The organism is Streptomyces sp. NPDC048349 (assembly GCF_040651925.1).
Classification (GTDB): domain Bacteria; phylum Actinomycetota; class Actinomycetes; order Streptomycetales; family Streptomycetaceae; genus Streptomyces.
The window spans coordinates 115,344-165,404 of record NZ_JBEZLA010000007.1 but is presented as its reverse complement, the minus strand read 5'-3'; the positions used below and the strand labels follow the sequence as shown (position 1 = coordinate 165,404).

42 protein-coding genes, 3 pseudogenes and 1 riboswitch (1 of these 46 cut by a window edge) are annotated in these 50,061 nt (G+C 68.7%); of the genes and pseudogenes, 24 read left to right on the top strand and 21 right to left on the bottom strand.

Annotated features, from left to right (window positions below; all coding sequences use genetic code 11):
* Positions 1-160: 160 nt before the first annotated feature.
* A complete protein-coding gene (locus tag AB0D44_RS06845; RefSeq protein WP_362585469.1) occupies positions 161-1,702 on the bottom strand; it encodes an AMP-binding protein in 1,542 nt (513 codons plus the stop codon).
* Between the two features lie 241 nt (positions 1,703-1,943).
* Positions 1,944-3,080: a winged helix DNA-binding domain-containing protein gene (locus AB0D44_RS06840; protein ID WP_362585466.1), complete on the bottom strand. Its 1,137-nt coding sequence runs from the start codon at positions 3,078-3,080 to the stop codon at positions 1,944-1,946.
* Positions 3,081-3,438: 358 nt separating this feature from the next.
* On the opposite strand from AB0D44_RS06840, the gene AB0D44_RS06835 reads away from it, so the two are divergent.
* Both AB0D44_RS06835 and AB0D44_RS06830 read left to right on the top strand, forming a co-directional pair.
* Positions 3,439-4,608: a magnesium and cobalt transport protein CorA gene (locus tag AB0D44_RS06835; protein WP_362585463.1), complete on the top strand. Its 1,170-nt coding sequence runs from the start codon at positions 3,439-3,441 to the stop codon at positions 4,606-4,608.
* 705 nt (positions 4,609-5,313) lie between these two features.
* Positions 5,314-9,078: a hypothetical protein gene (locus tag AB0D44_RS06830; protein WP_362585460.1), complete on the top strand. Its 3,765-nt coding sequence runs from the start codon at positions 5,314-5,316 to the stop codon at positions 9,076-9,078.
* Positions 9,079-9,104: 26 nt separating this feature from the next.
* Here the strand turns inward: AB0D44_RS06830 and AB0D44_RS06825 are convergent, their stop codons facing one another.
* The 4 genes from AB0D44_RS06825 to AB0D44_RS06810 form a co-directional block, all read right to left on the bottom strand.
* Complete coding sequence (locus AB0D44_RS06825) at positions 9,105-9,344, bottom strand: tyrosine-type recombinase/integrase (protein WP_362585457.1); 240 nt, start codon at positions 9,342-9,344, stop codon at positions 9,105-9,107.
* Positions 9,284-10,252 carry a site-specific integrase gene (locus AB0D44_RS06820; protein WP_362585454.1) on the bottom strand — a complete coding sequence of 323 codons (969 nt, stop codon included), beginning with the start codon at positions 10,250-10,252 and terminating at the stop codon, positions 9,284-9,286. The genes AB0D44_RS06825 and AB0D44_RS06820 overlap by 61 nt, the downstream gene beginning before the upstream one ends.
* A 186-nt stretch (positions 10,253-10,438) precedes the next feature.
* A complete protein-coding gene (locus tag AB0D44_RS06815; protein WP_362585484.1) occupies positions 10,439-10,717 on the bottom strand; it encodes a helix-turn-helix domain-containing protein in 279 nt (92 codons plus the stop codon).
* 246 nt (positions 10,718-10,963) lie between these two features.
* The gene (locus AB0D44_RS06810; protein WP_362585451.1) at positions 10,964-11,203 is read right to left on the bottom strand and encodes a helix-turn-helix transcriptional regulator; all 240 of its coding nucleotides are present in this window, start codon (positions 11,201-11,203) and stop codon (positions 10,964-10,966) included.
* A 567-nt stretch (positions 11,204-11,770) separates the two neighbouring features.
* Here AB0D44_RS06810 and AB0D44_RS06805 point away from each other — a divergent pair.
* The 5 genes from AB0D44_RS06805 to AB0D44_RS06785 all read left to right on the top strand — a co-directional run bounded on the left by AB0D44_RS06805 (position 11,771) and on the right by AB0D44_RS06785 (position 16,821).
* Positions 11,771-12,691 carry a hypothetical protein gene (locus tag AB0D44_RS06805; protein ID WP_362585448.1) on the top strand — a complete coding sequence of 307 codons (921 nt, stop codon included), beginning with the start codon at positions 11,771-11,773 and terminating at the stop codon, positions 12,689-12,691.
* Positions 12,688-13,386, top strand: coding sequence for an ATP-binding protein (locus tag AB0D44_RS06800; RefSeq protein WP_362585445.1), 699 nt, complete (start codon positions 12,688-12,690; stop codon positions 13,384-13,386). Before AB0D44_RS06805 ends, AB0D44_RS06800 begins: the two co-directional genes overlap by 4 nt.
* Positions 13,387-14,231: 845 nt before the next feature.
* Complete coding sequence (locus AB0D44_RS06795) at positions 14,232-14,627, top strand: plasmid mobilization relaxosome protein MobC (protein WP_362585443.1); 396 nt, start codon at positions 14,232-14,234, stop codon at positions 14,625-14,627.
* Positions 14,624-16,324, top strand: coding sequence for a relaxase/mobilization nuclease domain-containing protein (locus tag AB0D44_RS06790; RefSeq protein WP_362585440.1), 1,701 nt, complete (start codon positions 14,624-14,626; stop codon positions 16,322-16,324). Before AB0D44_RS06795 ends, AB0D44_RS06790 begins: the two co-directional genes overlap by 4 nt.
* A 113-nt stretch (positions 16,325-16,437) precedes the next feature.
* Positions 16,438-16,821 carry a hypothetical protein gene (locus AB0D44_RS06785; protein WP_362585437.1) on the top strand — a complete coding sequence of 128 codons (384 nt, stop codon included), beginning with the start codon at positions 16,438-16,440 and terminating at the stop codon, positions 16,819-16,821.
* 110 nt (positions 16,822-16,931) lie between these two features.
* On the opposite strand, the gene AB0D44_RS06780 is transcribed toward AB0D44_RS06785, so the two are convergent.
* The 4 genes and pseudogenes from AB0D44_RS06780 to AB0D44_RS06765 all read right to left on the bottom strand — a co-directional run bounded on the left by AB0D44_RS06780 (position 16,932) and on the right by AB0D44_RS06765 (position 19,932).
* Positions 16,932-17,486, bottom strand: a complete 555-nt coding sequence (locus tag AB0D44_RS06780) for a flavoprotein (RefSeq protein WP_362585434.1) — start codon at positions 17,484-17,486, stop codon at positions 16,932-16,934.
* Positions 17,483-17,692 (bottom strand): annotated as a pseudogene (locus AB0D44_RS06775) (transcriptional regulator); the annotation flags it as partial. The pseudogene AB0D44_RS06775 and the gene AB0D44_RS06780, both read right to left, overlap by 4 nt.
* Before the next feature lie 33 nt (positions 17,693-17,725).
* Positions 17,726-18,568, bottom strand: coding sequence for a DUF1932 domain-containing protein (locus tag AB0D44_RS06770; RefSeq protein WP_362585431.1), 843 nt, complete (start codon positions 18,566-18,568; stop codon positions 17,726-17,728).
* On the bottom strand, positions 18,565-19,932 hold the full coding sequence (locus AB0D44_RS06765) for a hypothetical protein (RefSeq protein ID WP_362585429.1): 1,368 nt from the start codon (positions 19,930-19,932) through the stop codon (positions 18,565-18,567). Before AB0D44_RS06765 ends, AB0D44_RS06770 begins: the two co-directional genes overlap by 4 nt.
* A 266-nt stretch (positions 19,933-20,198) precedes the next feature.
* On the opposite strand from AB0D44_RS06765, the gene AB0D44_RS06760 reads away from it, so the two are divergent.
* From AB0D44_RS06760 to AB0D44_RS06710, 11 genes are all read left to right on the top strand, one after another.
* Positions 20,199-20,795, top strand: coding sequence for an ATP-binding protein (locus tag AB0D44_RS06760; protein WP_362585426.1), 597 nt, complete (start codon positions 20,199-20,201; stop codon positions 20,793-20,795).
* A gap of 150 nt (positions 20,796-20,945) precedes the next feature.
* Complete coding sequence (locus AB0D44_RS06755) at positions 20,946-21,380, top strand: NUDIX domain-containing protein (RefSeq protein ID WP_053678445.1); 435 nt, start codon at positions 20,946-20,948, stop codon at positions 21,378-21,380.
* Positions 21,381-21,419: 39 nt separating this feature from the next.
* On the top strand, positions 21,420-23,306 hold the full coding sequence (locus AB0D44_RS06750; RefSeq protein ID WP_362585423.1) for a radical SAM protein: 1,887 nt from the start codon (positions 21,420-21,422) through the stop codon (positions 23,304-23,306).
* Positions 23,303-23,935 (top strand): hypothetical protein, encoded by a 633-nt coding sequence (locus AB0D44_RS06745; RefSeq protein WP_362585420.1) that lies wholly within the window; start codon positions 23,303-23,305, stop codon positions 23,933-23,935. Before AB0D44_RS06750 ends, AB0D44_RS06745 begins: the two co-directional genes overlap by 4 nt.
* Positions 23,932-24,666 (top strand): hypothetical protein, encoded by a 735-nt coding sequence (locus tag AB0D44_RS06740; protein WP_362585417.1) that lies wholly within the window; start codon positions 23,932-23,934, stop codon positions 24,664-24,666. Before AB0D44_RS06745 ends, AB0D44_RS06740 begins: the two co-directional genes overlap by 4 nt.
* Before the next feature lie 4 nt (positions 24,667-24,670).
* Positions 24,671-25,318 carry a hypothetical protein gene (locus AB0D44_RS06735; protein ID WP_362585415.1) on the top strand — a complete coding sequence of 216 codons (648 nt, stop codon included), beginning with the start codon at positions 24,671-24,673 and terminating at the stop codon, positions 25,316-25,318.
* Positions 25,315-26,181: a protein kinase gene (locus AB0D44_RS06730; protein ID WP_362585412.1), complete on the top strand. Its 867-nt coding sequence runs from the start codon at positions 25,315-25,317 to the stop codon at positions 26,179-26,181. Before AB0D44_RS06735 ends, AB0D44_RS06730 begins: the two co-directional genes overlap by 4 nt.
* Positions 26,182-26,294: 113 nt before the next feature.
* The gene (locus tag AB0D44_RS06725) at positions 26,295-26,438 is read left to right on the top strand and encodes a hypothetical protein (RefSeq protein ID WP_194292688.1); all 144 of its coding nucleotides are present in this window, start codon (positions 26,295-26,297) and stop codon (positions 26,436-26,438) included.
* A 111-nt stretch (positions 26,439-26,549) separates the two neighbouring features.
* Positions 26,550-27,461, top strand: coding sequence for an HEXXH motif-containing putative peptide modification protein (locus AB0D44_RS06720; RefSeq protein ID WP_362585409.1), 912 nt, complete (start codon positions 26,550-26,552; stop codon positions 27,459-27,461).
* Positions 27,458-28,750, top strand: coding sequence for a serine hydrolase (locus AB0D44_RS06715; protein WP_362585406.1), 1,293 nt, complete (start codon positions 27,458-27,460; stop codon positions 28,748-28,750). Before AB0D44_RS06720 ends, AB0D44_RS06715 begins: the two co-directional genes overlap by 4 nt.
* Positions 28,751-29,568: 818 nt before the next feature.
* On the top strand, positions 29,569-29,910 hold the full coding sequence (locus AB0D44_RS06710) for a hypothetical protein (RefSeq protein ID WP_362585403.1): 342 nt from the start codon (positions 29,569-29,571) through the stop codon (positions 29,908-29,910).
* Between the two features lie 7 nt (positions 29,911-29,917).
* Here the strand turns inward: AB0D44_RS06710 and AB0D44_RS06705 are convergent, their stop codons facing one another.
* Positions 29,918-33,223, bottom strand: coding sequence for a type ISP restriction/modification enzyme (locus tag AB0D44_RS06705; RefSeq protein WP_362585400.1), 3,306 nt, complete (start codon positions 33,221-33,223; stop codon positions 29,918-29,920).
* 182 nt (positions 33,224-33,405) lie between these two features.
* Between AB0D44_RS06705 and AB0D44_RS06700 the strand changes: the two are divergent.
* Positions 33,406-33,512: pseudogene (locus tag AB0D44_RS06700) on the top strand (serine hydrolase); the annotation flags it as partial.
* 359 nt (positions 33,513-33,871) lie between these two features.
* Here the strand turns inward: AB0D44_RS06700 and AB0D44_RS06695 are convergent.
* The 3 genes from AB0D44_RS06695 to AB0D44_RS06685 are packed head-to-tail and all read right to left on the bottom strand — an operon-like array spanning position 33,872 to position 37,431.
* Entirely contained in the window at positions 33,872-34,633 is a 762-nt protein-coding gene (locus tag AB0D44_RS06695) for a hypothetical protein (RefSeq protein WP_362585397.1), read from the bottom strand.
* A gap of 3 nt (positions 34,634-34,636) precedes the next feature.
* A complete protein-coding gene (locus tag AB0D44_RS06690) occupies positions 34,637-36,853 on the bottom strand; it encodes a hypothetical protein (RefSeq protein ID WP_362585394.1) in 2,217 nt (738 codons plus the stop codon).
* Positions 36,850-37,431: a hypothetical protein gene (locus AB0D44_RS06685; protein ID WP_362585391.1), complete on the bottom strand. Its 582-nt coding sequence runs from the start codon at positions 37,429-37,431 to the stop codon at positions 36,850-36,852. Before AB0D44_RS06685 ends, AB0D44_RS06690 begins: the two co-directional genes overlap by 4 nt.
* 426 nt (positions 37,432-37,857) lie before the next feature.
* Between AB0D44_RS06685 and AB0D44_RS06680 the strand changes: the two genes are divergently transcribed.
* A complete protein-coding gene (locus tag AB0D44_RS06680; RefSeq protein ID WP_362585388.1) occupies positions 37,858-38,151 on the top strand; it encodes an IclR family transcriptional regulator C-terminal domain-containing protein in 294 nt (97 codons plus the stop codon).
* 321 nt (positions 38,152-38,472) lie between these two features.
* Here the strand turns inward: AB0D44_RS06680 and AB0D44_RS06675 are convergent, their stop codons facing one another.
* From AB0D44_RS06675 to AB0D44_RS06665, 3 genes are all read right to left on the bottom strand, one after another.
* Positions 38,473-41,406, bottom strand: a complete 2,934-nt coding sequence (locus AB0D44_RS06675) for a BTAD domain-containing putative transcriptional regulator (RefSeq protein WP_362585481.1) — start codon at positions 41,404-41,406, stop codon at positions 38,473-38,475.
* A 944-nt stretch (positions 41,407-42,350) separates the two neighbouring features.
* Positions 42,351-43,208 carry a serine protease gene (locus tag AB0D44_RS06670; RefSeq protein ID WP_037895844.1) on the bottom strand — a complete coding sequence of 286 codons (858 nt, stop codon included), beginning with the start codon at positions 43,206-43,208 and terminating at the stop codon, positions 42,351-42,353.
* Positions 43,205-43,516 carry a CU044_2847 family protein gene (locus AB0D44_RS06665; RefSeq protein WP_031149171.1) on the bottom strand — a complete coding sequence of 104 codons (312 nt, stop codon included), beginning with the start codon at positions 43,514-43,516 and terminating at the stop codon, positions 43,205-43,207. The genes AB0D44_RS06670 and AB0D44_RS06665 overlap by 4 nt, the downstream gene beginning before the upstream one ends.
* Positions 43,517-44,551: 1,035 nt before the next feature.
* Between AB0D44_RS06665 and AB0D44_RS06660 the strand changes: the two are divergent.
* A pseudogene (locus AB0D44_RS06660) lies at positions 44,552-44,743 on the top strand (CorA family divalent cation transporter); the annotation flags it as partial.
* A gap of 182 nt (positions 44,744-44,925) precedes the next feature.
* Here AB0D44_RS06660 and AB0D44_RS06655 read toward each other — a convergent pair.
* Entirely contained in the window at positions 44,926-45,648 is a 723-nt protein-coding gene (locus tag AB0D44_RS06655; protein ID WP_362585384.1) for an SDR family oxidoreductase, read from the bottom strand.
* A gap of 96 nt (positions 45,649-45,744) precedes the next feature.
* Here AB0D44_RS06655 and AB0D44_RS06650 point away from each other — a divergent pair, with 96 nt between their 5' ends.
* The gene (locus tag AB0D44_RS06650; RefSeq protein ID WP_362585381.1) at positions 45,745-46,692 is read left to right on the top strand and encodes an AraC family transcriptional regulator; all 948 of its coding nucleotides are present in this window, start codon (positions 45,745-45,747) and stop codon (positions 46,690-46,692) included.
* A gap of 14 nt (positions 46,693-46,706) precedes the next feature.
* Here AB0D44_RS06650 and AB0D44_RS06645 read toward each other — a convergent pair whose 3' ends face one another.
* The 3 genes from AB0D44_RS06645 to AB0D44_RS06635 form a co-directional block, all read right to left on the bottom strand.
* Positions 46,707-47,801 (bottom strand): radical SAM protein, encoded by a 1,095-nt coding sequence (locus tag AB0D44_RS06645; protein ID WP_362585378.1) that lies wholly within the window; start codon positions 47,799-47,801, stop codon positions 46,707-46,709.
* Positions 47,802-47,941: 140 nt separating this feature from the next.
* Entirely contained in the window at positions 47,942-48,124 is a 183-nt protein-coding gene (locus AB0D44_RS06640; protein ID WP_362585375.1) for a hypothetical protein, read from the bottom strand.
* Between the two features lie 124 nt (positions 48,125-48,248).
* Positions 48,249-48,821, bottom strand: coding sequence for a histidine phosphatase family protein (locus AB0D44_RS06635; RefSeq protein ID WP_362585372.1), 573 nt, complete (start codon positions 48,819-48,821; stop codon positions 48,249-48,251).
* 151 nt (positions 48,822-48,972) lie between these two features.
* A riboswitch (cobalamin riboswitch) is annotated at positions 48,973-49,054 on the top strand.
* A 60-nt stretch (positions 49,055-49,114) separates the two neighbouring features.
* On the opposite strand from AB0D44_RS06635, the gene AB0D44_RS06630 reads away from it, so the two are divergent.
* Positions 49,115-49,342, top strand: a complete 228-nt coding sequence (locus AB0D44_RS06630; protein WP_215145784.1) for a CbtB-domain containing protein — start codon at positions 49,115-49,117, stop codon at positions 49,340-49,342.
* 12 nt (positions 49,343-49,354) lie between these two features.
* Positions 49,355-50,061, top strand: partial view of a CbtA family protein gene (locus AB0D44_RS06625; RefSeq protein ID WP_362585368.1) — the 5' portion only. It continues 106 nt past the right edge of the window; the window shows 707 of its 813 coding nt (coding positions 1-707); the start codon lies at positions 49,355-49,357; the stop codon falls past the right edge of the window.

Below are 50,061 nucleotides of genomic sequence, written 5' to 3'. Positions count from 1 at the left end.
GCCGGGCGCGCCCGCTCGGCGCGGGGTCCGCGGGGGCCGGGCGGCGGCGGGGGCCCGGCGGCCGCGCGGGCCCGGCGCCCACTCGGGCCGTCGTCCGCGCGGGCCGTCGTCCGCCCGGCCCGCGCGGATCCCACCGCGCCGTGTTTCCGGCCGCCGACGCTCAGTTGACCTCTCGGTCCAGGCCGGACCAGTACGGCCGGCGGAGCTTGAACTTCTGGATCTTTCCGGTGGCCGTCCGCGGGATGGCGTCGCGGAACTCGACCGACGTCGGCGCCTTGTAGCCGGCCATCCGCTGCTTGCAGTGGGCGATGATGTCGGCCTCCTGCGCGGTGGCCCCCTCGGCGAGCACCACGAGGGCCTTGATCGTCTCGCCCCACTTCTCGTGCGGGACACCGATGACGGCGACCTCTGCGACCGCCGGATGGCTGAAGATCGTATCCTCCACCTCGATCGACGAGACGTTCTCGCCGCCTGTGATGATCACGTCCTTCTTCCGGTCGGAGATCGTCAGGTGCCCGTCCGTTTCGTCGATCGTGCCGCCGTCACCGGTGTGGAACCAGCCGCCCTCGAGCGCCTCCGCGGTCTCCTCGGGCTTGTCCCAGTACCCGTCGAGCACCACGTTCGACCGGGCCAGGACCTCACCGGACTCGGAGACCTTCAGCTTCACCCCGAGAGCGGGCAGCCCCGCGCGGGACAGCTTGCGCGCCCGTTCCTCGGCCGGCAGGTCCGCGTCGGCGGGCCTGGCCCGGTTGAAGGTGAGCAGCGGCGAGGTCTCGGTCAGGCCGTAGATCTGCGTGAACTCCCAGCCCAGCTCCTCCCCGACCCGCTGGATCGTCTTGCTCGGCGGAGGAGCGCCCGCGCAGACGATCCGTACGCGGTCACGGCCCGGGATCTCGCCCTCCCAGGTCGCCGCCGCGTCCAGAACCGCGTTCCACACCGCGGGCGCGCCGCACATGAGGGTGACGCCGTGTTCGTCGACCCGGCGCAGGATCTCGGCGCCGTCGACCTTGCGCAGCACGACCTGCTTGACGCCGAGGCCGGCCATCACGTACGGCATTCCCCAGCCGTTGCAGTGGAACATCGGCAGCGTGTGCATGTAGACGTCGCGCTCCCACACCCGCGTGTGCAGCCCGAACGTCAGACCGTTGACCCAGATGTTGCGGTGGGTCAGCCGTACCCCCTTGGGGCGGGCGGTGGTGCCCGACGTGTAGTTGATCGTCGCGGTGGCGTCCTCGTCCGGGTTCGACCACGGGCGCGGCTCGACGCCGAAGCGCATCAGCTCGCTCTCCGTCCGCGTGCCGAGAACGAACCGGTGGCGTGCCGTGACCCCGGCGAGCGCGTCGTCCAGCTCCGGATCGACGAGCAGGACCGAGGCCCCGCTCTGCCGCACGACGTAGTCGACCTCCTCGGGCTTGAGGCGGAAGTTGACCGGCACGCAGATCCGACCGCTCATCGGCAGCGCGAACAACAGCTCCAGCATCCGCGCGGAGTTGTGGCTGACCACCGCCACCCGCTCGCCCTCGCCGACACCGAGCCGGTCGAACCCGGCCTGCCAGGCCCGAACCCGCTCGCCCAGCCGCCCGTACGTCGATACGGGCACGGGCGCGGCAGGCTGGTCCGGCTCGTCGACCACGCCGGGGCTGGAGGAGAACCCCAGCTCGGCCCGGTCGAGGAAGTCCGCGACGGTCATCGGAATCCGCATTGCTCTCTCCTGGTATCGGGGCAACTGCATGGAGGGGCGCCGACATCGGAATCGGCGGCGATCGGGCGGCCGGCCGGCGAGGTGGTCAGCCGGTCGGGTGGTCGGCCGGTCGGGTGGTCGGCCGGTGAGGTGGCCGGCAGGCCAGGTGGTCGGCCGGTCACGTGGTCGGCGGCTCGGCGGCGGGTCGTCATGTCATGCCGGGCATCGTGCCGCGTGGGGCGTACGGACCACCAGCGCCGCGTCAGCCGTGGATTGACCCGAAGCGTACGGAGACCCGGCCCGGCTCCCCGCTGTTCCCGGGGCCCTCCGGGCCTTCCGGGCGGCCCATCACCCTCAGCATCTGCTCTCCCTCGGCGGCGATCTCCTCCTTCCGCGCGGCGGAAGTGTCGTGGAACAACTGGACGGTGAGCGTTTCTCCGTCCTGCCTCCAGAGACCCGCGAGAAAACCGTCGACCAGGAGGGTGCAGTGGGCCTGGTTCCCCGTCCAGGTGCGGCCCTTGATCTCGGGAGCGACGACGCGGGTGCGGTCCGCGTGCGAGAGGAGGAGGTTGTCGAATTCGGGGAGGAAGCGGGGCGGCGCCGGCGTGTCCGCGTCGGGCCGGGGCGCGTCGGGCAGGTCGAAGAGCTCCACCCCGTTCTCGTCCCGGAAGACGGCCAGAGCGGGGCGCAGCCGTTCGAACGCCTCGCGCAGCCGGGTCAGGCCGGCCCACACCTGCATGTCCTTCACGGAGGCGGGACCGAAGGCTGCGAGGTAGCGCAGGACGACCTCGTCCACGGGCTGCGCGGACCCGGCGGGCCGTCCGAGCCAGTTCTCCACGGTGGTGAGCCGGACCTGCCCGCTGCGCCCCCACACGCCGCGCGGAGTGACCTGGACCAGCGGCAGACGGCAGCGGGCGGCGACGGAGAGGGACTGCGGGTCGGCGTCGGGCCATTCCCCGAGCAGCTCCTCGCGGAGCTCGGCCATGGTGCGCGGCTCGTCGTCGACGAAGGCGCGGGCGAGCTCGGCAAGCCGCTCCAGGTCCACGCCGGCGAGTCCCTTGCGGAAGTGGTTCACCTCGCGGTCCCGGGCGGGCTGGACCAGGGGACGCAGGGTGAGGGCGTCCTGAACGGTGTGCGTGTGGATCGTCGACCGCATGGTGACCATCCGGACCACCTCCCGGGACTCCATCAGCCCGGCCAGCTCGGCGGGGCGGAAACCGGCGAGGCGGGCGTGCAGCTGGAAGTAGGGCGGCTTCACGTTCTGCGCCTGGAGTCCGAGGAGGTGCCCGACGGCGTCCCGCGCGGACATCTCGGCGCGGCTCAGCAGGAGCTGTCGGGCAAGCGTGGCACGGTTGAGCGCGCGGGTGCCGAGTACGGCGTGCGATGTCCTGGAGGCCATGACAGCAAGCTATCCGCCCTTGCGGACACCCGCTGTCCTCAACCCGGACCTCGGCGGCGAACTCTCCCCGCAGGCTGATCGCCGGGGTGATCCTGGGCCGATCCCGGGGTGACCCTGGGCTGATCCCCCGGGGTGATCCTGGGCTGATTCCCGGGGTGATCCCCGGGGTGATCCTGGGCTGATCCCCGGAGTGATCCCCGGGGTGGTCCCCGGAGTGATCCCTGGTGATCCTTGGGCTGATCCCGGCTGACTCGTGACTGATCCCCCGTGAGCACGCCGCGGGGCCCGCCCTCCACCGGAACGCCCGTATATCCTGCACCTTGCCCGTAAACAGCCGTTCGACCGGAGCTGACCTGCGATGTCGGAGCGCCCAGACCGCCGCCCCTCGCCTGCGCCCACCGGAAAGCGCGCGGGATGGCGTCGCCCCGCTTCCCCGCCCGCCACTCCCCCGTCGGGACCCCCGGCCGGCCCGCAGCCGGCACCGGCGGCCGCCACGCCCCCGGACCACCGCAGTGTGATCGACTCGGCCGTCTACCACGACGGCCGCCGCGTCGCCTCCCCCGCCACCCTGGCGGACACCTTCCGACGGCTGCGCGAAGAGCCCGACGGCATGGCCTGGATCGGCCTGCACCGCCCGACCGAGCCCGAACTCCACTCCCTGGCGGCCGAGTTCAACCTCCACGAACTGGCCGTCGAGGACGCGCTCGAGGCCCACCAGCGGCCCAAGCTGGAGCGCTACGGCGACACCCTCTTCGTCGTCCTGCGCGCGGCCCGCTACCTCGACGCCCAGGAGGAGGTGGAGTTCGGCGAACTGCACGTCTTCGTCGGCCCGGACTTCCTGATCACGGTCCGGCACGGCGGCGCCCCGGACCTCTCCGGGGTCCGCCACCGCATGGAACAGACCCCGGAGCTCCTCTCCCTCGGCCCCGAGGCCGCCCTGTACGCCATCCTCGACGCGGTGGTCGACGGCTACGCCCCCGTCGTCGAGGGCGTCCAGACGGACATCGACGAGATCGAGACCGAGGTCTTCCGCGGCGACCCCGCGGTCTCCCGCCGCATCTACGAACCCTCCCGAGAAATGGTCGAGTTCCAGCGCGCCACCCGCCCCCTGGTCGGCATGCTCCACGGCCTGATGGCGGGCTTCGCCAAATACGGCACGGACGAGGAACTCCAGCGCTACCTCCGCGACGTCGCCGACCACGTCACGCACACCAGCGAACGCGTCGACGGCTTCCGCCAGGCCCTCACGGAAATCCTCACGGTCAACGCCACCCTGGTCTCCCAACAGCAGAACGCCGAAATGCGCGCCCTCGCCGAGGCGGGCTTCGAACAGAACGAGGAGATCAAGAAGATCTCCTCGTGGGCAGCCATCCTGTTCGCACCCACACTCGTGGGAACGATCTACGGCATGAACTTCGAAACCATGCCGGAACTGAAGTGGGCAGCCGGCTACCCCTTCGCGATCCTGCTGATGGCAGTAGTCTGCGTGAGCCTGTACGTCATCTTCAAGAAGCGCGACTGGCTGTAGACGGCGGGCAGGAGTCTCTGGTCGAGTTCGCTACAGCGAACGTCTCCGAGAGGCCAATCCGGGGCCCTGGGGAGAATCTGGGGAGAATGCGCGGTGCCAGGGAGCAAGCCGTGCCCCTCCCACCTGCTGCTCCACGCGTTCCGTGCGCTTCGGCTTGAGTCGGACAGCCGCCGCTGACCGTCACCGAGAGTGCCGGCGAACACCACGCCAGCGCTTCCCTGGGAGCTGCCGACCGGCCCGCAGAACATCCACGACACTGGCGTGCCCTGGACCATCCCCACCGGCTCCTGCGAGTGTCGAGCCACCAGTGGTAATTCGGCTCCCGTCGCCCCTGGGCAGCGCGAAAACAAGCAACCGTTGAGGAAGCTCCTCAGTGACCGTCTCGGAGACTTCATGCTGGTAGGCCATACGGCTGTCCAACGGGCCTGCAATGCTTCTCGGATGACCAGCAAGAGCAGGGGGCGTAGCAGGCGGGCTCAGCCCCCCGTGTCTGTGCAGCAAAGCGAACCGACCAGCGGACCTGGCGAGGCCTTGTGGGTGTCGACGCGTTCGGGAGCACGCGCCGGCCGTGGGTTCCACTACCAAGACGCTGTAGGGGCGTGGCTGTGCAGCCGCGTTCTGTCCGGCGCCCTCGACTCCGATCGCATCGTCCCGGAGGGTCTGGAAGACCTCTCGTGTGATGGACCGACACCCTGGCATGTCCAGGTGAAGTCCCGACAGGAACGGATCGGCGACTTCACCGCACCCGAGGTTGCCGAGCACCTCGTCGCCATGGCCCTGGCGCACGCGAAGCGTGTACAGGCTCGACTGGAGGGTCGGCCCCTTCTTGTCCTCGAGCGGCCAGTTGAAGGCGAATGGTTCACCCAGTGGGGCGCCCCCCTGAGTGATCTACCGCGAGGCCACCGGTTGCTACAGGCATTCAACGCGAAGGCCGCGAAGGCCGGCCTGACCAAAGATGAAATCGACGCATGGTGCAATGCCGCCAGTCTCTACGTCTTGCCATGGCGTGCCGCCGCCGACGACACCCGCACCGCTGTAGCCCATCGGCTCGGGCTGCTGCCGGTAGCTGCGGAGGCAGTCGTGCTGGCCTTGCGCAGCGCCGTCGCAAGACGGGCCGATGCCAACGCTGAGACGACCCTGTCGGGAGCGGCAGGACTAAGTCGAACGAACATTGCAGGGATTGCGACCGAAGTCGCGCAAACCATCGACCGCGCATCGCTGGAGGAGGCACTGGCCACGGGCCTCTGCGAGCCTGTCGACTTCGACCGGCCGCTCCAGGCCGCCGGCTTCCACGAAGGCGTCAACGTGCAGCCGGGCCACATCACTGCCGGGCTTCCGGCCCCCAGGCCTGTCCTGACCGGGCGGGTGGCGGATGCGATCCATCGGGGTCAGAGCGTCCTCGTGACCGGCCCGTCGGGCATCGGCAAGTCCGCCGTGATGTGGACGGCTGCCTACGTCACCAGACACGTGCTCTGGTACCGCATCAGGCGGCTCCAGGCGGACGACGCCGTCCCGCTCGTAAGGCTTGCGAGGGCGTTGCAACCCACGACCCGCTCTCCGGTCGGATTCGTCGTGGACGGCATCGGTATCGGAGCGGCCGAGGCATGGGATGTCCTCTACCGCGAGCTCGCCCCGATCCCCGGTGTCCTGCTCCTCGGCTCGGTCCGGAGCGAGGACCTTCTGCCCCTCCGAAGCCGGGTCGACTGTACCCAGATCGAGGTCACCCTCGATGAGGAGGTCGCCGAGCAGATCCACGCCGGGTTGTCGGCCACCGGCACCACGGCTGCCGCGCATTGGCGGGAAGCGTACGACGCGGCAAACGGCCTGACCCTGGAATTCACGCATCTACTCACCCGCGGACGCAGGCTCTCGGACGTCCTGTCAGAGCAGGTCGAGCGGCGCGTGGCCGAAGGACGCCAGACAGAGATCGAGATCCTGGCCAGGATCTCGATCGCCCACCAGTGGGGCGTCGATCTGCCCGTACGTACACTTCAGCAACAGCTGGGCCTTGGAGACACGGACCTTCGCACGGCGTTGTCCCGCCTGGCCGATGAGCATCTCGTCCACGAACGGCGGGGACTCCTGTCCGGGCTGCACCAGCTGCGCTCGGCGCATCTGGCCGACGCCGTACACGCGATTCCGCCGCCGATCTTGGGCGAGACCGTCCTCGCGGTGATGCGCATGCTGGTGGACTCACAGCTTCAGTCGTTCATCACCGGTGTCCTCACCGAACACCCCGCGCTGGATCCCGTCGTACTGGACCAGATCGTGGTCGAACTCGGCCAGCGCCCCTCTGTAAAGGCGACCACCGGCGTTCTGCAGGCTCTTCGGCTGGTCGACGTCAACCGCACTGCGGCCGGTTGGCGCCGGACCCTCGACCGACACCGGATCCCGCCCGCGTTGCGCCGCACCACCCTTCAGTTCGCGCTCGTGGACGGGGACCTGCTGCCGCAGCTCAAACCCGAGATCGCCGAAGCCATCACCGAGATCCGAGCGGCGGATACCTCCGGTTCGCCGCTGCGCGACGCGCTCGTGGAACGGCTCGGCAAAGCAGCGATCAGTCTCCTCCTGTCCCAGTGCGGGGAGCCCGTCGAATCCCAGCGGTTGCTCGCCGTCCTTGCCGGGACTGGTCTGGATCTGGCGGGTGGGCCGAAGGTACTCGCCAATTCGCCATTCGGGCAGCTACTCGCCGGCGCACCGGTCGATCTCCTGGGGGACATCCTCTCCACAGCCCGGACCGCATCGGTGGCCCTGGCCGAAGAGCTCTTGCAACTCGCAGGCGGGGAGGAGCGTGTGCTGGGCAGCGTAGCGGCCCATTCACCGTGGGTCACTGAGGCGTCCATCGTCGATCGCGAGGGCACCCAGGTCGCATACGCCCGTCTCCTCCACGTGTCGGACCAGGCACGACCGGACGCCGAACAGGAGGTCAGGGAGCTCGGGCGGATGCTGCTGCGCTGCCTTCCACAGTGCGAGAGTGCCGACATCCAAAATCTGCTACCCGGTGGGCTGCCGCTGACCTTTGGTGACTTCACCAGCGGGGTCAGCCTTCTGAAGCGGGAATACGACAGATCGCCCGCCACGGTGGCGTGGACTCGCACCCGCACACTGATCGGTGCAACGGTGGCTGGCCATACCGACTGGACCACCCGCACCGCAACCGCAGCCTCCTCACTCCCCGTGCTCCACCAATACCTGACGGATCTGACCCAGGCCTGGTGCGTCGGTCGCGGTCGACCCAAAGAGGTCGAAGGCCTACGCACGACGCAGGCAGCGCTACTGGACTGGGCCGCGTCACTGACGCTCCCCGTCGACACTTCGTTCCTGTCCACGTTGCCCGTCGGTGACGACGTTCCAGGAGGTGGAAGCGACCACCTGCAACACCTGGTGGACGGGATCGCCGAGAACCTCACGCGAAGGCTCGCCGACCCCAACGGGTATGCAGCGCTCGCCAGCTACGTCGGCGACAGCCTGCCAAGCCTCGCCTTGCAGGTGCGGGATGAGGAGCGCTGGCACCTCATCGGCCAGGACCCTCCGGATATCCTCGATCACCTCGTGGGGAACCTCGCCGACCTGCATGCCGTTCTGGCCGAACTCGCCTGGGGCACCCTCGGACACAAGGAGCTCAGGGCCGCGGCGCGATCAGGACCATCCGCGCAGGCACTCTCTCGGGCAGCAGACCTTGCCCGCCGAGCCGCCGGCGCACGAGCAGAGGCCCTGCCCCTGAAACTCCAGTCCAGCGCCAGGGCAGCAGGGATCCGCATCAGCTGGTACACCAGACCTGTCTCAGACCCGGACTCAACGGAGTGGCCTGCCACGGAACTTGCGGTGGGTGTGCAGCTCGCTGAACTCACTCAGTGGCCGACGGCAGTGGAACAGCTGTGCTCGCTGCTGAAGCACGATCCCGGCTCCCAGGGCAGCCGTAGGGCCGTCCTGCTCGTTCCCTTTGTCGACGGCAAGCCAGTCAGGCTCATGGCGCAACAGCTTCAGGCGGCCCTATGGCCGGGGACCGGTCTCTTCGACGCTTGGAGCACCGAGCTTCCTGAAGGACACCCGACGCCGCTCACCGAAGCTGCCCTCGACGCCCACCAAGCCCTCCAGTGCCTCTCGGGTCTGGCTCACCTAGCGACGCTCAGGGACACAGACGCGAGGCACCGGAACATCGCCGACGAGGCGGTGGCGCAGTTTCAGCAGGCACGCAGCGTGGTCGCTGGACTACGCCAGGGGGATCCGGTCATCGCTGCGATCCTCGACTTCCTCGACACCCTCGCTCGTCGGGTGGAGAGCGAGATCGCCGAGGGCCCTGCCTTCCGGGACTCTGGCGTGACGAACCTCGCTAGCGCCATCGCCCAAGGGGCGACCGCGCATCCAACAGAGGACTACCTCCAGCTGGACGGCATGACGGCCATCACCCTGCAATGGGACCTCGACCCCGACCATGCGGCGCGTCTCCTCGCTGCGACCGACGGTTGAGGGCATCGGCGGGTCGAGGCGGTTCGTCACGCTTCGGTGAGACCGGTAGTGCTCTGGTGGGACAAGACAAGGTCCTCAGGTACGTACTCGGGCACCGTGCGGAGTAGTGCGTCGATGGCCGCGCGGCCCTTGCCGCCGGCCTCCGGCATGAAGTGGGCGTAGTGGTCGAGGGTGATGGTCGGGCTTGAGTGACCGAGCCACCGGGCTAGCGTGACGATGGACTCGCCCGCTTCGAGGAGGACCGAGGCGTAAGTGTGCCGGAGCACGTGGAAGCCGTTCTTGCGTGAAGCCTTCCACCGCGCGCCCTTCTCCCGTGCGGGGATGACTCCGGCCGCGGCGAGGGCCGGCTTCCAGGCCTCGTCGTTGAAGATGTTGGCGCGGATGCGTTGCCGTACGTCGTCGTGAGGACAAGCGGGAAGCGCTGCTTCTCCCGGTCGGGCTCTGGTCCGCCCCAGGGGAGCTCGACGTCGACCACCGCATGGTCGAGGAAGTACGCGGCCAGTTCCGTGGCCACCGACCGGGGCATGTCGACGATGCGCGTCTTGCCACCCTTGGGAAGGGCGAAGTAGAGGCGCCCTGAGAGAAGTTGCACCTGCCTGCGCACCCGGATGACACCTCGTTCGAAGTCGATGTCCCTCGGCGACAGCCCGAACACCTCTCCCTGGCGCAGCCCACACCCCAGCGCGACGACGACCGCGATCCGGTAGCGAGGATTGATCACGTCCCGCACCCGCTGCGCCGTTGCCAGCGGCCACGCGTCACGATCCTCGTCGGGGGCCTTCGGCCAACGCACCGTCTTGGCCCGCATCGGGTTGCGGACGAGGCGCTTGTCGTCGATCGCGGTCTCGAAGATGTTCGACAGCGAGGTGAGGATCTGCCGGGCGTACCGCGGAGAGCACTCGCCTTCGAGCGTGGCTATGTAGCCGCGCAGGACGGTCGCCGACACGTCGCGCAGCGCCACCGCACCGAGGTGCGGAAGGATGTGGAGTCGTACACGCTCGTCAACTCGTTTGACCGTGCCGGGCGCGCCGCGAACGCCGGCGCGCCAATGGCGCGTGACGAAGTCCGTCAAGGTGATGGAGCCGTCGCGCGGGTCGACGAACTCGCCCCGTTCGCTGTCGGTGCCGGACCGCCGGAGCCACCCCTTGGCGTCCTCCAGCACGTCGAACGACATGTCCCGGACGCCCGGGATTCCAGCGACACGATACCGAGACCCCTTGCCGTAACGGGTCGTACGCTCACGCTTCCCTGTGACGGGATCCTTCTTCTTTTTAATCCAACGGTCTTCGATATAGCCGGCCAAAGAATTCCTCGGGGTAAGGGTTAGGTGTAGGGCGGGTGGTAAGGCCGGGTAGATCGGTCAGGCCGTGGCCGAGTACCCGGCGCGGCGCTGCGGGGCGGCATTCACCGGATTTAGGGAAGTATTACTGCGGGAGTCCGCCTGCTCCTGTTCCCGGATCCACTCGTCAAGCGTTTCGATCCGGTACATCACACGTCCGCTCCGCCCCATCCGAAAACTCGGCGGACCTTGGCGACGGTGCCGCCACACGTAAAGGGTGGCGGGCGACAGCCCCAGGTATTCGGCGGCTTCATGCACGTTCAGAAAACCCCTACCCAGCGGCGACGCACGGGGAGACATACGGACATTCGCCAGCAATTCACTGTCACAAGCAACACTTCGCACGTATCGAAACCTTCGGGATCTTCCGTCAACAACCTGTGGCGACGGACATCGGGCATGACGAGTCCGCCCCCACTTGCTGACAGGCAGGTGGAGCGGACTACTTCTATGGTCTGGAGAATCCCCGGTTTGGCTGACCGGGGATCGTCGGGTATAAGCCGGGGCGACGTCACCGCGCACCCGCCCGGACCCTTACGTCGCGGGCTAGAGCAGGGCGAGCGGGGAGACACCGAGGGCGGCCGCAATGGCGACGAGGTCATCCACGTCGCAGCGCCGGCGGGTGCGTTCGATGCGGGACAGCATGGTGTTGGTCATGGGGTGGCCGAGCTCGGCGACACGGGCAGCGAGCTCTCGCTGGGCGAATCCGCGCGAGGTGCGCAGCCACTCGATGGCGTGGGCGGTCCGTTCTCCGGCGGGACCGATTTCCGTAGCTCTTCGGGGCATGCGTCTGTTGTAGCTCGGGTTCCCGGGTTCTCGTAATCACGGAAGCCCAGACATGGGACTTTGAGGCTCGTTTCGCGGAGAACGAACTGATGATTCCCGCATAGGCAGCCATTGCGGAACTACGACCCATCTCGGACCACAGAGGTGCGCACACCATCAGGGGTTCGGGCGACGGAAACATAGATCGCCTCGCCTACCCCGGTCAATGGCTTTCGACGTTCGATCTTCGCCGCTACCCCTGCGCCGTCGACTTTTTGGTCAACCGGGGATTCGCCCTTACTGTGAAGACGTTCGCGATCAGCGATGCGCTCTGACGCTTTTCGAGTGCGGATTCGCTGGACTTGCGCGGGCTGGGTGTGGCTGTCTTGGCTAAGCACCCCCGACAAAGGAATCGGCTCCCGGCGTTGCAGCGCCGAGAGCCGATGGGAGCCCCTTGTCCAAACCGCCCACTCCTGAACGGATCTGAGGAACGTCTATGCCCCACAGTACGGCCGAAGCAGCCGTCCGCACACCCGCGCCCACCCTGGCGTCGCCGTCCCAGCAGCAGACGAAGGCGGGGCGATAGGCGTGGCACGCATCCGCACCATCAAGCCGGAAGCCTTCAGCTCCGAATCGCTGGCCGCCGTCAGCATCACCGCGGAGCGGACGTTCTTCGGCCTGCTCACCCAGGCCGACGACCACGGCCGGTTCCGTGACCAGTCCGCCGTCATCGCAGGCCTCTTGTGGTCCCTGCGCCCCGAACACGGCCCGATCGAGGTCGAGGACGACCTCACCCAGCTCGCCGGCAATGAACTCATCTGCCGGTACGAGGGCGAGGACGGCAAGCGATACCTGCACATCGTGACCTTCTCCAAACACCAGAAGGTCAACCGCCCCAGCGGTGTCCGGCACCCGAACTGCCCTTACCACGACGGAGGCCGGGTACCCCTGACTTCACCGCTGGCGCAGGGAGGGCTCCGTGAGGCGTCCGCGCAGCATCAGGCACCCGCCCCGGAGCTCGCACCCACACCTCATGCCGCTTCGATGATCCCCGTATCCGCAGGTCAGGACGGGTTCAGTGAGCCCTCCGTGCACAGTCAGGGGGAGGTACGGGAGCCTGCGCCGAGCCCTCACGGTCCGGATCTAGGACCTAGGATCATGGATCTAGGATCTCCGTTGGGAGGCGCGAGCGCCCCCACCCCACCCCAGACCGTCACAACCCATCAGCTGGTCGGCGAGTACGCCGCCGCGTGCGGGAAGCGTCCCCCGGAGAGCGTTCTGGGCCATGTCGGCCGGGAGATCGGCAAGCTGTTGCGCGAAGGCATCGACCCAGAGCACGTCCGAGCCGGGGTCGAGCACATGCGCGTCAAAAGCCTCCACCCGAGCCTGCTGCCCAGCCTGGTCAACGAGGCCATGAACCCGCCCCAGGCCACCGCTGGCGCCCGCAGGGCCCCTCAGCCGTACACCAACCCCGTTGACGCCGAAGCCGCTTACGGAGGCCAGCTGTGACCACCGCGACCCGCGAACCTCAGCGCGTCGACGCCCTTGCAGCCCGTCTCCAGGCCATCCTCGCCGCCAAAGGCATCGACCCCGACACCGCCCCCGCAGGGCCCACCGTAGAGCCGGTGACCGCCTTGGAGCTCGCTGACCGCCGCATCCCGCCCCGCTACCGCGAGGCACTCGCCACCCAACGCGAAGTCCTGGGCTGGGTGGAGGCGGTCACCCTCGCCGGGCGGAACGGACCGGCTGGGACTCGGGGCATCGCCTACGGCCCCTCGCTGCTGATCGCCGGGCCCACCGGCATCGGCAAGACCCACCAGGCGTACGGAGCCGTCCGCTCGCTGCTGGCCGCCGGAGTCCGCCTGCGCTGGCAGGCGGTCACCTCCGCCGACCTCTACGCCCAGCTCCGGCCCCGGCCCAACCACGACTCCGAGCGGGAGATCCAAGAGCTCGGCCGGTGCCCACTGCTGATCCTGGACGACCTCGGCGCGGCCAAGCAGTCCGAGTGGACCGAGGAGCTGACGTACCGGCTGATCAACCGCCGCTACACCGAGATGCTCCCGACCCTGATCACCACCAACCTGCCGATCGCGGAACTCCGCAACGCAGTCGGGGACCGCGTCGCCTCCCGCCTGGCAGAGATGACCACCCGCGTCATCCTCACCGGCCCGGACCGCCGACGCGCCCAGCCGTCGGGCTCCTGACCACCACGGTCCCCACCCAGGTCGGTCCCCGTCATTGTGGGGACCGACCCACTGACCCGAGCCGTTCGGGGACCGTGCCATCCCGGTCCCGGTCCTGGTCCCCGTCCCGGCCCTGGTCCCCAACCTGGCCCCGGTCCCCGGCTGGCAGCAACCTCCCCCAGGAGGGGACCGGCAGCAGTCGATCGGGGACCGTCCCCTGATTGCGCTGCGCGCGCCGGGCGCCACGGGGACCGGTCCCGACTCTGTTTCCGCAGGTCACCCCGGCCTGACGTCCCCCAGCTCAGGTGGGACCGTCCCCACGGTCCCCACCATCCGGGACCGCCCTGCGGCGGTTCGGGGACCCGCCGGGTCACCACGTCGGGGACCGTCCCCACCCACCAGTACGGGGACCGAGACGGGACCGGTCCCCCACACCCCTGCCGCTGGGGACCGAGCGCCTCCCCGAAACGGGGACCGTCCCCGCCCGGTCCCCGGACAGCACCGGCAGCGTCTCGCGTCACGAGCGAGCGGTCCCCAACCGGTCGACCCCGCCCAACAGCCCCTTCACACGACCAGCCTCTACCGCTTCAAGGACACGCATGCACAACCCACCGCACGACGGTCCCAGCCACGACGAGCACATGCCCTCGCTTCCAGCCTCAGGAGGAGCAAGTTGTACCCAGAGCATTGCTCCCGTCGGGAGCAATGCTCTGGGCTCTCCCGCCCCAGGGGTGGCGGGAGCGGACCGGCACCAGAGGGCGCCGGTCCTTCGGGACGCGGCCAAGGCCGGATCGCACCACGAAACGGAGGGACTACACACCTGCCACACTCCCCGCTGCACGCACACCGCCCCAACGACATCGCACGTGCGCCAGCGTGAACGCCTGCCCGCCGAGAAGAAGCGCGTGCACCAGCCCAGCTGCCGCATGAACGACGATGAATTCCAGCTCCTCACCCACGCCGCGTCTGCCTGCCACATGAGCATCGCCGGCTTCCTCGCCCACTCTGCCCTGAAGGCCGCCCGCGACCTCGAACACACCGAAGCCGAGATCGCCACCCATCGGGAGATGGCCAGAGAGCTGTTCGCGCTGCGCCGGGCCTTCGGCCAAATCGGGAACAACCTCAACCAGGTCGCCACCGTCCTGAACTCCGGCGCCGACGCTCCGCACGCCAAGGCGGTCCTCGACGCCGTCCAGCGGACCGCCGAGCGCGTGGAGGACTTCACCCAGCGCTACTTGGAGACGGAGACTCCCGCCGGATGATCCCCCGCGTCCACAAGATGGGCACCCGCACCATCGGCCTGATCCGCTACCTCTACGGCCCCGGCACCCACGAAGAACACACCGACCCGCACCTCGTGGCGGCCTGGGACAGCCTCGTCCCCGACCCCGGACGCAACCCGAAAGCCACTTACGCGGACCTGCAAAGGCTCCTCGACCAGCCCGTCGAAGCCCTGCCCAAGTCACGGCGCCCCACAGAGCACGTATGGCACCTGTCCGTACGTGCCGCGCCCGAGGACCCGGTCCTCAGCGACGAGCAGTGGGGCGACATCGCCCGCCGCATGGTTGCCGCGACCGGCATAGCCCACGAGGGCGACACCGCCGCCTGTCGCTGGGCAGCCGTCCGCCACGCCGACGACCACATCCACATCATCGCCACCACCGTCCGTGAAGACGGCCGTCGGCCCCGCCGCCACAACGAAGCCAAGCGCTCCCAGGCCGAAGCCCGTCTCATCGAGACCGATTACGGCCTGCGCCGCCTCAACACCGGCGATGGAACCGCAGCCCAGCGCCCCACCAGCGCCGAGCGCCACAAAGCCGGCCGCTTCCAGCGGGAACGCACCCCGAGAGAGGAACTACGCGAGAGCGTCCGACGCGCGGCGGCCGGCGCCCAGAGCGAGGAGGAGTTCTTCGGCCGTCTCGCCCATGCCGGTCTCCTCGTAAAGCGTCGCCTGGCACCGTCCGGGGACCTCCTCGGCTATACCGTGGCCCTGCCCGACGACCGCAACAAGAACGGCGAACCCGTCTTCTACTCGGGATCTAAGCTCGCCCCCGACCTCTCCCTGCCCCGCATCCGCGAACGCTGGACCCAACCGGCAGAGCCCTCCTCGGACGAGGTCGTCTCACCGGAGCAGCCCGTTCTCCCGCCGGTGACCGGCCCGGCGTACGCCCGCCGCCGCGCCACCACGGCGACCTGGCAGGCACTGCTGCTCATCGAGCACGGCGACGACGGCATGGCAGCAGCCCAGATCGCCGCTACCGGCGAGGTCCTCGACGCGCTCGCCAAGACCTCCGCCGCCCACACCCGCAAAGAACTCCGGGATGCAGCCTTCGCGTTCGAGCGGGCCTCCCGCTCCCACGTCCGCGCCGTACGCGGGCACGACCACGCCCTGCGCCAAGCCGCGCACGACCTCGTCCACAGCGGACCCGCTCTCGGCCGCGGAGAGGACGGCGCCACCACCGCCATGCTCATCGACACCGCGTTCTTCCTCGTCACCGCGGCGGCGAACTGGCACGCCAAGAAGCACCACGCCCAGCAAGCCGAAGCCGCCCACCAAGCCGCCGAACACCTGTGCGCCGCCTACGAGATCGCGGCCGCCCAGCCGATGTCCGTGCTCCACCAGCGAGGCCGCTCCCTGCCACTACAGCGACGACAGGCAGCCGTCCTACGCCAGGCGCTGCCCGAGATTGCCGAACACATTCTGGCCGAGCCGGGCTGGCCCGCCCTGGCGGCCACACTCGCCGATACCCAGGCCGCAGGCCACAACCCGGCCCACCTCCTCGCAGAAGCCACGCGGCACCGGGAGCTGGACAGCACCACCTCCGTCAGCGACGTCCTCGTCTGGCGTCTCCGCCGTCTCGCTCACCTGCCTGCCGAACCCGCAGCATCGCTCCCCCGGCACGCGGCGCCCACACAACCGGCTCTGAAGGCCGCGAACAACGCCTCCCGCCGGCGCTGACGCCAGGGCGTGCCCCGTCCCTACATAGCCGACGATCCCCGGTCAGCCAAACCGGGGTTTCTCCGGAGCATTGAAAACATCACCACCGACCCCATCCCGTAAGGAACCCCCGCATGCCCGAAACCGAACTGCGCGTCGAAATCATCGCCCTGCTGCTGGACGCGGACTTCAAGCTCCGACCCGAAACCAACACCTGGTCCCACAGTGACGGGCGCCCCTTCACACGGGCCGAACAGGCCACCGCCTTCCAGGCCACGCGCGCCGAACTCGAAGCCGTGGCAGCACTGAGCGCCCGCAACGCCGCGGCTGCCCTCGAGCAGGACAACGCCGTGGAAGCCCTCATCGAGCTCTTGTTCTCGTACTTCGCCCGGCACCCCGAAGCCCGCATGGTCATGGACGTACTCCCGCACATGACCGAGGAAGACCGCGCCGAGTACGAGCGCCTGTGCGCCATCGCCGCTCCGGATGGCGGCATATACCTCCCCTACGAAGACTGACGGGCCCGGAACAGCACCCTGCGACCGGTGACCGGGTACCTCCCGGTCACCGATCGCAGGCGTTCCCGATGCGCAAGTCCGGCAGGCCTTACCCACTGGCAGTCGCAGGATCAGTGGTGGGCGGCCCCTGCCGCCAGCAACGGAGCCAGGAGATCGACGGCTTCCTCCCAGCGGAAGCGGTCGGCACCGCCGCCGGACTTCGGGCGGTGGGGCTCGTAGCTGCCGACCAGAACACCCATCTCGCGCAGCTCTGCGAGGCTCCGCTGGTACGCGCGGTGGGCGGCGAGGGCGGTGTTCACGTAGGGCAGGACGGCGGTGGGGATGCCCATGCCCGGGGCCTCGCAGAGGATGCCGAGGGCGAGGTTGTCCGCGAAGCCGGCCGCCCACTTGTTGACCGTGTTGAAGGTGGCCGGGGCTACGGCGACCGCATCGGCAGGCGGGAAGGACCGTGCGTCGCCGGGCGCACGCCAGGCGGAGCGGACGGGGTAACCGGTCCACTCCTCGATCGCGGCGACATCGAGGAAGGGAATCCCCTGCGGGGTGGCGACGACGCCGACGTCCCAGCTCTGCTCGTGCGCAGCGCCGATCAGCTTGCCGACGTCGCCCGCGATCCCGGCCGCGCAGACGACGACGTACAGGAAGGGCTTGCGCTGCGGCTCGGTCACGCGGGTACTCCCAGTCGGCGGCTGAAGTGGTGGAGCTCTGGCAGCGTACGCCGACGGTCGCGCGCTGCCATGTCGGCGACCAGGTCCCGGACGGCTGGGCGTCGCACGTCCTGGGCTGCGCAGGTCTCCGCGATCCGCAGGGCCTGGTAGCCGTCGGCGAGGCGGCCCTGCTGCGCGTAGGCACGGGCGGCTTCCACCCACAGGGCGCCACCACGCCACCGTCTTGAGGCGGCCGCCGCTCAGCGAGCAGGCTGTTCCCGCAAATGGGACAAGACCTCTGCGACCGGCAGGTCGTAGTGGTCCTTGTCTCCTTCCCAGCGGGCCATGACCGCGACCGCCGCTTCGGCCATATCCACAGGCAACCCGGCGGCGCGGAGCGTTTCGGCGACGTCCTCCATCTCCGGAGCCCAGCGCCAGGCGCGTGCGGCCACGCTGGGCAGGTATCCAGGGTCGGAGAGGATGTTGGACGCCATCACCTGCGCCTCGGCCGTGAGCTCGTCGCCGACGCCATGAGCGTCGGCCAGCGCGTGGGCCACGCCGGCGAGGGTTCGGGCGGCCTTCTGGTAGCTGGCGAACGCCATCTTCAGCGCGGAGGCTGAGCCGACGCTGCCGCTAGCGCGGCGGACGTGCAATGCGGTGTCCTTGAACACGGGCTGCACCGTGTCCACGGCCTGGGCTTCGCCGGCGAGGTAGAGGCGAGCAACCCGCTGGCCACCGGGCGGCGGGCCAAAGATCGCACCGTCGAGGACCATGGCGCCCGGCCTGATTTCCTCCGCGATTCGCTGCATTCGCTGGGGGTTGATCGCGTTGGCGTCCACGTACACCCCGGCGAAGGCGTGGCCGGCGACCGTGGTCGCCACGTCTTCGGCGGCCTGCGGAGGACAGATCGACAGGACGATCTCACTCCGTTCCAGCGCCTCGTCTAGCGAGTCAAACGCGGTGGCGCCGACTTCCTTCGCGCGTCGGCGGGTCGCGTCGCTGCGGCCTTCCGGCACCCACAGCACCTCGTGGCCTGCCTCGACGGCCTGGGCGGCGACGGCCGCGCCCATGGCGCCGGGGTGCAAGAGGGTCACGATCGTCACTGGCTGCCTCCTGGCGGGAGCTGAGCGGGCATGCGTTCCTGATGAGCAATGATCACCTCACGAAGGCCGATCGCGGCAGGTGATCCGGCCCCGGGGTGCAGCGCGAGCTGACGGCTGAAGTGGCCGATCCGGCGGTCGACGCTCTCGGTGCGGCGCCGGGCGCTGACCCCGAGGACGGCGTGGATCTGGGTCGCGGCTCCGTCGATGTCACCTCGGCCCAGCCGAGCCATGGCCAGGTCCATGCGGGCCAGGGACATCTCGCCGAGTCTCTGCTGCTCCGGCAGCGCAGACTGGAACATCTCCACAGCTTCGTCGGCGCGAGCCTCGGCGTCGCTGAGGTGTTGGGTGCCTGCCAGCCAGAGGTGCGTGCTGCTGGAGTAGAAGAGTTGCTTCTCGACGGGGAAGGCCATCATCCCGCCTGGCAGTTCGTCCCCCTCGGCGAGACGCTCTCGCAGGTGGTCGGCGGCGCTGAGGGCCGCCAGGGCATCGCTGTCCCTGTTGAGCTGGCCATAGGCGCGTGCCTTGATGCTCTCCACCCGGATCTGCGCCGTGCCGGACTCCGGGGTGAACGCGCTTCCGGAGTCCGCAAGGCGTACGGCGTCTACGGGGCGGCCGTCCCAGTACGCGATGAGTGCCTGGAGTCCGCGTACCCAAGAGCGCAGTCCGTTATGCCCCGCGAGTTCGCCGAATAGGAAGGCGGTACGGGCTTGTGTCTCGGCCGCGTCGTAGCGGCCCAGGTCGAAACTGGCGTTCGCCAGTACGCCGCACAGGACGCCGGCGCCCACGTAGAGGTCGGAGGTGTACCGCGGTGGCTGACGTCCTTCGAGAAGTTCGAAGGCGCGGTCTCGGAGGGCACGGACCTCGCGGAACAGGGGCCCGACGGGCCGGTTGGGGTACGTCATGACGAGGCGGCGGATGTCAGCTTCCAGCTGCTCCAGCGTGTGCGGTCCCACGTTGCTGCTCTCTGCCCTGGCCGCGAACTGCGCCGACTCATTCGCCGCCGCCATGACCACGTCTTCAAGGCCGTACTCGGATGGATCCACTGCATCGCGGTCGTCAGCCGCTGGGTGGTGTGGGGAGGGTCCCGGCTTGGACTCCGCAGGCCCGAGGAGTCGGGTGGCCGGGATGCCCGGAAACATGAACTCCAGGACGCGGCGGGCGACGGTCTGCGGGGTCCGGACCTCGCCATGCGCGTATCGGAAGAACTGCCGCTTCTCGATCGTCGCGGTCGAGATCGAGGGCGGTCCCTCCAACTCCGCTAATTGCTTGGCCGCCTGCTCGTAGCGCCGCTTGAAGACCTGGTAGTCCTGCCAGCCCCGCTGGTTGATCAGGGTCTGGAAGAGGGTCGGTCCTGATGGCTCCACAGCCGCTCCCTCATGCCGGGGTCCTTGTCCGGCATCCACGCTAGACATCAACAGCCGCCGATCGAAGATCTGTTGTCCAGAAATTCCAGGTGGAGGGCGAATAGACATCGGTTAGGCACGAAAGGGCCGCGTTCGGCGTCGTTCAGAGCCTCGTTCAGGCGGGAGCCGCCGGCAACACTTCGTCTTCGCCCCGGCAAGACAGCGGTCCCTGCGAGGCCGAGTCTCCGCCGTGGTAACGCAAGCCAGGCAGTTCAGGAGGCCCGCTCATGGCAGCGCACCATCAGCTCGCGTTCACAGTCGCCCGCACGGCAGCCGCCGCCCAGCAGGCACGACACCACGTCGTGGCCGAGATCCGCTCCTGGGGCATACGGCTCGGCGCGGAGGCACTGGCCGGAATCGAGCTGGCGGCTGGCGAGCTGATCACCAACGCCGTGCGCCACACCGCGTCGGGGCCGGTCACCGTCAGCGTCTACCAGGAGGGGCCTGTGCTTGTGGTCGAGGTGCATGACGCTACGAAGGCGCTGCCGCGACCGGAGCCCTTGAGCGGGAGTGCCGAGTCCGGGCGCGGTCTGTATCTCGTATCCGTGCTCGCCGACCGCCACGGTGCCGATCTGACGGCGACGGGCAAGCGCTGCTGGGCGGAGTTCGATCTGCCCAGCAGTGCGGGTGATCGACCGACAGATCAGGACAGCCGTCGTGATCGGCGTCTGCCCCACGACCATGCCGGCGACGTGGCTGATCGGGCGGTGACGAGGGTTCGTACACCGGCAGCTGGAGCGCCATCGCACACCCGAACGAGGGCCAGGCGCCGGACTGTAGCCCCGGCAGCAGGGCGGCCCTTTGCGGACCAGCCCATCGACTGAATAGCGCTGATTTGACAGCAAGTTGGGGGCCTAGACTCGTGGGCTTCCCCGGGACACCGACTATCGCGGTCGACCACGGGACAAGCAGTCCCCGGCCCTCTGTCGGGCCGGCTCACGAATCAGCTCCTGTACCAAGTGGAGGTTGTTGCTATGCCCGAGAAGGTCACGAAGGAAAAGGTCCTCGTCTACGTCGTGCGCGACGGACGCCTGCTGGTGTTCCGCCACACCGACTACTCCTACGAGGAAGTCGGCATCCAGGTCCCCGCGGGCAGCATCCGCCCCGGTGAGACCCCGGAGGCCGCCGCCCTGCGCGAGGCCCGCGAGGAGACCGGCCTGTCGGACTTCAAGATCGTCCGCAAGCTCGGCGAGACCGAGTACGACATCAGCCCGTACCGGTTCGAGATCCAGCACCGGCACGTCTTCCACCTGGAGCTCACCGAGCCGACCCCGGAACGGTGGATGAGCCAGGAGGACCACGACGGCGAGCAGGAGCCGACTCACTTCGAGTGCTTCTGGATCCCGCTGGAGGCCGCGCACATTCTCCAGTCCGGCCAGGGCGCCCTGCTGGGGCGTTTGTCCGACTAGCCAGTCATCCGGTCACGGCAGCATAGGAGGGGGCAGCCGATGAACCTCAGCACAGAACAGCGCCACACGATCGACGGGCTCTACCGGAGCCTGGACGCCGATGACACCGGCACCGCGGTGTCGGTCATCGTCAAGACGCGCGGCGAGACGTGCGACATCGACTGCCTCTACTGCTACGAGAAGCGCAAGGAGGCCCCGGGGGGTGCCAGGGTCAGCGCCGACCAGATCAGGCGCCTGGCCGACATCTTCAAGGGCCGCAAGCTCGCCGTCGAACTCCACGGCGGCGAGCCCCTAACGGCCGGACGGGAGCACATCGGCGAGATCCTGGCGGAGCTGTCCGGCCTGCCGCAGGTCGTCCGCGTCAGCCTGCAGACCAACGGTGTCCTGCTCGACGCCGACTGGCTCGACATGTTCGACACCCTCTGCCCGGACCTCCGGATCGGCATCTCCCTCGACGGTGACGCCCAGGGCAACGCCTGGCGCGTCGGCTACGACGGCAAGCCCGTGTATCCGCGCGTCGCCGCCGCCCTGAACCTGCTCGCGGAGCGGGGCCGGAGCGTCGGTGTGATCGCTGCGGTGACCCCGGCGGTGCTGTCCCGCGCCGAAGAGGTGCTGGACCACCTCGCCGGCTTCGGTTCGGTCAACGCGATCAGCTTCGTACCCTGCTTCGACTCCACGATCCGCCGCTCCACGGCCCTGCCGAGCAGGCGCAAGTCGGCCAGCCGACTGCTTCAGCAGGCTGCCGTGAACGCAGCCGATGGCCCAGCCTGGGCCATCCATCCCAACGAGTACGCCCAGTTCGTCCTTGCCGCCACGGCTCACTGGATCACCGCCGGACACTTCGCCCGCATCAAGCTGGAACCGGCCGTCTCCACGATCCGGCGATTACGGGGTCTGACGGCAGGCTTCTGCCACTTCTCCGACCTCAAGTGCGACCACGTCTTCACCCTCTACCCCGATGGCCGCCTCGGGAGCTGCGACGAACTGCCCTGGCCCCAGGCCCGCCTCACCCAGCTGGAGTCCACGGCCGACGAGCACGAGGTGGTCCGCGCTCAGCAGGGCTCCCTCCTCCTGAACCAGGGCAAAGCCCTGATGGACAAGTGCACGACCTGCGACTACCGCACCACCTGCGGCGGAGGGTGCATCGCCACCCGCTGGCGCCAGGACCCGACCAACGATCACGACGCGTACTGCGACTACCGCATGCGGATGATCGACGGCGTCGCCGCACTGCTGGCCCAGCCCGCGCACCCCGCCGGCGCCTGGTGCCAGACCCTGCGATGGCGCCCGCGCACCCCGAACAGCATGCGCTACGTGAACGCTTTCCTGACCAGCTGGGACGCTCCCGACCTCGTCGGCAACGAAGTCAGGCTGCACACCAGTGAGCACGGCAACATCAACACCGTGGGCCTCGCCGGTATCCACGAGGCCGACGATCTGACCCCAGCCCACCCGATGTGGCGGGCGGCCATCGAACCCGGCGTCTGGCCGTTGGTCGACTCGGCCACCCGAGCCTGGGGGCTCGTCACGTACGACAGCTGCCAGGGCCACCAGTACACCGGCGCGGACCTGGCCCCAACAGGTCTACGCATCGGGCTCCTCCCCCGCGACCGCCAGGAGTACGCCCGCGCTGCTGCGGCACTGTGCCGGGCCGCCACCTTCGCAAGCGCCCTCCTCCCCGCAGGCATCGAGGTCAACGTCGGCCGCTCGGAGCTCACCTGCGAGAACACGAGTAACACCACCCCGGTCCTCGACCTGAGCCTGGACCCCGGCTCCGGTCAGGGGTGGGACGGCTACTTCGCCCGCCTGAACGAGGCCACAGTTGTGTTGGCCGCAGCCCTCGGCGCCGAGCGCCCCACGGCCGACACCACGTGCGCCTGCCCGCTGCCGATATCGCCGCAAGCCCCCGATGGGGTGCTGCGGTGAAGCCCGGCGACGCGGTCACCATCCACCAGCTCCTGGGACGCATCACCTACTTCCACACCCTGTTCATCGAACCCGCCCTCTCCTCCAGCAAGCAGCCCAGAGCAGGCGAGTCCTGCTGCAACCACAAGAACACCGAGGGATACCGACAGCCAGACGTCGGGACCGTGCTGGCCAGGACCGCTTGGGCCGTCCTCGACGAGATCGCGACCACCCTCGGCGAGCATCTCCGCCTCTGCCCGGACTCCGACCACCGGTGCTGCTCGACCTGCCGCATCTCAGCCTCCGGCGCCGCCATCGCCCAGGCGTGGACAGTCACGGAACACCGCTCGTACGGCTTGCCGCTGCCTCCGGACCCCCTCGTACGGGCCTGCGGCACCACGGCCGCAACCCGTCTCGCCCTCGTCTTCACCCAGCAGCACGGGGCCTCGTGCGGCGCCCTGGCCCAGGCCGAGACAGCTGACGCCGGCCTACTTCCCGACAGCGGCGACTTGCCGTTGACCGGAGAGCTCCTCGCCCTGTGGCAGGACCCGCTGGCTGCCACCCGCAGCCCGGTCGTCAGCTGGCTCAACCACTGCACGGACCTGAACGACATCCACCGCGTGCTCCAGCAAGGGGGAACCACGAAGTGATCCACATAGCCGAGACCGTCGGCGTCGGAAGCATCGAGAACTTCCTCAGCGACGCCGAGCGGACCCACCTCGCCGACCTGATGAACGACGTCCTGACCAGCGGCGGCACCAGCCGCTTCGGTGACGAGCGCCGTACCTCCATCCACGAAATCCCCGGCCACAGCCCCGAAGAGGCCATGGCCGTCTACGAGCCGGCCGGACGCGTCGAGATCACCTCGATCCCCCCGGCCGCCGAAAAGCTGCTGGGCGAGGCCTTCGAACGCGCCCAGCCGGCGCTCTCCCGCGTCATGCCTTCGATCACCCTGTGCCGTCCGTGGACGTACGTCGAGTACGGCGTAGGCCAGCACATCACCAGCCACCTCGACGGCATCGCCCCCGACCCGCTCGCCTGGCCCCGCCAGATCGCCGGCATCAGCGTCGTGATCACCCAGGCCGATGCCGGGGGCGACTTCTACGTCGAGACCGCCTCCAGCGACCGGCTGTGGAACGGCAAGGCCCCCGACGCCGCCTCGAACGGCTACGCGGAGGGCATGTGGCTGGCCCACGACGGGGCCGACAACTCCGGGGCCTGGTTTCGGCAGATGCCCCGTACCCGCTGGAGCGTCGCCCCGGCCCCCGGTACCGCCCTGCTGTACGGCTCCCAGCTCGCGCACGGAACCCTCCCGGTCACCGCCGGCCGGGTCGCCAAGTTCATCAGCTGGCTCATCGCCGAGCCCACCGCGGCGGGGTGAGCGCGTGCTCCTGGCCTTGGAAGGCATAGCCGGCGCCGGAAAGAGCACCCTCCGCGACCGGCTCCTGGCCACCGCGCACGCCGAGGGCATCTCCCTCAGCCACATCGGCCAGTTTTCCTGGCTCTCCCACCCGGCCACTCGCACGCTGATCCGCCTGCGGGCCGGGCACGGGGGCGACGAGCAGGAGGCCATCGAGGCTGCCGCCCAAGATCTGGCCCTGCATTCCCGGTTCAACATCGCCGTCGCCCTCGCCGAGGGCCCGGTCCTCGCCGACCGGCTCACCCTCTCCACCGCCTGCCTTCTCGCCCTGCTCCACCAGCAGCCCGTCGACGCGTACGTCGAGCGCCTCGCTGAGCAAACCCAGGCCCGTCCGCAGCTGACCGTTCTGCTGACCACCGAGCCCGACATCTGCCACACCCGCATCACTCGACGTGCAACAGAGCGCCGCTTCACCGAACATCCCGAGGCCGCCGCACGGCTGGCCGACCTCTACACCGAGGCCGCCGACGCCTGGACCAAGGCCACCGGCCTTCCAGTGCTGAAGCACCCCTGCACGACCCATGCCGACCTCGAAGTCCTTGTCGACGCCTGCATGGAGGACCTCCGCTCGGCCGTCAGCCCCACGGCCGCGAACAAGGAAGCGAGCCGATGAACCTGCACCCGATGCATCCCGCAGCCTGGGTCCTCGATCAGCTCCGCACGGACGGCTGGCACATCACCGACCTCCTCGTGTTCACGCGGGCCAGCACCTTGGTCAGAGCGAGCCGCCCCGGCCAGGAGGATGTCGTACTGAAGGCAGGGTTCGGTGGCAACCACGTCCTGGCCGAGCTCGACCCCAGCGAGCAGCCCGCCGCGTACGGCTTCTACTGGTACGCGCAGATGACCGAGACCGAACGCGCTCTCACCCGCGAAGACTTTCGCCATGAGGCGGACCTGACGGCCGCTGCCGGAGGAACCGATCACATCGTCCCGCTGCTGGAACAGGGCAGCTCGGAGCGGTTCGACTGGTACACCATGCCGCACTGCGACGGCGGGACCTTCCGGTCCTTCATGGCCTCGTCCAAGGACACCGGCAAGGGCCTCGGCATCCTCGCCGACGTCGCCGACGGCCTGGACAACCTGCACCAGCGCGGAATCGTCCACCGCGATGTCTACCAGGAGAACATCCTCATCGACCAGGACCGGGGCCTGATCACCGATCTTGGAGCCGCCCGCCGTCTGTCCACCCCGCGCGGGCCTGAACACCGCGGCCCCGAGGTCCACTGGCCGCCGGAGTACCTCGCCGGCTACCACGAAGCCACCCCAGCAGCCGATGTCTTCAGCCTCGCCGTCCTCGTCTACCGCTACCTGTGCGCGGACATCCCTCGCCTGGCCGGCCGCACGAACCTGCCTCTCATCCCGGAGCCTCTGCGCAGCGTCGTCGCCACCGCGCTCTCCGACGACGCGAGCGACCGGCCCGCCATGAACGACCTGCACACCGCGCTCCGCAGCGCGGCCGACCTCCACCAGCGCTGACCGACGCGAGGGAGCCCCTCATGCCCAGGGCGAGAGCACCGCCCCGCATCCGGCACCACAGCAGGGCAAGCGCAACGAGCCGAAACCAACGAGACCGAAAGGCGGAACACCCCATGAGCCAGGACCGCATCGCCGACTTCCTCGCCAACGTCGAGGACCTGCGCGGCGAGGACGAGACCGTCCGTACCACCGCCCACACCTCCAGTGTCTCGGCCGAGGGCTGGCCGGCGGCCGAAGCGGAGACCACCACAGCCTGAACACCCACAGCCGCCCGGCGCGCTGAGCGCCGCCGGTGAACACCCCCGGGGCCGGGCCGCCACCACCTGCGGCCCGGCCCCGGGCCCACCACGGAACAGGAGAGCCGTCTCATGCACACCCTCGCCGGCCTCTTCGGCCTCCCGCCGATCGACCGCCTGCACCACGAGCGCACGCAGCGCATCCACGCGCTCATCCGCCCCGGAGCCCAGCCGCCTCAGCCCAGCACCAGCCCGGCGGCCGACTACTGCCTGGCCCACCACTCCCTCGAAGGAGCCGAAGCAGCCGCGCGCGCCGGTGATGCCGCGACCTTCGACTGGTACGTCGCCCACCCCGACGCCGGTGCCACCACCAGCTCCATCCCCACCGCGGTCGGCGTCCGCGTGGTCGTCGCGCCCCCACTCGCCGACCTGCCCCGATCCGCGATCTCAGAGACCCCCTATTACGTCCTCGGCCCCGGTACCGAGCCCGCCCAGCCCCACCTGCGCAGCCTCGCGGCCGACGCGTACGCCAGCGCCGCACGAGCGGGCTTCGGCGATCTGCTCGCCGCGCACGCCGTCGTCCTGTGCCTTCTGCGGACCAAGAACCTCGGCGAGACCCTCGACAGCTGGACCATCAGCCGCCTGCCGGGCACGGTCTTCATGGACCACGTCGACCATCCGGTCGTCCTGGCCCGCGACCTGATCCACGAGGCCGGGCACAACTGGCTGAACGACGCGCTCGCCGCGACCGGATCCAAGATCAGCGACACCGCGCACTTCCACTCCCCGTGGAAGCAGACGATGCGGCCGGCGTTCGGATTCCTCCACGCCTGCTGGGCATTCCCGCTCACCATGCTGTTCACCGCGCACACACTGAACAGCACCGAGGGAGACCTGTACCGGTTCCTGACCGCCTACCTCGACCAGCAGCGAAGCCTCCTCGCCGGCACCGCGCCCGACCATGCCCGCGCTCTGGAGCTGATCAGCGACGATGGTCTCCGCGACCGCCTCGCTGCCGCCCACCACCAGGCCCTCTCCCTGTGAACGCAGCCCGCGACGAGGAGCCCGGCCTGTCCCTGCTGGTCCACTGGCCAGGCGAGGAGCCCACCCTCCTGCACACCGGTCTGGCCAGCCTCGAACACAGACTGCCCATTGGACCGGACACCACCTTCAACGTCGGCTCGGTCGCGAAACAGATCACCGCCCACCTGATCCTGCTCGCGGCGTATGACGATCTCCTGCACCTGGACCAGCAGGCCGCGGACCTGCTGCCCCGACTCAAGATCAGCGATGTCACCGTCGCGGACCTGGTCATCCACCGATCGGGCATACGTGACGCCGAGTCCCTGCTCTCCCTCGCCGGCTTCCGGGACCTCGACCACTACACGGCCGACGACCTGCGAACCCTCGCCTACCGCCAGGACCAGCGCGCCGTCCCCGAAGGCCACTTCCTCTACAGCAACACCAACTACCTCCTCCTGGCAGAGATCCTCGAAACGGTCCACCGCACCACGCTGCCCGACCTCGCCCAGCACCGCGTTTTCGGCCCGCTCGGGATGCACTCCACCCGATTCAAGAGCGATCCCCGCCAGGTCATCCCCGGAGCCGCATCCGCCTACCAGGCCACCCAACACGGGTGGCAGCACACGGAAACGCCGGTCACCCTGCCCGGACCCGGCACCCTATGGACCACCGTCGGCGACCTCGACCGATGGCTCACCTACCTCCACCAGCACTGGCACCACCCCCACCAGCTCCCCTGGAAGGAAGCCGTCGACTACGAGCCCAGCGACCACGAGCCCTACCTCTACGGCCCCGGCCTCTACGCCGACCCCCGCCCCGGCCGCACTGCAGCCTTCCACTACGGCCACGAGCAGGGCTTTTCCGCCGCCGCCCACGTGGAAGCATCGGGGCGGCGCCTGATCGTCCTGTCCAACAACGCCGGGCTAGCGGCGGACCGCGTCACCGCCGCCCTCCTCCGGGACGTCCAGCAGCCAGCGCTGTCTCCGAAAGAGGCTCTCGTCCGCGCAGCAGACCTGGAGCCAACCCCACGCACTGCCAAACGAGACCAGCCGACCTCCGACGATCCCGGCCAGCACACTGAGCTCGGCACGTTCGCCTGCGACCAGGCCCCTGGCAGCCTGCGCCTCACCCGCAGAGGTGATGCTCTCCACCTGTGGCGGCGAGGTACATACGACCAGCTCACCCCCTCGGGCTCGGGCCTCTACGCCGGCAACGGCTACGCCCTCACCGTGCCTAGCAGCACGGACCAGATCGACCGCTTCACCCTCGACCTCGAGCGCGCTCCCAGACTCGTATACGTCCGCCAGTAGCCACCGCTGCAAGGCACCCCCTGGAATGCCCCCGACCGGTGGAGGCGCAAACCGAATTGGAGACTCGTCATGCTCAACCACCCGGTGATTCCCAGCATCGCGACGTACACCCACGAAGGTCTGCCTACCCCCGCCCACGCCGATGACTCGAACGCATGGGTCAACGGTGTCTGCTGGCTGTACTGCGGCCAACGCTGTACACGAGTCTTATGGATCGGACCAGCGAGCGTCGCGGGCATGCAAGCGCCAATGTTCGCCTGCAGCCCATGCATCGCCGAACTCCACGAGCGGGTGTGGCGATCTCTACGCCTCCGAGACGAGCCACATAGGAGCAGTCCCCACACGCGAACCGAGGTGGACACCCATGCTTGCGCCCCGCGAAGGCCGTCACCGGCCGGAGCAGATCCCTCCGTGCAGGAGCCACTGCCAGATTGAACAGAGATGGCCGATGATGATCACCAAGTCGCAGCCGCCCCGGGGAGTGTCGTGAACCTGCTGCCGACCGCCACAAGCACCGCTGTCCAGGGGCAGCAGCTACGTGTTGCCGTGCAGCCCATCTTGCGCCCTCTTCGATATCGCGTGGTCTCGGTTTCGCTTCCGCACGGATGTCCCATGGCCGCCCCCTTCAAACAACTGCTCTCGTAGCGCGCCGGCAGGAGGCTCTGCGGAGCCCTGAGCAGGCCGGAAGTACCGATCCAGGTTCGAAGTGCCAGTTGGGCGGAATCAGTCTGGATGTGCAGGACTGTCCCCCTGCTGCTAGACATGGGGCTGTGCACTCAGCTCTCTCCCCTTCGCAGCTTCAACTTCTGCACCACCTCATGACCGCCGAGATTCCATCCGCCGATGCGATCGCGGTGGCAGTCCGGGGTCTCGACGAGACGAGCATCGCTAGCGATGTACAAACTCTCAGCTGGATGGGCTTGCTGGAAGTCACGGGTGAACGTATCGCCATCACCCCACATGGCAGGGCGGCATGCCTCGAAGCCGAGTGTGCATCGCTTGAGAAGCGTCTGGTCGAGGTCAGTGTCTTCGCGGACGAGCTGCAGCGCCGTACCCCGTCACTCAGCAGGGAAATGTACGCGCTCCGTCAGCTCGCAGAGGGGGCGTGGGGTGTGACGGAGGCGACCGCGCACCTGGAACGCCCAGCGAAGGAACACTGAGACACCTTTACGGTTCCTCGTCGATGTGCTGGGGGAACTCGACTCTACGGTGGGGTTTGCGTGCCTTGGCGGGTACCGGAAGGATGCCGGCCTTCTCCAGGTCGACTGCCGTGACCGTGGGAGCAGCGAGGATCCGATCCAATAGGTCCTGCTGCGCCGGAGCGAGGTCGACGAGCCGACGCAGTACGGAGAGCAGTTCCATGAGCTCGCGGGACCAGTCGGCCGGCCAGGACTCGACGTGCAGATCGTCCAGGGGACTGGTCTTGCGGCTGTTGGGGCTTGCCTTGCGGTAGCCGAACCATTTTTTGACGATCTGCATGCCGCCGACGTCGTAATTCCACACCTCTGCGGGGACCGGACTGACGTATCCAGCACCCAGGTGCAGGGTCCCGTTCATTTCGGCGTAGCTGATCTCGGCGGGGACTTCCGTCCCGATGTGCTGGTCGTAGCGAAGCCGGCGCGGATCGCCCTGCGGAAAGAGGACGTCGCCCGCTGGCCGACCGTCTTCCGGATCTACATATCGTTCCCCGTAAGTCGAAGCCCACAGCAGATGCTCGCCCATCCGCACGGCCTCGTGCCAGAGGGCAGGATCGCGAGTGAGCGGCAGCCGCACCCCAGGGGTGAGCAACTCTTCCGTGAACCGCTTGGTGAATCCGGCGTGCCCGGCGACAGCCGCCGCGTAAGCGGCGAGGTCGTGCACTGTAATGCGATGGTCAAGTCCGAGCTCAGCCGCCAGGTGGGTAAGAAGGCGCGGATGCACGTTGGGGGTGCCGTCCGGATGAAGGATCGGCATGACCTTGCCACCGCGGCCGTTGAAGTGGTGGGTGTCGGGAAGCAAGGCGGTGGCGACGACGGCCGGCCCCGTCTCAATCTCGTGGGAGGACTGCTGGTTGAGGAAGATCTGCCCCGGCTGCAGGCTTTCCCACAACGTGGGGCGGGCGAAGTCAATGACACGACTGTCGCAGATCAACCACTGGCGGTCGAAGCTGCGCATGGCGAGACGCGTCAGATCCGGCACCAGCTCTGTTTCGTCCACGAGCCCCTGGGTGTGCTCCGGTTGTCCAGGCAACGGGGTCCGGCTGTCGGACAGCGAACGGTCTCTCGTCTCCTTGAACAACTCCGCCTTCTTGACGGGATCGGCCTCATGGATCAGACGCGCCCACCGCCGCTTGAGCACCTGCTCGCTGGGGGAATTCACCCAGGAACGGTTGGTCGTGGCTCCCAGGCTTCCCCAAAGGAAGAGATCATCGAGAGCAGGGTAGTCCTCCCACCCTGTCTCGGTGGTCGGACGGAAGGGACGGATGGCGGCGGAGTGCACGTCCTGCCAGCCGCTGTCGTCCAATTGGATCTCTTTGAGTTGCCGGTACTTGACGACTCGCTTGCCGTGCACAGCGCGGTAATGGATGCGCGCGGGCCGCTCAGGATCGGTCTCCTTGCTGCGGACGAAGATGCAGATGGCCAGCGGCTGGGCGACACCGGGGAAGATCCGACTGGCCACGTCTGGGCGGTGCCCTTCCGGAGACAGGTCGATGATCCAGCCCTCGTCACAGGTGCGCCGAAGGTAGTTCCGCATGCCGCGCCCGCCCGGTCCGGTGGTGAAGCCGGAAGGGGTGATGAAGCAGACGACCCCCTGCTGGTCCTGCGGATGGGCGTCAAATACCTTCCATGTCGCCCAGCGCCAGAAGTAGACATACAGGTTCTTGAGCACGTGCTCGTAGCGACCGTTTCCGGACCATTTGAAGGCCTCGATGGGAGCAATGCCCTGAGCGGAAGTGCCCTTCTCGATCCAGCCGCCGCGCCCCTTGGCCTTGTCGTCGTAGGGCGGGTTGCCGATCGCGACGGTGACAGGTGTCTTGGCCTTCACCTCGTTCGCCCGCTTCCGGGACTCCGAGATCACGCCGTATGTCGAGGCGAGAGATTCCTCAGCCAGGTAGGGGTCGTCCAATGTATCGGTCACGAACAGCTTCAGACCGTCTTGTGGTGCGACCGCCTGATGCCGCTTGAGGAGGTCCGAGGCTCGTAGTTCCGCGACAGCGAAGGGGCCCATCTGTAGCTCGAAACCGATCAGGCGCTTAGCCAGACTGGCTATCGCGTCCGGCGTCGCCCCAGGTCCGATATTCTCCGCTGTCCAGGCGGCGACATGCTCGATGACCGCATGAAGGTACGTGCCCGTCCCCATCGCCGGATCGACGATGCGCACACTCTCGTCCGCGTAGCCGTCCGCACGCCCCAGACGAGTACGCAGCACGTCCTCAGTGAGGCGCACCATCTCCTCGACTACCTCGCGCGGGGTGTAGTACGAGCCGCTCTTCTGCCGCAGCTTCTCGTCGTACACCTCCAGGAACGACTCGTACAGGTGCAGGTACGCATCCCGACGGCCCCTGCGAATTGCTGCCCAGTCGACTGCATCGATCACTTGGATGAGCAGGTCAAGGCTGACCTCGAAGCTCTCCGTAATGTTGTCGGTCAGGAGCTGAAGGGCTTTGCCCATCAAGGCGTGCCCGGCATCCAGGCGCCGGCCGACCTCGTGCAGCCCTACCCCCTTCAGGGAGATACCCTCCGTGCGTGCGAGCAGCAGAGCGAAGGTCACCGTCTGGGCGTATCCATCGGCGAAGGTGGCATCGTCAGCCGTCGGAAAGAGCAGCTTGCGCCAGTCGTTCTTCAGCCCGGTGAATCGCAGCTCCTCTGGACGCGCGCCCTCTGCCGCAAACCGCCCCTCGAACTCCAACTGTTCCATCACCGCCGCCCGTAGGAGGCGGCACAGCGGTGCGGTGCGCCGGACCAGAGCGGAGGCTTGACGGATGGGCTCGGGAACCCAGTGCAGGAACGTTCGCAGGAGACTACTGAACGCGGCAGGCTCACGGGCAGCCAATGAGCGTCCCGCAGTGGCCAAATCACCCTCGAAGACGACCGGGGTGCCGATCAGCTCTCCGGTGCGGAAGAGCCGCCATTCCGTGCCATTGGTGTAGAGCACGTTTGGCAGGTCCCGCAGTCGCTCCCACTGCTTCTTGTTGCGCCCCGTGAACTTCTCCGGATCGACAGGTTGACCCGGACGCTTGACCTCGATGTAGCCGACGATGTCGCCATGCACCTCGACCGCATAGTCGGGGCGCACACCCACATCACGCAGAGGCGTTTCGGAGTGCCACAGGACGCCGTCCATAGCATCGTGACTACCCACGGTCTCCAGGAGCTTCTGCAACGGCGGGCGGATAGACGCCTCCGGGTCACCCGGACCGAGCACCATGTCCTTGCACGACGCACCGAAGGTCGATATGGCCTCCGAGAGCCAGTCAAACTGCTCCTGCGTCACTGCCGCACCCCCACGCACTGCCGATCATGATCCAAGGAGTATGTCAGGCATGCCAGATGCATGGGACCACATCAACTCGGTCTATTTTCAGCCACCTTGGCCTAACGGCTATCGGTGATGAGGGTTCCTCTGGCGCCCGCCGGGGCGCCGAAGCCGAACAGGAGTCGGCCCTCTACAGCTCCACCGGCACTGGCATGTGGATCAGCACGACCCAAAGCCGCTGGGCCGTACTTCTGACCAACAAGCTCCGCCTCAACCGCGACCGCGAGCCCTCACGGCCGTCCGCAACAATCTCCGGGCAACCGCCTTCGGCACTCGCGCCTCCCACCCGATCCTCCTACTGCTCGTCATTCGGCGTGTTTGGCTTCTGGCTCTGCGGTGCGTTTCGCGGCTCAGTCGGGCCTGTGCTTGGATCAGGCATCCGGCCGAGGTCGTGGGGGAAGGTGTCCCGCCTTCCGGTAGGAAACCTCCTCCGGATGCCGGCGGAGGCGGATCTCCCTCCAGGCGACGTCGAATGAGATGGTGTCGCGGCCGGCCCTGGAGAGCCTCCAGGCAAAGAAGCTGGTCCGCGGCGAAAGCGTCCAGCGCCAGAACGCGCTGGTTACCTTCACCGCCGGGCCTCAGAAGTGCCGCGGGGCATTGCGGTGTTCATCTGGCGCCTCCAGATGGCGCCGGTATCCCTGTGATTGCATCTGCGATCTCCTCGACCCTTGCCGCGTGGGCGGGCCGCTCGGCCCTCTGCATTCCTGCGCTGAGGAGCCCGTAGACCATCTGTTTCTGTGCTGGCTCAGGGAAGGAGGCCAAGAACTCCCGAACCGCTTCCACCAGTGCGTACTCGACGCCGTGACGCCCTGGTGGCCGGTAGCCGGCGAACAGCTCGGCGAGACTCTTGGCCTCGCCCGAGCGCTTTGCCCAGTCGGTTGCGTCGGTCGTGACCCAGCGCGCCATGACCCCGGCGGGGTCGGAGAGCTCCTCGGCGAGATCCTCGAGTTCCTGCCGCCGGACAGCCGTGGCCTTTGACTGCTCGCGCTGGGCGGCCAACAGCGCCTCCACGGCAGCCTGGTCCCCCGGCAGCAACGCCACGTCCACGCGCGCGTCGTACCGGATCTCGGGATCGACCAGCGTATGACTCCGCGCCATTTCGCGTGCCAGCAGGTCCTGAACAGAGTGGAGGTCTGTCGCGGACTGCTGCCGGAGGAAATCTGCCGCCTCGTGTCTCAAGGCGATGCGGACGGCACGAGCCGCCCCGTCCGCATCCCCCAAGGCCAGGCCCGCGTTCCGGACCCGCGCGTGGAAGACCACCTGGAAGGCGATGCCCTCGTGCGCGCTGTCCAGCCGGGCCTCGAAGCGCTCCAACAGAGCCTGGACTTCACCCCGCGGGTCGGGCGGATTCTGCTTTCTCCAACCCACGATTTACGGCTCCCGGCTGCCATCGGTTGCCGACCACGGACCGACCTGCGAAATCTGCCTCAGGTCGGCCCGCAATTCGATCACCGCGGCGTCGTAGGCAACGCCCGGCTCGCCGATCAGCAGCGCTGCGACCGGCGCGGCCGTCAGGTACCGGGAGATGACCCGCCCGAGGATCTCCGTGACGTGCTCACGAGGCACAGTGCCGTCCGCCCGCGCATGGGCCCACCGATCGATCAGCGCCCGGCACTCCGGATCGACAGCTCGGTTCTCCAGCGCGGTGCTCCACCCGGTGACCAGTGCATCCGCAACGACTGGGTCAGCCGCGGCCGAGGCAAGGGTGACCTGCAAGGCGTACGGGTCGGTCTGTGGGTCGATGACTGCGAGGAACGCCCGGCTCCCGGCGGTGTTGCCTCGCTTGGCAGCCCAGGAGTTGACCATGCGCCAGACGGTGGGCAACTGCTTCTCCGTGGCCGCCATGGCCCGCAGCGCCGCGTCCGCCTCCGTGACAGCGGTGTCCCGCTCGGCCCTTCCCAGGATGTGCTGGATGCGCACCAGTGCCTGCCGGGGGTAATGCTGGGCGAAGTCGCTCTGACAGACCAGAGCCACCACCCGGGCAACAGATTCCTGCCCGTCCTGTGCCCAGTCGAGGAGTTTCGCCCGGACGGCAGGGCCCAGTCTGTCGGCCTGCGCAGTTCGGCTCAGGACACTGGCGATCAGTCGCAGGTGCCGTTCGTCGGTGCTGACCCCAATCCAGCTCTTGATGGTCTCCACCACGCGGATGTCGTTCTCGGCGATGGCCAGCTCGACCAGCAGATCACTGATCTTCTCCAAGCGTTTCGTGCCGCCGGCCCGGTCCGCCACCAACCGGTCCAGCCAGCGCAGTAGAGGGGTGTGGATGTCGGGACGCTGGTGCCACAGGTGCAGGAGCACCGCCCTGGTGTAACCCGGCCGGTGGTCGAAAGATGCCTGCCGGCCCGACACCCTTGCCTTGACCGATTTGAGCCGGTCGCTGAGGTCCGGCCCGGTGAGGATCTCGCGGACGCCGTCCTGCCCCTGGTCTCCCAGCAGCGCCCGGGCGCCCTCCTGAATCGCGAGGGCGTCTTCGCCGCTGAGGAAGATTGCGGCAATGAGCAGCGCCCGGTCCTCGGGCATCTGCGTCGTGGCCGCGAACACCGCGCTGACGTCGGTGGACCACTCCTGGAACCTGCTCACCGCCGTCTCGATGCTCTCCGGCGAGCCGTCCGCAGCCGCCAGGAGGGCGGCCAGCCGGGCTCCGTCCGCCGGTGTGGACTCAACAGTCAGCAACCGGGCGGCCGGGCCCGCCTCGAGGTTGATGCGATCGGCGGTGACGAGATCGGCCCGGCCGGGCAGGTCGTATACGTACTCCAAGTGAGTACGGGCCACCAACTGGGCCGACGGCCTATTCTTCACGCGGACAAGGGCCGCGGTATGCGCGGCTCCCTGAGGCCAGACCCTCTCATCGGCGATCACGACCAGACATGATCCGACCTTCGCCAACTTTTCCGCATGGACGGCCAATGCGCCAGCCACCCGGTCCGGGTTCGCCCAACCGGCCATCTCATTTTCGACGTCCAGCAGGTATCCGGTGTTGGCCGCGTCGGGCAGTACGGAGCAATCCGGCTCCGCTGGATCCTCCCAGTCGGGCTCGATCTCCTTCAGCTCCATGGAGCCGTCCCTGGCCACCCGCGAACGCGCTGTCCGCCACAGGGCCCGGATACCGGTGGTCCGCTTGCCGTACTCCGGAGCGCCGGCGATGACGGTCAGAGCGTTGCCCGGTACGGAAAGCACCTTGGCGGCCTCGTCGGCAGCGGTAACGGGCAGATCGTCCGTATCCTTGGACACCCACCCCTGGCTGGCCGCCCTCAGCTCGAACGCAGATAGGTCGATGACGGTGAGTGGCTGCTTGCCCGTCGACAGGAACACGGACCCGAGGGCAGCCACAACGAACGCATTGTGGTTGCCGGACACTTTCAGCCCAGGCGGCGATACTTCCCCGTCGCCCTCTGGCGCACCCGTGTCTGCGCCTTTCCCATCGGCCGTGGGCGTATGCCCGGACACGTCTGCGCCGTTCGGATGGCCGGTGTCCTTCTCCAGTGGGCCGGTGGGCTCGGCCGGCTCAGGGGTGTCCGCCGACTGGCGCTGCCCAGAGCGCTGGGGGCGCACCCAGTCCGGGATTCCGTCGTCGAAGGCAGCCGTCACTTGGACTCCTCCGCCCTATAGGTGAAGCTGCCACCGAAGATCGAATTTCCGGTCATGACGACCTGGCTGTTTGTGTTGTTCTCCGCGACCATTCGCGGCCCCGAGTTTCCTTCACCGTTGGCCCGCTGCCGCTCACGTACAAGCGCCATGAGGTCGACGGCGGTGTCGGGGTACTTCGCGAGGAAGCCCTTCAGCTGAATGAACAGCTCTCCGCAGATCTCCTCGCGCACCCGCTCGCGTTCCGCCTCCGGGGTCTCCACCAGCCGGACCTGGTGGAGATCCAGCACGCGAAGCTCGTCTGCGGCTGTCCCCTCGTCGCCTCCCCGGAAGAACGCGACCAATGCGTCGCGCACACCCTGCCAGCCCGACCTGGCCATCTCGGCCGCCAGCACCCCCGCGCCACTGGTCGCCACCTCGAGGACGTTGAACGCTTCGGTCATGCCCGCACCCCCACCCGCTTCGTCGCCGATCGAGAGATCAGAGTGGGGGGTCAAATTGCGGCGAACAATCGAAACGGCGTTCTTGGCCGATATCAGTCGAAGGTGTGCGACATCAATCAGCCATGATTCACCCGACATTGAGGCAAGTGGATCACGATTCGCGCTGGTCCCAGCCAACTGCAACGATCTGCCTGAATCAATCCCGGCCGTCGAATTTGACTAACGAGCGGCTTAAAGATTTCGAAATACTATCGGACAAAGTTACAGAACTGCGCTTCAGAGTAGACCGCTAAATGCAAATATTGTCACTCTCATGGCGTGTCGCCCGGTGAGGGCCGGGCTGGCGCCGGGAGCCGGCTTGGGTTTTTTAGCCGAGCCCCGTTGTCTGGCGGCCATGCAACCTCTTCGAGCTCCGGGACGCCGCCCAAGGGCCCGCGGATCCGTCGGCGCAACCGGCGGCGGAGGACGACGGCCTGGTTAGCCTTGAATGGCGATCGCACTGCACGCGCAGCGTTGCGGCAATGCATTGGATGAACTGGCCAAGGCTGTCGGACAACGAAAGGTATGTTCCGCCCCGTCCCGCGGCGGCAGGCTGAGCCTTACGGGGCGCGCCACCACATCCAGCGCCTCACCTTCCACACGATCACATCAGAGCGGGCCCTGTTCCACCGACTCGACCATATGTCCGACACGGAACTCGCACTCGACCTCAGGGAGTACGCCCTCGGCACAGTCTGCGCGGCGGTGCCCACGCCCCTTGGCTCGGCACCGAGTGCGTGGCGCTGTCGCTGCCTGTCGGGCAGGCACACCACCTACCCCAAACGTCCCGTACCCTGCGGCGCCCCGCCCTGGCGGTGATGCTCAGCCAGCAGTGAGCGGGGCGCGGGCGACGGAGCGCAAACGCCCGGCCGCCCACGCCCCCGCACCACGCTTCCCAGGGAAGCCGGCCGACGCTGAGGGTCTCCACCTCCGCAACGCGTCCGTGCACGTCACAACGCCCGTGAAGCAGCTGGGAGCAGCCACTTTCGAAGCACTTGGCTGCAGCACCGAGTTGTGTAAGAGGCTTCGAATACCCGGCTTTGGGGAACTTCATGCGTCACCGTCCACCCCGGCCCAGCCCACCGGCACGCGCCACTGTGTCTGTTTGGGGGAACTTCAGTATCGGTGTCCCCCAAACCGTCATACGGCGATGAGCCCCGACGTGGCCAGGTCTCGCAGGTCGGCCGTCTCCGGTCGGCCTCCCACCCGCTCATAAATGCTCAGCGCCTCGCTCCAGCACACCCTGGCCTCTTCGTTCCGTCCGAGGCGGTCCCAGGCCCGGCCCAGCACGGTGAGGACACCGGCCCGGCGCCGCTCGCCTCCGATACTGCCCAGGGCGAGGGCGCGTTCCGCGTGCAGTGCGGCGGCTTCGTACCGGCGGGCGGCGAGATGGGCTTCGGCCATCCGGAAATTGGTCATTCCCTCCCACAGCCGCTGTTGGTGTTCTTGGAAGAGCGTCAGCGCCTTGGACAGTTCCTCGAGCGCCTCGGCCGGGCGGTCGGCCTGGGTGAGCGCGATGCCCAGTGCGTAGCGGCAGTTGGCTTCCCGCAAGGTGAGGCCCATGGAGCTGAAGATGGCCAGCGCCCGACGGGCAGGCTCGATGCCGTCGGATGGCCCGCCCACGTCCACGCGAACCCGGGAGAGGACGCTCAGGACGCCAGCCTCGCCGAGCCGGTTCCCGTCGGCGCGGTACGCCGCGAGCCCCTCGGTCAGGAACCGTTCGGCCTCCGCGTGCCGGTTCTGGTAGGCCGCGATGACCCCACGGTCGTGCAGACCCGCCCCCACCGGGAGCGGATCGCCGCTGGCGCGGGCCAGCTCCACCGCGATCCGCGCCTCCTGGTCGGCCTGCTCGAACCGCCCGGATGTCAGGAGCAGCGAGGTGTAGGCGATCCGGGCACGGGCCTCCGCGCGCGCGTCGCCCGCCGCCCGCGCCGCTTCCCGTACGGCCGTGGCGGTGGTCTCGTACTGGCTCGCGTCCGCCCCCGCGTCGGCCAGGTCCTTCGCCGCCCACAGGAGGTCCGCGGCCTGCGCCACCGAACCCGCGGCCGCCTGCTGCCGTACGCATGCCAACAGGCAGGCGGCCTCCCCGTACAGCCAGTCCACCGCCTCGCTCCCGTCCTCGAAGGCGAGCCCCGAGCGGCGGGCTACGGACAGGTGCTCGAGCAGCCGGTCGCCGGGACGCTCCAGCGCGTACACGGCAGCGGCCGTCGCCAGATAGAAGTCGACCAGGCGTGACAGGGCGGCGGCCTGCTCGCTCGCCGGCTGCTCGTCGCGTTCCGCGCACGCCCGCGCGTAGAGGCGTACGAGGTCGTGGTACCGGTAGCGCCCGGGTGCCGCGGATTCCAGCAGGGAGGTGTCGACCAGTGATTCCAGCAGGTCCTCGGTTTCGTACTCCGGCAGGTCGAGTACGGCGGCTGCAGCGGGCAGCGAGATGTCGGGCCCGTCGGCGAGGCCGAGGAGGCGAAACGCCCGGGCCTGAGAGGGTTCCAGCTGGCCGTAGCCGAGTTCGAAGGCGGCTTTGACGGCGAGGTCGCCGGCCTGCAGCTCGTCGAGGCGGCGGCGCTCGTCGGCGAGTTTGGCGGCGAGGACGGAGACGGTCCAGGTGCGGCGGGCGGCGAGCCGGGAGGCGGCGATGCGGATGGCTAGCGGAAGGAAGCCGCAGGCGCCGACCACGTCGAGGGCGGCCTGGCGCTCCGCGGCCACCCGCTCCTGCCCGACGATCCGCGTGAACAGTAGCCGGGCCTCCTCCGGGCTCATCACGTCCAGGTCCACCAGGTGCGCACCCGGGAGAGCCATCATCCGCACACGGCTGGTGATGATGACGGCGCTGCGGCCCGTGCCGGGCAGCAGCGGCTGCACCTGGGCGGCGTCTCTCGCGTTGTCGAGCAGGACCAGCAGCCGACGGCTGTCGAGCATCGAACGGAAGAGGGCGGAGCGTTCGGCCAGCGCATCGGGTATCGCGTCGTCGGCTGCTCCCAGGGCGCGCAGGAAGGCGGCGAGTACGGTCCCGGGCTCGGCGGGCCGGGGCGCATTGCCCTGCAGGTCGACGTAGAGCTGGCCGTCGGGGAAGTCCGGGCGGGCCGCGTGCGCGACGTGCACGGCGAGGGTGGTCTTGCCGACGCCGGCGAAGGCCGACAGGGCGAGCACACGCTTTGAGCCGCCCGCACCGGACAGGATCCCCCTGAGTTCGGCAATGAGGGCGTCGCGGCCCGTGAAATCGGGGACGGTGGCCGGCAGCTGCGCGGGGGGAGCGATCACCAGAGTGGTGGTGATCGCCGTGCGCGATGCCATCGGCGAGGCGAGTTCGGGGTCGTCGCGCAGGATGCGCCCGTGGAGGGTGATGAGCTCAGGGGTCGGGTCAACGCCGAGTTCGTCGGCGAGGAGCCGTCGGGTGTCGGCGTAGACGGCAAGGGCGTCGGGCTGCCGACCGCTGCGGTAGAGGGCGAGCATGAGCAGCTCACGGAGTCGTTCGCGCAACGGGTGGACGGAGGTGAGCGCGATGAGCTCGGAAACGGTCTCGGCGTGGCGTCCGGCTTGCAGGTCCAGGTCGATGCGGATCTCGAGCAGTTGGAGGCGCCATTCGACGAGCCGGGTGCGCTCGGTGTCGGCGTGCGGGCCCGGGACCCCGGTGAGCGGCTCACCGTCCCAGAGGTCGAGTGCACGGGCGATCAGCGTACGGGCGAGGGCGTGATCTCCGGCGGCGCGGGCGCGGTCGGCGTCGGCGGCGAGGTGGCGGGCGATGCCGAGGTCGAGGGAATCAGCGGGGGTGCGGATGGCGTAACCGCCGGATTCGGAGACGAGGAGTCCGGGATCGAGCGTCTTTCGCAGCCGGGCGGCGTAAGTACGGATGGTGGCGAGTGCCTGCTGCGGCGGGTCCTCGCCCCAGATGGCATCGATGAGTTCGGGCGCGGTGGCGGTGCGGCCTTCGCGGAGCAGGAGCGCGGCGAGCAGGGCGCGCTGCTGGGGCGTGCCGGAGGGCAGCAGCTCGTTGTCGCGCCAGATCCGCACCGGGCCGAGCACGCTGAAGCGCAGCATCGCGGCGGTGGACCGAGGTCCGCGGGAAACGTCCGCCAGCCCCCGCTTCCGGGTGATGTCGCGCCGCTCGTCGGCCGACGGCCTGACCGCGGCCGCGACCAGAGCGCGTGCGCCTTGGAGGCGGGGTTCATCCTGGTTCGTACGGGCGGACTCGAACTCGGTGGTCGCCAGGTTGGCCAGAGCGGACAACGCGAGCGGATGACGGGGCCCCAGAGTCGCGGATGCCTTCTGGGCGGTGACGGCCAGGACGTCGGTGGCACGTTCCATTCTCTCGCTGTCATTGACAGCTTTGGCCGACTCGAACTCGGCCCGCGCCAGGGTGATCAGCGCCGCCAGGCCCTTCGGGTGATCGCCGCCGAGAAGACGGGTGAGCTGCCGGGCCGTCTCGGCGATCGCGTCCACCCAGCGGTCCGCGTCCTCGTGCCGTCGTTCCAGTCGCGCAACCGCGGCCAGTACCGACTCGGTCAGCAACCGCACGTCGAGACCGTCCTCGGACTGCTCACCCCGGGGCAGGAGCTTAAGGGCCTGCCCGGCTGTCTGGCCGGCTCCGGCCGACGCGCCCTGGCGTAGCTTGATCGCCGCGACATTGGCCAGTGTGCGTGCCGCCTCCAGAGACGATCTGGTCCCGCCCGGCCGGGGGAAAACCACCATGGTCGACAGCAAGGCGGCCGCGGCGGTGAGCTCGCCGCGGTCCGCCAGCGCGACCGCGAGGTTGTTGCGGCCCTCGTGGGAGAGGTCGGCGGACGCAGGATCCAGGAAGATCCGTCCCACCACGTGCTCGATCAGCCGGTGTGACTCCTCCAGCAGGTCGAGCGTGTCGAGCAGGGCGGCAAGATAGCCGAGGTCCCTGCCGAACTGGGGACAGTGCAGCGGCGGCGGTTGGGTGCGCAGCTCGGCGACGGCGGCCTGGGCGAGCCGCCTGGCCGCGAGGTCACCGCGCAGGGCCCGCTCGGCGTGGGTGGCGGCTTCCTGCCAGGCAGTGGTCATGCCTCACCCCCAGGTGACTGCCGCTCGATGAACGTCTTCGCGGTGAGGAACTTGAGCTCGCTGCTCTGCGAGGCGTCCAGCACCCCGCGCTGTGTCCACTTCTCTATCTGGTCGAGCAGCAGATCCGTGACGGCGGCCGCCGCCCCCAGCCCCGTACCGCTCTCACCGCGCTCCTCCACACGGCAGTGAACGTGGTGCCGAACGGCTTGCTCCGGTGCGGGCTTGGCCGGGCGCAGTACGTCGATCAGGTGCTCCACGTCGAACTGGTCGAAGCGGCGCATCGCTTCACCGATGGTCGCGGCGAAGAGCACATTGGCGGCACGGTGCGACTCCGCCCGGTCCGGTGCCTGCTCCAGGAGGATGCCCACGATCAACGGCTCCCGATCCTCGGGCAGGCCTTTGACCACCGGGCCTCCTGAGTATCCCGAGTAGTCGCCCAGGTGTTGGTGTGTCGTCAGCTGCAGGGCCTCGATGACCGCTCCGCCCTCGCACGGATACTCGGCGGATCCGCTGTCGACCTGTCCCCGAAGATGCACCTCGGCAGCCGCGGGCCGGTACGGTCCGTGCCAGTCGTCACCGCCGTGCGCGACACCAGCACGAGGGATGGGCAATCGGACCTCGAAGGCGGCCGAGACCGTGATCAGCGCGAGGTCCGCTTCCTTGTCCTGGCGGCAGACCTGCCCCGCCAGCCGAGAGCCGTCCGCCAAGACGATGTCCACGCGCTCGTCGGGCGATGTCAGGCCGCGCAAGCAGTGCAGCGCCGTCAGGACGTAGCGGGGGGTCAGCAGGAATCCGCCGCCGAGGCGCTGTCGGTCCTGGAACAGCTCAACCCAGTAGCTCGCGCCGCCGATCATTCGGATTCCGGAGCCCGCTCCACGGTCAAGGTGACCTCGAACGACGCCTCGGCCGATGCCTTGGACAGGATGACTCCGGCTTCCGCCGCCAGGGTCAGCCCGAAGGTCACCTCCATGCCGGAAACCTGCCAGCCGTTGTGCCGTGGCACCCTGGCGAGTGACTGCTGGGCGATGGTGGAGGCCTCGACTATCGCCTGCTCCAATTCCTCGGCACGCTCTCCGAGGGCAGCGCTGGTACGCGTTCTGCTGGCGATCTGGCGGCTGCCTGACGCATCGACAGCGACCGTTTCGACCCTGACTTCGGGCATGAGAGTGCGTTCCCGTCTCTAGGTGCTCAAAGTGCAGCGGCGCCCCGTCCCCGTCAAGAAGCCTAGCCAGACCGGTGCCGAGAGGCGACGGAATCACGTACAAGATCTAGAACTGCCGTACGGATCCGGCCACGCCTGATCCAAGGAACACAGCCCGGCGAGACCGCCGTCGCCCTCGCGGGCACAGAGAGCCACGGCCCTTCGGGACTGACCACGCTGGAACTCGCCATCATCGAAGCAGCGGTCAGATGGAAGTAACCGGACCGGCAGCCCATCCGGCGACAGCACCGCCGTACTCATCATCCGCCGAGGGGGATGCCGACGGCACGGCACCTCGTACCCAACCTCCTCGGCGGCCGGTCTACTTCCCCCACCACGACCGGCTGGCCCTCGCCAACCACCCCCCACCCGCAGACCCGAGGTTGTGGGTAACCCGCGCCAGCACAGCGTCTCAACCTGACGACTTTCGCACCTGCCAAACAGTTCGATCAAGCGCTGCAAGCCCGGGAAGAGTTTGCTACGGGACTCCGGTGATACCGAGGCGAAGACGCCTACCTCCTCCAAGCCAGATCTGGTCTGGAGGGGTACTCTTCCCCCAATCGGTGGTGCCGGAGAACCTTGCAACTGGACTACGTTCCCTTACTCGGCCATGCCACCGCACTGCAGCAAGTTCTCGGGAACACCCGGCCGGCGCGCCGCTCATCGCGTCCGGTAAGGACCGTACGAGAGGCGTGCATCAGCGTCACCCGCGCTCCCCTCCGCCCCCAGTGAACGCAATGGCCATCACTGCACCGACTCGCCTCCACTACGTTGCGTAGCCCATCCCGACACCTGGATCGGGCCTGCGGCCAGCGGCGATCCACCTTCCCGGGCGGTCGCGGCTGGGGGGAATCTGGGGAGAATGAAACCCCGTTGGGGAGCGGCTGGGGAGGATCGGCCGTACAAACGGGCAGCATCGCGAAAGGGTCGGAAAGACAGATCATCGCAGTCGAACTGCCTACACAGCCGATATTCGCAGGTCAGTGGCCTGAGGGTGACGACTTCAAGAAGATCTCCTCTTGGGCGGCCATCCTGTTTGCACCCACGTTGGTGGGAACCATCTACGGCATGAACTTCGAGACCATGCCGGAACTTAAGTGGGCCGCGGGCTACCCCTTCGCGATCCTGCTGATGGCAGTGGTCTGCGTGAGCCTGTACGTCATCTTCAAGAAGCGCGACTGGCTGTAGATCCCACACCAGCGCCATTGAACACTTAGCTCTTGCGAACTCCTAACAGTGCCCCGCAGGGCCCGCTGGGAGAATCCGCAGCCCGCCCACGCCGGCGCTGCCCTCCTATTCTCCGGCAGAACATGCCCGGGGTGGTGCCCGCGGCTGTCGGGCCGGGTTTGTCGGTCCGACAGCAGCCGGTGTCAGGCCAGTGCGGCTCCGCCGTCGAGGGTGAGCACCGTGCCGGTCGCGTAGCCGTTGCTCAGGAGGTAGAGGTAGGCCGCCGCAGCCTCCTCGGGGCTGCCGACGCGCTGCACGGGGAGGCCGCTGCCTTGCGCGTGGAGGAAGGCCTCCGGCTCGGGCAGGGTGCTGTCCCAAAGCTCGGTGCGGATCGCGCCGAGGCGGACCGCGTTGACCCGCAGTGGGGCGAGTTCCAAGGCTAGGGCTCGTGTCAGACCCTCGACGGCTGCTGTGATGCTCGCGCCGAGCGAGGCTCCGGGGGCGGGCCGGGTGGCGAAGGCGCCGGAGGTGAAGGTGATCGAGCCGCCGGGACGGAGCTTCGGCGTCGCGTACTTCGCGGCGAGCAGGGCACCCCAGAAGCGGCGCTCGAAGAACGCTCGGGACTCCTCGGCGGTGAGGTCGGCGAGCGGCTTCAGCAGCAAGGACTCGCCCGCCGTGTAGACGAGGTGGTCGAGCTCGCCGATCCGGTCGAAGAAGGCGGCGAGCGCGGCCTCGTCGGCGACGTCCAGCAAGATGCCTTCGGTCGGGCCACCGAGCTTCTTCACCGCCAGGTCGACCCGGTCCTGGCTGCTGGAGGCGACGACCACGTTCGAGCCCTGAGTCGCTGCGGCCTGCGCAACGGCGAAGCCGATGCCGGAGGTACCACCTATGACGACGACACGCTGGGTGTCTGCTGTGTTGTTCATGGCGAGGACGCTACGTGCCACGACCGAGACAACGAATGGGCTGAAGTCTCGATTCTTTGTCTGATCGTCTCGACCTCAGCACACTATGGTGAGTGAATGGACATACTCAGCGACACGCTCGCGGCCCTGCGCACCGGTCGTCCGTCTGTTGTCCGTACCGACGCGCAGGCGCCGTGGGGTGTGCGTTTCCAGCCCATCGCGGGAGCCGGATTTCACGTCGTCGTCGAAGGACACTGCTTTCTCCTGCCGGTCGGCGGCGATCCGATAGCCCTGGGCCCCGGCGACGTCGTGTTCCTGCGGCGCGGCACCGATCACGCCATCTGTGACGCGGTCACCAGCGAGCTGGTCGCCTTCGAACCCGACCGCGTCGACACCTCCTCGCCGATCGGGCGTTTCACCGTCGAGGGCGACGGCGCCCGCAGCGTGCTGGTATGCGGGGCCTATCACCTCGATATCGACCGGCCGCATCCGCTGCTCGGCGACCTCCCGGAGGTCATCCACCTCCCGGCCAGCCCCGGTCGCCATCCGGCGCTGCGCTCGGCGGTCGACCAGCTCTGCGCCGAGATCCACCGGCCTCAGCCGGGTTCGGACTCAGTGGTCACGGCGCTCGTCGATCTGCTGCTTCTCTATATTCTGCGGTCCTGGTACGCCGAGTTGCCCAGGGAGCAGACGCAGGGCTGGGCCTCGGCACTGAACGACCCGTTGATCGCCCCGGCGCTGAAAGCGATCCACGACGACCCGGCGCATCCGTGGACCGTCGAATCGCTGGGGAGCAGGGCCGGGCTGTCGCGCGCCGCGTTCGCCCGGCGGTTCACCACGGTGGTAGGCGAGCCGCCGCTCAGCTACCTGACGACGTGGCGGATGGCCCTCGCGGCGCGGATGCTGCGCGAGACGGTCGGCTCGCTGAGCGCCGTGGCCGAGAACGTTGGCTACACATCGGAGTTCGCGTTCGCGAAGGCATTCAAGCGGCACTTCGGCGCCCCACCTGGGGCATATCGGCGGGAGCGGCGGACGGCGTCGGCTTCGCTGTCGGTGCCGGTTTGAGTCGTGCCCCGGTGTCAGCCGGGGGGCCGCGTGCCGATGTGCAAGAGTTCTCGCGGAGGGCGCGGCAGGCCGGCGTACGGGCAGGTCAGCGCGGCCCGGTCCTGGCCCGTCCAGCCGCGCACCCACGGGGAGAGCTGGTCGCCGTCGATCTCCAGGACGCCGTCCGGCCTGATCCGGCCGATGGTGTTGGACGGGTCGCCGAGGGCCACCGTGCACTTGCCGATGCTCCCGTTCGCGCGGATCACCAGGGAGTTCGGGCGCGAGGCGTAGCAGGGTTCCGTTCGGGTCCCGCCCGCGCGGGCGGGCGCGCCCGTCCGGAGCAGGCTGCTGAGATCGTCGTGGATGCGGTCGCGCGCTTCGCGGTCGAGGACGTCGATGCCGTCGTTGTTCGGCCCGCCCAGCTTCTCGATCGGCTTGAGCCGTACCGAAAATCGGTCGTCTTCGAGGAAGGTGTCCCGGAGTTCCGGAAGGAATTCCCGCATGGACGGCACATTGGCCGGGGTCAGGTGAATACGGAGGAGAATGCGGATCGGCAGGCTGCTCCGGCGAAGGGCGAGGAGGTTGCTCCAGATCTGCTGGAAGGACCCGCCGCCGTTGGCTCTGCGGCGCGTGGTGTCGTGCACCGCTTCCGGGCCGTCGAGTGAGATCTGGTAGGAGCGGATGCCCAGTCGCTCCCACCTCTCCGCCGTGGAAACGTCCAGGTGGTAGCCGTTGGTGGTCACGTCACCGGCGTAGTCGAGATGCGGCGCGGCCGACATCGAATCGACGATGAAGGAGGAGATGTCCTCCACGATCGTCCGCGCGAGGAGGGGTTCGCCCCCGAACCACGAGACGTTCAGATTGCGGAGATCGCCCATCCGACGGGCGAGGAGGAGTTTGATGCCCTGGACGGTCGGCGGCTGCATGCGGCCGATCGCGAAGTCCTCGTAGCAGTAGGTGCAGCGGAAATTGCACTGCTCGGTGGGCAGCACGATCAGGTGCAGCGATCGGTCGGTGAGCGCGGCGGCGAGTTCGTCTTCGAAAGTCGCGCCATCGCGGAGCGGGGAGGGCGAGGGGGACGGGGAAGGGGGAGGAGGGGAAGAGGAAGGGAGAGGGGGTGTCTGGTTCATGGTCGCGCCCTGACGTCGAGTCGAATGCACGTACGGATGTACGCAGGGATGTCTGCGTGGGCGGACCGGCCCTGCGCGGGCCTGCGTGCCCTGCCGGGTGTGGCGCGGCCGGGCAGCAGGCCCGCTCGGTGCCCGGACGGCTACATCTCCGGCGGACCGCAAGGGCAGTTGATGTTGATGATCGGGGTGCTGCGCCGGACCCGGCTTCCCGCAGCCATTCCCTGCAGCCTGCTCGCGAGTTCGGGGTCCGTGAGGATGACCCGTCCCTGATCGTCGAGCTCGACATCGACCTTCGATTTCTTGTTGGAATTCTTGTCGGCCATGACGGCCCTCCTTCGGTGGGGGTGCGAGGCGGTCCGCTCGCGCACCAACCCTTCCGTGCCGTTCACGACTCCGCGACCGGTGACGGGCGAACGAGGGACCCACGGCACCCCTCCCGGCCGGTCGCTACGGCGTGCTTCCGATGCGCAGGTTCCAGCGCTGCGCGCGGCCGGTGAAGTGGAGCGCCGTGAGGGGGCGGACGTCCATGCGCCAGAACGCCTCGTCGGGTGCCGCCAGGGCGTGGAGCACGGCCGCGCGGATCACGTCGGGTTCCACGACGGCCGTGATGTGTTCGGACCCGTCGGACGGGTCGGACAGGGCGTCGAACCAGGCGGCGACCCGGATCCGTACGTCCCGCAGCGATTCCCCGCCGTGCGGTGCCGCGGTCGGGTCCGCCAGCCAGGTGGCGACGGCGTCCGCCTCGGCGGCGGCGACCGCGTCCAGGGTCTGTCCCCGCCAGCGCCCCATGGCGCAGCCGGCCAGTTCCGCCGAGGGCTCCGCCCGCAGGCCCAGGGCCCGGGCCGTCTGGCGGCAGCGGAGCGAGGGGGAGGTGTACGCGCGGGTGGGCGGGGCGATCGCGGCGGCGGCGGCCTCGGCGCGGGCGGTGCCCGCCGGATCGAGGGGGCTCTCGTCGTCGAACCGGACTTCGCGCAGGGCTTCGCTCGTCGCGGGGGAGATCAGGGTCAGCCGGACTGTCATCGGGGCCTTTGCGGTCGCGGTCTTCGGAAGTCAACGGGCCGCCACCCTACTGAGGGGGCGTGCGGAAGTGATGCGGGCCTCACGCCCTTGGCGATGGGTGCGGCACGCGGTACGGTCGGGCGACATTTCAACAGAGTGACGACGGCGAGACGGAAGTCCGGTGTGAATCCGGCATGGTCGCGCCACTGTGTGCTGCGGTGGCACCCCTCGGGGTGCGTCGCGGCGAGTCAGACCCGCGGACCGTCGTCCTGCACCACCGTACTGGGACGCGTGTTCCCCGAGGAGGTTCCACCATGGCCGAGGCTGTCGTCTCCACCGCCATCCCCACCCCTTCCGGCTCCCTGCCGGCCCCGCTGCCCGTGCGCGCGGTACTGCCCTGGGCCCTTTTCGTCGGGCTCCTGATGCTCGTCGCCCTGTACTTCGTCGGCGCCGAGCAGGGCGCCACGTCCGTGTTCTCCGGTGCCGGAGTGCACGAGTGGGTGCACGACGGTCGTCATCTGCTCGGCTTCCCCTGCCACTGAGAGGCCGCGCACATGTACGCCTCAACTGTCAGAGTGCTCCTGGTCCGTGGCATGCTCGCCGGCCTGATCGCCGGGCTCTTCGCCTTCGCCGTCGCCTACGTCGTGGGTGAGCCGCCCGTCAACGGCTCGATCGCCGTGGAGGAGGCCCAGGCCGCCCAGGACGCGGCGAGCGCGCACGCCGGGCACGGCGGCGCGGCCGCGATGGAGGAAGAGGAGGAGGAACTGGTCAGCCGGCCGGTGCAGTCGACCGCCGGTCTGGCCACGGGTGTCCTCGTCTACGGTGTCGCCCTCGGCGGCATCGCGGCCCTGGCGTTCTCCTTCGCCCTCGGGCGCGTGGGCGGGTTCAGCCCGCGGGCGACGGCGGCCCTCACCGCGGCGGCGGCCTTCACCACCGTCTACCTGGTGCCGTTCCTGAAGTACCCCGCCACTCCCCCGGCCGTCGGGAACCCGGACACCATCGGGCAGCGCACCACGCTGTTCTTCCTGATGATCCTGCTCAGCGTGCTGCTCGGCGTCGGCGCGGTCATCGCGGGCCGTCGGCTGGCCCCGCGTCTGGGCAACTGGAACGCGAGCCTGGCCGCCGGCGCCGGCTTCGTCGTCGCCGTCGGCCTCGCGTTCGCGTTCCTGCCGGACAACGACGACGCGGTCAAGGCCGGTTTCCCCGCGGCCCTGCTGTGGGAGTTCCGGGTCGCCTCGCTGGCCGTGCAGGTCGTGCTCTG

Coding starts and splice junctions, on each gene's coding strand:
- AB0D44_RS06845 (WP_362585469.1), bottom strand. CDS start 1,702: ATGCGGATTCCGATGACCGTCGCGGACTTCCTCGACCGGGCCGAGCTG.
- AB0D44_RS06840 (WP_362585466.1), bottom strand. CDS start 3,080: ATGGCCTCCAGGACATCGCACGCCGTACTCGGCACCCGCGCGCTCAAC.
- AB0D44_RS06835 (WP_362585463.1), top strand. CDS start 3,439: ATGTCGGAGCGCCCAGACCGCCGCCCCTCGCCTGCGCCCACCGGAAAG.
- AB0D44_RS06820 (WP_362585454.1), bottom strand. CDS start 10,252: ATGTCGTTCGACGTGCTGGAGGACGCCAAGGGGTGGCTCCGGCGGTCC.
- AB0D44_RS06815 (WP_362585484.1), bottom strand. CDS start 10,717: ATGTCTCCCCGTGCGTCGCCGCTGGGTAGGGGTTTTCTGAACGTGCAT.
- AB0D44_RS06810 (WP_362585451.1), bottom strand. CDS start 11,203: ATGCCCCGAAGAGCTACGGAAATCGGTCCCGCCGGAGAACGGACCGCC.
- AB0D44_RS06790 (WP_362585440.1), top strand. CDS start 14,624: ATGATCCCCCGCGTCCACAAGATGGGCACCCGCACCATCGGCCTGATC.
- AB0D44_RS06785 (WP_362585437.1), top strand. CDS start 16,438: ATGCCCGAAACCGAACTGCGCGTCGAAATCATCGCCCTGCTGCTGGAC.
- AB0D44_RS06760 (WP_362585426.1), top strand. CDS start 20,199: ATGGCAGCGCACCATCAGCTCGCGTTCACAGTCGCCCGCACGGCAGCC.
- AB0D44_RS06755 (WP_053678445.1), top strand. CDS start 20,946: ATGCCCGAGAAGGTCACGAAGGAAAAGGTCCTCGTCTACGTCGTGCGC.
- AB0D44_RS06750 (WP_362585423.1), top strand. CDS start 21,420: ATGAACCTCAGCACAGAACAGCGCCACACGATCGACGGGCTCTACCGG.
- AB0D44_RS06730 (WP_362585412.1), top strand. CDS start 25,315: ATGAACCTGCACCCGATGCATCCCGCAGCCTGGGTCCTCGATCAGCTC.
- AB0D44_RS06725 (WP_194292688.1), top strand. CDS start 26,295: ATGAGCCAGGACCGCATCGCCGACTTCCTCGCCAACGTCGAGGACCTG.
- AB0D44_RS06720 (WP_362585409.1), top strand. CDS start 26,550: ATGCACACCCTCGCCGGCCTCTTCGGCCTCCCGCCGATCGACCGCCTG.
- AB0D44_RS06710 (WP_362585403.1), top strand. CDS start 29,569: ATGACCGCCGAGATTCCATCCGCCGATGCGATCGCGGTGGCAGTCCGG.
- AB0D44_RS06685 (WP_362585391.1), bottom strand. CDS start 37,431: ATGTCGGGTGAATCATGGCTGATTGATGTCGCACACCTTCGACTGATA.
- AB0D44_RS06680 (WP_362585388.1), top strand. CDS start 37,858: ATGTTCCGCCCCGTCCCGCGGCGGCAGGCTGAGCCTTACGGGGCGCGC.
- AB0D44_RS06670 (WP_037895844.1), bottom strand. CDS start 43,208: ATGATCGGCGGCGCGAGCTACTGGGTTGAGCTGTTCCAGGACCGACAG.
- AB0D44_RS06665 (WP_031149171.1), bottom strand. CDS start 43,516: ATGCCCGAAGTCAGGGTCGAAACGGTCGCTGTCGATGCGTCAGGCAGC.
- AB0D44_RS06655 (WP_362585384.1), bottom strand. CDS start 45,648: ATGAACAACACAGCAGACACCCAGCGTGTCGTCGTCATAGGTGGTACC.
- AB0D44_RS06650 (WP_362585381.1), top strand. CDS start 45,745: ATGGACATACTCAGCGACACGCTCGCGGCCCTGCGCACCGGTCGTCCG.
- AB0D44_RS06645 (WP_362585378.1), bottom strand. CDS start 47,801: ATGAACCAGACACCCCCTCTCCCTTCCTCTTCCCCTCCTCCCCCTTCC.
- AB0D44_RS06640 (WP_362585375.1), bottom strand. CDS start 48,124: ATGGCCGACAAGAATTCCAACAAGAAATCGAAGGTCGATGTCGAGCTC.
- AB0D44_RS06635 (WP_362585372.1), bottom strand. CDS start 48,821: ATGACAGTCCGGCTGACCCTGATCTCCCCCGCGACGAGCGAAGCCCTG.
- AB0D44_RS06630 (WP_215145784.1), top strand. CDS start 49,115: ATGGCCGAGGCTGTCGTCTCCACCGCCATCCCCACCCCTTCCGGCTCC.